Below are 57,671 nucleotides of genomic sequence, written 5' to 3'. Positions count from 1 at the left end.
CTCAAGCTGGTCTTTGGAAAATTTTTCTCTTAGTTTTTGGAGAATAATATGTTCAGATTTCCAATCGACTCCGATTTTTAATTTAATACAGTGAAATCCTTTCTCCAGCTTATCCTGAATTTGTTCTTCCATGTATCCTACCTCTCCCATCCATATCAGACCGTTGATGGTAATAGCTGACTTCTCTTCGGTAAACTCACTCGGAAAATAAATACTGTCACCATATTTCAGATTCAGGACAGCCTGTTCATATCCAAACCAGATGGATGGAAATTCTTTCAGCTCTTCTTTCAAAAAAGTGATATCCTCGTTAATATGTTCACAGAGCCACTGTAGTTTTTCTTCATAACCAGGTCGATCATCAAAGCTCAACCCTCTGAAAATTGCACATTCACCTACTCCTTTTCTTCCGTCTTCTGAAATAGTGAGGATAAAGGTTTCCTTATCAAGCAAAACGCCGCGAGATGTTCCACTCGGGCGTTTAAATTGTAATAAATATTTTAAATAAGTTGCTTTCATTTATTTTACGCTGTCAATACGCATAAATTCTTCTGCTTTTTCTACCATTTGTATGCTTCCACAGAAGAACGGAATTCTCTGGTGAAGTTCTGTAGGTTCTATTTCAAGAATTCTTCTGAATCCGTCTGTTGCTTTTCCTCCTGCCTGTTCTGCAAGGAATGCCATTGGATTACACTCGTATAAAAGTCTTAATTTACCATTTGGAGCCTGTGAGTAAGAAGGATAGATATAAATTCCTCCTTTCAGCATATTTCTGTGGAAATCTGCTACCAAAGAACCGATATATCTTGATGTATAAGGACGGTCTCCTTCTTCCATCTGGCAGTATTTAAGGTAATTTTTTACTCCCTGAGGAAATTTGATATAGTTTCCTTCGTTGATAGAATAAATTTTACCTGTTTTCGGGAAAGTCATATTGGGGTGGGAAAGATAATAAGTTCCCAAAGAAGGATCTAAAGTAAATCCGTTTACTCCGTTTCCGGTAGTATAAACGATCATTGTAGAAGAACCGTAAATAACGTATCCTGCTGCAATCTGATTGATCCCTTTCTGTAAAAAGTCTTCCAGCTGTACGGGAGTTCCAGGTTCAGTAACTCTTCTGTAGATAGAGAAAATAGTTCCTACAGAAACATTTACATCAATATTGGAAGATCCGTCTAGAGGGTCAATCAATACTACATATTTACTTAAGTGGCCGTTTTCACCACATTTAATATCAATAAAATCATCATTTTCCTCAGACGCAATACCACAAACAACCTCTCTTTGAGACAAAGCCGTAATAAAAATTTCATTAGCGATTACATCCAATTTCTGCTGTTCCTCACCCTGAATATTCTGGTTGCCGGCAGCTCCTGTTATATCTACAATTCCGGCTTTATTTACTTCTCTGTTTACCACTTTCGAAGCCAATCTTATTGCGCTCAGAAGACGAGAAAATTCACCTGTAGAATATTGAAAATCGTCCTGCTTATCTATAAGAAATTCTCCTAAAGTCTGTAATGGTTGATTTGACATATTTTTCTTTTTACGTTTTCCCCAAATTTCGGAAAATTTATCGCATTAAGAAAATTTAATTACAAAAGAGCTTAACTATTGTTTTTCAACACAATACAAACAAAACATAAGGTAACACTAAGCAGTTATTAAAAATTACACCTCCGAATTTGTTATATCAGGTACACGAAAAATTTAAATTATTTCAATAATTGTTGATTTTAAGGAAATCTTAATTCTATCATTCCATTCGCCTATTTCATATCTCGTTGTAAATTTATAATTTTGACGTCCGTAAAAAACTCATGTAATTTTTTATCTAACAATTTTATTTTTAACAATTTAATGAAAATTTTCAAGTTTGGTGGAGCATCAGTAAAAGATGCTGAAAGTGTAAAAAACGTGTCCATGGTTCTACAAAGCCAGGGATTTGCCAAATGTTTGCTGGTAATTTCAGCAATGGGCAAGACGACAAACGAGTTGGAAAAAGTTGTAGAACTTTATTTCAAAAAGGATAACTATCAAACTGAGATTGAGAAGATAAAACGAAAACACATTGAAATTGCGGAAGGACTTTTTCCTGAAAATCATGCGGTTTTTGCAGAAATCAATCTCTTTTTTGATGATATTGATTCTTTTTTAAGAAGAAATAAGTCTCCAAATTATAACTTTGTTTATGATCAGGTAGTAAGCTGTGGAGAAATGATTTCTACTAAAATCCTGAGTGAATATCTGAATGAGATCCAGTTTACCAATCAATGGTTAGATGCCAGAGATTATATCAAAACGGATAATTCATACAGAGAAGGTGCAGTAGACTGGACGAGAACTGAAGAGTTTATTTCTAATCTGAATCCTGAGATCTGCTACGTAACCCAAGGGTTCATTGGTTCTGACGAAAACAATTTTACAGTAACACTAGGAAGAGAAGGTTCGGACTATTCTGCTGCTATTTTTGCTTATTGTCTGGATGCTGAAGCGATGACGATCTGGAAGGATGTACCGGGAGTAATGACCGGAGATCCTAGAAAGTTCAGTGATGTTTCTCTACTTTCCAATATCTCTTATGAAGAAGCGATTGAAATGGCTTATTATGGAGCAAGTGTTATTCACCCGAAAACATTACAGCCGCTACAGCAAAAAAGCATTCCTTTTTATGTAAAATCTTTCGTAGATCCTACCAAAGAAGGAACGAAAGTAGGTGCTTCTGACAAAAACCAACAGGAAGAATCTTATATTTTAAAAGAAAACCAGGATCTTCTGAAGATATCTACAAGAGATTTTTCTTTTATTGCAGAAGACCATATGAGCTTAATTTTTGGATATTTATCTAAATATAAGATCAAGGTTTCCTTAATGCAGAATTCTGCTATCTCCCTGGCATTGTGCCTTGAAGACAAATTTAATCATATAGATGAGCTCAACCAAGAGCTTCAAAAAATTTTTAAAACCGAAGCAATTAAAAATGTATCTTTATTCACAGTAAGAAATGCGAAGATGGATCACATTGATAAATTTTACCATGAAAAAAATGTATTATTGGAACAAATTTCCAAGAATACTCTTCAAATGGTAACACAATAATATTAATTGCGACTAAACACACATGAGTTTAATTTCGAAAAACGATCTGATCAAAGCTTCCGGCTTAAGTAAACTTGGGTTCCTCAAGAACCCGGTAGCATCTGCTGTGATGAGCATTGCTAAAATAAACGAAGTAAATAAATTATACGATAAACTAAAAGACAAGGAAGGCAAAGACTTTTTCGACTCATTTGTAAGAGAAAGAAACCTAAGCTATGTAGCTTTTGAAGAAGATCTGGCAAAGATTCCGAAAACGGGACCGTTTATTCTGGTTTCCAATCATCCGTTGGGTGCTATTGACGGAATTCTGATGTGCAAGGTCTTATCAGAGGTTCGTCCGGATTTCAAGGTAATGGGGAATTTCCTTTTGGAAAAGATCAAACCTATGGAACCGTTTGTAATCGCTGTAAATCCTTTTGAAAACAGAAAAGAAGCTTACAGCAGCTCTTCAGGAATGCGTGATACGCTCAAGCATTTGCAAAATGGAGGCTGTGTAGGTATTTTTCCGGCAGGAGAAGTTTCCAACAAAAACAATCCTTACGGAGAGATTTTAGATAAAGAATGGGAAAAAACGGCACTTAAGCTTATCAGAATGGCTAAAGTGCCTGTAGTTCCTATGTATTTCCATGCTAAGAACAGCCATCTTTTTTATCAGGTGGCTAAGCTTCACCCGAATTTGCAGACCCTGATGCTTCCTGCAGAAATGATGAATGACAGAGAAAAACCTATCAGAATCAGAATCGGACGTCCAATTACGGTAAAGGCAATGGATGACATGGAAACGATTGAAGAATTGGGAGAGTTTCTGAAACGTAAGGTTTATATGATGAAATCTTACTATGAAAAGAGAAAATCTCTTGCTCAAAGCATCAATCTTCAGAATTTGTCTGTAAAGTTTCCTTTGTTGAAGGAAGAAAATATTGTTCAGAATATCATTGATGAAACGCCCCTTGAAGACATCGTTAAAGATGTTGATAAATTGAGAGGAACGGATAAAATGCTGTTCAGTAACGGAAATTACGAAATCTACTTTACCACTTACGAGGAAATCCCTTCTATTATGAGGGAAATCGGACGTCAGAGAGAGCTTACTTTCCGTGCGGTAGGTGAAGGAAGTAATCTTCCGTTTGACCTTGATGAGTATGATAAGCATTACCATCACCTTTTCCTTTGGGACAATGGTGAGAAAAAACTGGCTGGAGCTTACAGAATGGCACTGGGTAGAGAGGTCATGAAGAAATATGGCATCAAAGGCTTCTATACAAGCTCTTTATTTGAGTTTGAACAGGACATTCACCCTTTCTTTAAAAAGGTGATCGAAATGGGCCGTGCCTACATCTGCCAGGAATATCAGCAGAAACCACTGCCTCTTTTTCTATTATGGAGAGGAATTGTACATGTATGCCTGAGAAATCCTGACCATAAATTCCTTATGGGTGGTGTGAGTATTTCAAATAAGTTCTCGGAATTTTCAAAATCTCTGATGATTGAGTTTATGCGTTCCAATTATTTTGATTCTGCAGTAGCTCAATATATCACTCCAAGGAATGAGTATAAGGTAAAGCTTCGTGACAGGGATAAAAATATTTTCTTTGAGGAAATGGAATCTGACCTTAATAAGCTGGACAAAATCATTGACGATCTTGAACCTGAATTGAGACTTCCTGTTCTGATCAAAAAATATATCAAGCAAAATGCTAAAGTAATCGCTTTCAACGTGGATCCTAACTTCAATGATGCGATAGACGGATTGATGTATATCCGAATCAGTGATCTTCCGGAAAACACGATTAAACCTGTATTGGAAGAGATGAGTGAACAGATCAGAAAGGAGCAGGAAAATAATCCGGCTGATAATCAGTAAGTTTTTAATTTTATTCAAAAAAAGTACGATGAATACTTGCTTTGTATACTAAAACTTACTACTTTTGCATCACTTTAAAACAACGAAGTAAATAAACAAAAACATAAATGGTTTCTTAGCTCAGTTGGTAGAGCAATGGATTGAAAATCCATGTGTCCCTGGTTCGATTCCTGGAGAAACCACTTGAAAACCTCTAATTCAGTTTAGAGGTTTTTTTGTTGTTATACGTCAGCCTATTCTCCCACTCAGTTTCCGCCGGAAATATTAAAAAACGAATACTAAAGTTTAATACACCTTTACATAACGGATTTGTTTAAACAATAAATAAAAATTAATCAAAAACATGGGAATTAATTTTTTATTTGATCGGTAAAACTTAATTTAGTACTGTAAACCAAATCACAAATATTATTATGAGAGTAAAATTATTTGCAGGCACTTTTCTAGGTGTCGCTCTGCTTATTTTTCAATCCTGTGCAGAAACCCCTATGGCAAAAGAAGACACCATTGCTGCACAAAAAAATGCCTCAGCTTTAAACAAAGTATCATCCTTCAATGTACCCGTTGCAGGAAATTCTTTTTTAACGGTAAAACCTTCGGGCGCCAGCGAAGTTATTACTTCCTCCAATTTAGGTAACTGGACCAACTCTTCAACTGTTATCAGTACTTATTTCAGCGTGAGCAATACGGGAACGTTAAACATCGGACTAAAAGCTTCTGTTCCTTCGGGTACAAGTGTTGTAAAAGTAACGGTAGGCAATACATCTAAAAATGTTACTTTAACAGGATCGACTTATACCAATTATACCGTTGGAGATTTTACAGTTTCTACTCCGGGATATGTAAAAGTTGATCTTCAGGGTGTTTCTAAAACCGGCGGGTACTTTGCAGATGTCACAGACGTTAGTTTTGGTGGAACAGCTGCTACAGGAACCAATATTTACAGCAATGATCCTTCTTACTATTATTGGGCACGCAGAGGGCCTTCCTGTCATCTGAACTACGTCATTCCAACTACTGATAATGTCAGCTATTATTACAACGAAGTAACAGTTCCCGCAGGAGAAGATAAGATAGGCTCTTATTTTATGGCTAATGGCTTTAGTGCTGGGTATTTTGGAATGCAAGTGAATTCTGCTGCGGAAAGAAGAATTCTATTTTCTGTATGGAGTCCATTTGATACTGATGATCCGAATAATATCCCTCCTGATCATAAAATTGTTCTGAATAGAGCAGGTACCGGAGTAACAATCGGAGAATTCGGGAATGAGGGTTCCGGTGGACAAAGTTATTATAAGTATAACTGGAGTGCAGGACAAACTTATAAATTCTTATTAAAAGGCGAACCGGACGGAACCGGAAAGACAGATTTCACCGCCTGGTTTTTATCACCGGATACCACAACATGGAAACTGATAGCCAGTTGGAAGAGACCTCAAACGAGCACTTATCTTAAAAGCTTTTATAGTTTCGTTGAAAATTTCAATCCTGAAAATGGATATCAGGGCAGAAAAGCAGAATTCAGAAATCAATGGGTAAGAACTTCAAACGGCAGCTGGAACGCTGTTTCCGGAGCAAAATTTAGTGTAGATAATACCTATAATGCAAAACAAAGAATAGATGCCATAGGAGGAACAAGCAACAATGCTTTCTTTTTGCAAAATGGAGGATTTTTTAATACAACTGTTGCGCCCGGCACACAGTTTTCTGTTACTGCACCTACACAGACCCCAAACATCAATTTTTCAACGCTTCCTTAAAATCATCATTTAAAATAATCAGCCAGTTCCTAAATACTTTAAGAACTGGCCTTTTTATTTTGTCCATTGTCAAGACACCATTTATTTTTGTAAATTAATCCGGAGCACCTACGCTATCAAATCCTTCGGCATAGGTCATGGCTTCTTTTAAATTAGATAAATTATAGTAATTATTCTTTTGCATTTCTTCTTTTAGCTGAGACCATTTAATTTTACTTCCTGAATCATCTTCAAAATATGCTCCTAAAATATTCCATCTCGGATCCCAGCCATCCTGATGCCTATGATTCTTTTTAAATTGATAATCATAAGTATTTGCGAGATAAGCTACCATTTTAATTTTTTCTTTTTCAGAATAATTATTGTATTCATCTGTCTCTAATAGTTTTGAACAGAACTCCATTAATCCAAATAAATCTTTAGGATTGGAACTCCTTTGATAGGTATCAGCCAAACTCTGCAATATTCCATTCCGTATTTCTAATTCTTTATTGCAGTTTTTAGCGAAGATAAGCTCTCCTATTTTATATTTATCTTTAGATTGAATATATTCATTAATAAGCATTTCATTAAACTTAGGTTCCTTATCATAACCAAAATTTTTAACCAATAACTTTATAAAGTTTTTATCATGAGTTACTAACCAAATGATATATGTTTTGTTATCATTGAACAAGTACAGATTTCTGGCAATAATTCTTTGGATATTTACTTTTCTTTGTTCTTTTAAATCTATAACATCTTTCCAATGTGGTATTTCAACATCTATTTGTGAACTTGATTTTCTAATAATTTTACTGAATTCAATGTCATTTAATTTTGGGTATTCTTTTTGATAATCAAGAATTTCGGGCAGGTAATAAAAGTCAGTGAAAAGTTTTCTTTGTTTATCAATATACCCACCTTCATAATCAACGCTATTATTACTATAGGTAACAAAGTTTCTATCACATTTATCAAAATAATTTACATATAAAAACGAATTACCTGAATTAGAGTCTACTATTCTTCCAAAAATATTTTTAATTTTATTACCAAATTCACTATCAGACAATTCCTTAAAACCATTAGATTGCAATATTTTTTTTGCAGTTTCAGCTGATACTTCAAGCTCTTCTACTTCAAATGGTATTTTAGTTAGCTCAGCACCTGCTTCATCAATTGATTTACCTGCACCTTCCTGCAATTGTTTTTTTAGAACCTTTAGTGTTATAGTATCATCATTCATACTTATTGTTTTTTGACTATTGTCAGAACTTCGCTTTTTTTCCTGGCAGCTTAAACTGCTCATTATTAATAGGGAATATATTGTTAATCTAATTTTACTTTTTATGTTCATATAAATTATATTTTATTATCTGGAACTTTCTTTAGTGTTTTCAGCATTAACATCATACTTTGGAAGTTCTTTATCTTTTGCAGATACTGTATATTTTTTAGGTTTAGTAATAGCAACAATCGACTTACTTTCTTTATCAACAGAGCCTAATATTATTTTTTGATATCCTGCTGTTTTTTCTCCATTCCCTTGATTCCCTCCCAAATATACATATCTTGTACCATCTAAATTCTCACCAACAATTAATGCCACATGTGAATAATCAAAAACTATTAAAGCTCCGACAAAAGCATCACAATCTTCTCCATTTTCCCATGTACTTCCCTTCCAGCCAAAGGCAGCTGCACTTTTAGGAGTATTAATCCTTTTATAATCTTGAGTCTGATCAAAACACCAAGCTAAAAATGCACCACACCACGGGTTTGTATAATCGTAACCTAATCCAGCAGCAGAAGATACATCAAAATACTCGGTAATTTTTTCCTTTAAAGGACTATCCATTTCTCTTAATCCTTTATATTTTTCATATTCTTTCCAGGCAGCCTGAAACCATGGAGCATCTCCCACCAAATTCAATCCTGCGCCTTTGCCACATTCTCCTATCCTAAATACAGATTTCATAGAATCATTTGCTTTAACCTCCCATTTATCCAGCTTACCTCCACGATACCAGATTTTACGATGTTGCCTTGAAGGTGTAAGTTTATTTAAAATATCAACAATAGAGTCAACAACAACGTCATCTGTTAATTTCCCTGTATCATCAGCTTTCAAATACATAGAATCCTTATACCAATCTGCCATACCAGTTATTGCAGCTTCCTTAGGGGTATAGTCTCTATCTACCCCGTCAGAAATCATAACTCCAGAGTCACTGGCTTTTTCGTCTATTTTTTTCTGAATTTCTTTGTAATTACCTTTTCCTGTTATTTGTAACAATCCCCTACCTCTAAAATTCCAGGTATCATCAACAGATTCATTTCCAAGCCTTCCTCCATATGCTATTTCTGCAATTTTCTTTTCATTAGATTTATATCCATTTTTTGAACTTCTACCATATTCATACGCCAGATCATTAGGTGGACTTTGCTTACCTAGTTCAGGATTTGCTCTAAAATTTTTAAAATGTTTTGGTAGATCTTCAGCTGCATAATCCAAACTTTCACCATGGAGACCTCCTTTTAAACTCGTTCCTGCTTCTTGTAATGACTGTGCGAAAAAATGAGCTTTTCTTGCACAAGTATTTAATTCGAAAATATTTCTGTATTTGTTTAACGTTAATGCCAACTCTTGTAAATCTTCATTCTCTGCATTTTTATATACTTTTTTGAGAATATCAACTGTAATTTCAGCTTTACATCGTGGGCAACCATTTTCACCTTCTCTCTTCACCTCCGCCATTTCCACTACCACAGGCATCACATCATTATCAATAGCCTCTGGTGTTTCTTTTTGAGAAACTTTCAGACAGCCACTTTCATAAAAAATATACTGCTTCCTCAACTCAAGCATTTCTTCTTTTGTAAAAGGAGTTCCGTCTTTTTTATAAGCTTTGATTCCCAGTTTTTCCATATCCTCCGTTCTGACCAGATCCGCAGGAAGTGTATTGTTGACAGTAAACTGGCTTTTTTCTATTTTCCAGACCTTTTTTTTAGGGTCGGCAGGATCTTGAACCTGACGGGAAACCTGTGCTATGTAGTAATCAAAGTTCTTTGGAGGATTTTTCCATTCTTCTTTTGCTGTGAAAGAAACTTCGAGCAGGCCGTCTTTTCCTGTTTTTTCTTCGTTGTAGCTCTGTTTACTTTCGTGGGTATAGGTTATGTGGTCTTTTTCGTTTAATCCTTCTTTAGGAATTTCTTTCAAAACGTCAATTTTCAGAACTTCTTCAGTCATATTGACGGTATGCACCCAAAGTTTATGGGTTTTACCATAGAAAGTCTGCTCCCGCTGAATATCTTTACCGTTTTCCGTAGAGAACATGATGGAGACAATTTTCTGTTCGGAAGTCATCACCAATTCTTCATTAGAATCCAGCACTTCCAAATAGGTAGTAGTACTGTCTATAACTACAGGACGTGTTCCCTGAATCGTAATATTTCCAGGAAGAACAATATCGGCTGATGAACTTGCCTGAAGCTCTATGGTAAATACCAGGCGGTAAGACGGATTAGGATTTTCCGTTGTTTTAGGAATAGCTGCCGCCAGTTTTTTCTTATAATCATCATTGGTGGTAATAAGAAAGGAAGCCTTACCCTCATTGTTAAGGGTAACGGTTTTTTCCTCCAGCATATATTTGTCTTTCTCTTTGTAGAAATCATCTCCTTCACCTTTTACCCATACTTTTACTTTTAAAGCCTGATTCTGAAGACCATCAATTTCAAGAAAGCCATACGTTTCTTCCCCAAAACCGGTTTCCGTACGTTTCACTCCTGTTCCATAGGCCCAAAGCGCTCTTTTTATGGTAGGTTCTGATACTTTTACTTTCACTTCAATTTTCTTCCCATCAGTATAATCTCCGGTTAAATACGCAGAAATAGTATATTCTCCGAGATCATTAAATGTGATGGTTCCGTCCCCGTTATTGGTCACTTTATCGGGAACTTCTATTTTTATGGCTTCATTGCCCGCCAGTGTTGCAATTCTTGCCGTTGCTGTATATTTTATTTTGGTTCCTTTTGGAATATTGGTGGCGGGAAGCGTGAATTTATCGATTACATTTTGAATCACCTCAAAATTAAAACAGTCTGATCCTGAAAATCCGGGCTGCTTTCCTGCTCCAACCGGATTGGCATAAGCTTCCAGTATATATTTCCCGAAATATTGATCACTGCCCAGTTTTGCATCATTATAAAGTAATTCTACTACTTTTTTACTGATAGTACCTGTTTTGAAAGAAGGTGAGTTTTCAAATAAAGCCACTCTTCCAATTCCTTCTTTTTTAAGATACCAATAGACAGAAGTCCCGGAAGGCATATAATTGACATTGAATCTGGAAGCCTGCACTTTGATTATATCACTGAATCTTACTAAGCCCGGCTCTCCTTTCACTCCCATTACCCCCAGGCTGTTTTCTATTTTAACTTCAATAGACTGCGGTTTGGGATCTGTGGGATCTGTAAATGCTTCTACGGTATATTTTCCTTCATTTTTAAAAGTTAGAAATATACGATCACCAATCCCCGTTACATCCACAAGATGCGAAGAAGAGACTTCTGAATAACTGCTATAGAGTACTGTTGTTCCTTGTTTCACAGTCCATTGAACACTATTCACAGGCATAAAGAAACCTTTGTTCAGTATTTTCGCCTGGTCGGCTCCACTGCTGAGTTTACGTTCAATAGATACAGGTAGAGGGATTTTAATTAAGGTCGAAGTTCCCGGGCTGACAATTTTTTTAACAAAATCCTGAACTACTTCTACATTGATCGAGCATTTAGCATCTCCTGCTTTTTTACCATATGCTTCGAGTCTGTACTTCCCTTCTGCAAGACTGTCAAATATTTTACTCATAGATTGGCTGAAATTGCTTCCCAATCCGATAAATGTTTTTATTTTATCTTTGATTCCTTCTCCTTTGAAAAGGGCCCAGATGATTTTTTTTTCATCTCCTTTGAACTGGGCTTTCAACTCCAGATTATCACCACCAAAAGGGTTTGCAATGGGAAACAACGGGCCATTCATTCCTTTGATATAGTAATAATTTCCGGTAGGTTTATCTGCCAGAATTGGTCTTGTCATTGAGATTGATGACACGGCTATACTTGCTTCAGAAGCAGACGATGATGGCCATTGTGGTGAAGTATTGGCTACGGAAAATTCATCCGCTTCTTTGACTTCAATCTGGGAAACATTATTCGCCTGCCCGGTAGTTGCAAAGGCAATGGTTCCGGGAACGCCATATCCAGGACAGTTTCCGGTAGATGTATCCAACAGTATTTTCATACTCTTGTTGAATTCTACGTTTTCATAATAGTCTTTATATTTAATGCTGCATTTGCCTTTACAAGGGTAAGGTTTCCCGTCTGAGCCTTTGCAGTTTCCAAATCCGTTGCCACCACCGAAGCTGTCGGCTTTATCATCAAGGTACGTTGCTACAGGTTTATTCTGTGCAAAATACTTGTTTTTGCCTAGTTTTTTTTTCTGGCTTTTTACTTCCATCGGAACGGCGGTTCCTTTGGAGTTGTTGGCTACAGAGCTGCTGCAGTACGCAGAGGCTCCTTCTATAATGATGTATCCTTTATCCGCCATGTCATTTGTTCATAAAGATTAAGTCATTGTGATCGTTTCCCAGTATACTGTTTTATCTCCATCTGACAATATAAAGTCAGCTTTCTTTTTGGAATACTGTTTTTTACGGGAGTTGTATTCCATTTCTATAGTTAATTTCACCTGATATCGTCCCGCCTGATACAGGTATTTCTTATCTAATTCTTCTTGTATGGTGTTTGGAACTTTGATTTCGGAAGTGAAAAATGCATTAAAACCATAGTCTCTCTGTTCTGCATTAATGACTCCGGAACATTCTACATCGCCAACTCCTTTGATATTCCATAGGATGGATTCTCGGTTTTCACCTCCATTATCTACATAGTAAGGAGCGAATAATAATAGATTCCAGAAGGGTTCTTTCAGTTTGTTTTTATAAAAAACGGTTTCATCTTCAAGTGCAACCAGATATTGGCTTCTGAACACCTCAGCATTCTGGTATTTTTCCTGAAGCACTGCCGTTTTGAATTTCCAGTTTTCTATATTTTTCTGATGGTCTGCGGCTCCCAGAAAGCTTCCTTTTTCATCCACTTTTATTTCCAGCGGATAAGAGCTCTGCTCCAGGATATACAGGATTTCCATAAATTTATTTTCAGATGGAAAAGAGGAATCATCTACCTTTTCTATCAGCCAGTTTTTTGTATGGTCTTCATTTTCTTTCTCCTGCAGTGTAATTCTAAAAGATGAATAAAACCCTTTTGCTTCTCCAAATTGTATTTCAAGAGCATTCTCCACGTGATAATCATGGGTTCCTAAAGCGTATTTCTGAAAAGGTTTTACTCTTGTTTCTACCATATGGGGTTTAAGTGTTATTTAATGGAACAAAGCAGCATTATTGAATACAGTTTTTATCATTAACAATCTCTTCCGGCTGGTTGTAGAGGTATATTTTTTCTACTGTACCACGTCCACATCTACTTACCAGATAATTGGCTATATAATCTTGTTGGTAATGTGATATTTCTTCACCCAGCAGTTCACCTGCATTTTCCTTGTTCGTTATAAAATATGAGGTATTATCCGTTTTTCTATAAAAAACAAAGTTGAGTGAAGATATTTCGGATTGTGTAAGAGATTTATTGCTTTTTAAGCTGTTTTCCACGTACCTTATAATATCTTTTTTCAGCATACTTTCGTTAGGTTCCGGATTATCTATGAGAATATAATATGAAATTTTGACCGCATTCTTATAATAAGCATTGGTAAAAGTCATATGCTCAAGTGGAATAAAATCATTCTTTTTCTGATCACAGCTCATAGCTGTCAAAAGAAAATATATAGTGGCAATAATTCTTATAGATTGTAAATACTTCATTTTTATGTGTGTAATAATACCTGCTAAGTTGTAATGGTTATTCATTTTTAATATTCTCCCGGCCTTCTCCTTCCCATATTGCGAAGATGGTCTTCTCTTTCTTTTTCAGCTCTCCTTTTACTTTGGCGTTCTGTTTTACCAATCGTAATACTTTCTTTAAAAGTTTTCTCAAATTCAACTTTAGTGACAAAAGGCTTGTATCCTCTGATATGCTGCAAAATAAACCAATATCTGAAACCAAGCAGATAGTAATATTTCTTTTCTATATCCGGCATATCCAGTCCAAAGTGATCATACAAAGCAACTTTATACGTTGCATCGTAGGTACCATTACCAGATTTATTGAATTTCGTCAGCTGTACCTCATAGGCCCATGTATCATTCATACAAATAGTAAGACCTCCCATGAAGGTGTCCTTCATTGTTGAAAACTGTGGATGTCCCCAACCTCTTTTTCCAAACTTTCCAATCTCATCATCTGTAAAATGGATTTCATCATCTTCAATGGATGCTACACTTCCATGGTTTTTCTTAATCCTGTCAGCAATTTCATCTTCTATGCTTAAACAGAATCTTTGGTTTGAAGGATGTTGTAATACATGTTTTGTTAATATAGGATTCGTGTATTCCCCTCCTTCGCTTCGCTTAAATTTTTCAATCATATCAAAGGCAACAGTTTCCAGTTCTCCAACTGAAAAAAGAGTTCCTACCATGCGTTTGAAACCAGTCCATAATTCTTCATCTGTCTTATCTCTTATCTCCGACTTGATCCAAATCCCTTTACTTTCTACATCCTGCAGAGTATATCTTGAAGGATATTGATTGGAAACACCGAGACCATAACACATATCATCCGCCATATTCACTCCTTTCCTGTCTTTTCCTTTAATTTTAAATCTGTCAATATAAAGGGGTAATGGATTTGTTATTTTGACTTCTACACTTACCTTGTCAATTGGAGTTTTAAAATAGGCATATACACGCATATCATAACAGGGAAGTTTCACCTGTATCGTCTCCGTATTTCCGGTGATTGAAGAATAATCAAAAAAGAAAGGAATAGAAATTCCATTTATTTTTTCCTGCCATTGAAGCTTTTTATACTCACTTTTCGTTGCAGATCTGTTAAAGGTTGCTTTGAACCAATATTTTACTCCTTCTTTAGGTTTGGCAATTTTCCCTCCATTATCATCTAAAGGACCTTCTACCTTTACTACTAGTAATGTATTGTCTTTTTTTGCCTGATATTCGTCAAATTTCTTCCCTCCTTTTTTCCCATAAAAGGTATTTTCCTGAGGAGATTTAAAATCAAGGGTTCCTTTGGAAGCATCTTTCATGATTTGTTCTGCTTCCTTATAGGACTTTCCAAAGACATTTCTTACGATATTTCCGCCTTCGCCAGCCATATTATTGCATTTTTACCTGTTTACCACTATTGATAAGCACTTCTTTGGCACTTTCTACATTGATGGCTTCTTTTGTACTGATATAAGAGCCCGCTTCCATATTTTCCGTAATATTTTTTGCTCTGGAGCTTCTTCCAACTTCTGCGGTTTCAATAATATTACTTGCTGTCAGGTTATAATCATCATTGGCGGTTTCCGTGATATCTTCTCCGGCCATAATATTGACATTTCTCTGCGCAGAAGCAATGATATTTTTACCAGCATTGATCTGTACATTTTCTCCTGCTGTGAAGGTTATATTTTTAGGAGCATTAACTACAATATTCCCTTTTCCGTCCATTAAATACGTGTTTCCACTTGGATCTTCTATGAAAATACTTCCTTCCTGATCGTTAAAAATTATTTTATTACCACTTCTGGTCTGAATAGATTTAAGATGATTGTTGATACTTCCTCCCAATGCAACCTGCCCATGGAACATTCCTCCCATCGCAAACGGAAAATCCGGATGGTGGTATTCAAAGCCTACCATTACCTGATCTCCCACTTCTGGCACTGCTACAAAACCTCTGTTTTGGGTAATAACATCTGTACCTCCTGCATCTGGGCTCATCATTCTGATAAAATGGGTAGTATCAGGATTTTTCTGCCAGTCAAATCTCACCTGTATTCTTCCCTGATTAAGAGGATCTGTGTTGGAAATAACGGTGGCAACCTGCGGTTCAGCCTTAGGTTCTATAAATTCAGGTTTTGGCATAAAGCCTGTTCCTTCAGCGATTGCTTCAAAGCTTCCTGTATAATACCCCCGGGCATTCACTTCATGTGAAACTTCTGTAATCGTAAGTTTTGTAAAATAAGAAGTCTGGCTGGTATCCGGCTTCCTCATTTCTATATCTGCAAGACAACCAGGATATAAAAATGGAACGGTTGTATTTCCTGAAACAGTAAATACTTCTACAGCAGCACTTCCGGCAGCACTTTTCTGTGAGTCGCTCACATCCATGAACATATTCGCATTGATGGGAGCGGGTGAAAGTGATTGGGTTTTGAAGATACTATTATTCAGTTCGTAAGCTTTGGAAGGGATTTCTCCCAAATGTCTGATATTGTTTTCAGAACCTTCCATTTTTGTATGGCTGCTGCTGTTATATCCAAAAAACTGAGGATTGGTATGCACAGCATTCAGCTCTACCTGTACATCGCTAGCATTGCTTCCGTATACGAGGCGGATCGGTTTTTCTGAGGGTGGAAGTTTTCCGAAATGAAGAACTTCACCATCATAATAAAACTGTTCTCCATAGGCTTCTGCTGTTCTTGCAAGGTAGTTGTAATGGGTTTCGTTATATTGTGCGCTATAATTGATATAGCTTTTATTCTGGGTATCTACTCTGAAATCAAATTTCTCTGATCCCAGTGCTTCTTTACATATTTTATTGGCAATGATTCCGGTATTAACGGCCTGATCTCCTCCAAAACTCTGGGTATGGGGAGCTGCGTCCATAAGAATGGTAGGGCTGTAACCTCTCAGTACAATGTTTCCCAGGCTCATTTTTTCCTGGCTGAATGCGGCTTTGGTGATGACTCCTACAAAAGTTCTTTCAGGGCTTTCACTTTCGTAATCTTTGTATTTGAAAACGATAGTAATTCTCTTTCCCAAAAACTGGCGTGCTTGTTCCAGGGTGTGGTTTTGGGCTTCTCCAAGAGAATCGTGGGCTAAAATAAGTTCAAAATCATGATGTCTTCTGGCACTTTGCTGTAAACGGAAATGCTTGAAGTGTTTGATAATTTTGCCTTCAATCACAATATCCAGCTTTACCACACGGTTGATTCCGGGAATATGATTCTCAGAAATCTTATCAGAATTCGAGGCATTTTTATTCATAGTGATTAGGTGTTTTTTTCAGAACTTTTATTTTTTTATAAACAGCTGCTCTATAAGGTTAAAAAAGGCAGAACAGCATCCCTTAAACCGGTGTGCCATTCTGCCTGATCGTTTAAATTCCGAATACTATTAAGAAGGCCATGCTCCGAAATAAGAAGAAGTCCCCAGATCTATCTGTTCTGCACTAATTACAAAACTGATGTACATACTGTTCTCATCTACAGCATCGAAATCTACTTCATGCTGGATAACATAACCGTTTGTCCATTTCAAGGTTGTTAAAGTTCCTTCCTCATGAGATTTATTGAAAGTAACCTCTCCTACTGTAGGCTTATACTTTCCGTTCAATAAACTTTCAAGGATGTCTGATTTTTCAGTAGCTTCTACTGTAAGTTTGATAAGAGCATTGGAAGGATCTGATGCTACACGTCCTGATACGTCTGTAGATCTTGATACGCTGTAGTTAAGTTTTAATAACTTTTGTCCTTCACCGTTGTTGAATTTTAAAATTCCTCTTGAATTTCTTTCTGCCATGATTTGTAAATTTTAATGGTTAATATTTTATGATTTGTTTTTCTATATCACCAAATATAGATGTAATTACAAAACGTAAATAAGTTTTATTATTAAATTTTAAAAAGTGTCGTAATAATACGACTAACACTTGTTAGGTAAATTACCTCCTACAAATCAGGTGTTTGACATTTACAGCTCTTTAAAATCGTAATATTTTTTTGATTGTTTAAGGTATTTAAAAGAGAGATCAAAATTTCAAAATTCATTCACAAAAGAGTATCTTCAGATAAATAGTAAAGAAGAACAGCAGTTTTAGAGCAGAAAATCAATTTCAGAATTGAAAATATAGGGACAGAAGGACATAAAAAAATAAAAATTATAAAAAAATGAAAAAAAATCAGGTGAACAAAACCACTGATGAACAAAGCATTGGAATTTAAAACGAGCCATACTAAAAGATTTCCTCAAAAAAATAAATCAAAAAACTTGCGCGGTATTATAAAATGTTATACTTTTGCATCACTTTAAAACAACGAAGTAATAAACAAAAACATAAATGGTTTCTTAGCTCAGTTGGTAGAGCAATGGATTGAAAATCCATGTGTCCCTGGTTCGATTCCTGGAGAAACCACTTCAAAACCTCTAATTTATTTTAGAGGTTTTTTTGTTGTTATACTTTACCGGTTAAAAGTAAAATTAACGCAAAGGACTTATTATTTTAAAGCTAAATTTTAAAGGGAGCAAAGATGGGAATCAATTTCATTGATTATCCTAAGTATATGTTTCCATACAGTTTTACCTGTTCAGCCAGCTGAGACATTCTGCAATCTGTGTCTTACTGATAAAAACCTCAGCATTTACTTCCGGTTCCGGAGACAGTCTAAGTTCTACTTTCTGACTGGAATGTTTAATGATTTCAGAAACAGCTTCTTTATTAATAATAAACTTTCGGTTTATTTTAAAGAAAATATCCGGGTTAAGTTTTTGAATAATATCTTTAATGGTATCATCATAGATATAGGTCTGATGATCTTTTGTAGTAAGGAAAAGGTATTTCCCGGAAGCAAAAAAATACGCGGTGTTATGCTCATCAATTGATTTAAGCTTATTCCCTTCTCTTACCATAAAACGTTTCATGACCTCATCTTCTGCCTGGCGCAGTGAGGAAATTGATTTAAGCACCGGTTCCGGGTCAAAATTGTTACGTATGGAGATAAACTTCTGTAGAGCTTTATGCAAATCTTCTTCTTCAAAAGGTTTCAGAAGATAATCAATAGTAAAATGCCTGAATACTCTCATGGCATATTCATCAAATGCAGTAATGAAAATAATCGGGGTGAAAAGCTCTACATGTTCAAAAATTTCCAGGCTCATCCCGTCACCAAGATGGATATCCATAAAAATAAGATCTGCAGAATCTTTCTCAAAAAAATCAATTGCCTGTTTTTTAGAACGAAGAACAACAGTCTCTGTAACAGGGACTATACTCTGTGTATCTAAAAGATTTTTCAGATAATTCACAGCCAGCAGTTCATCTTCTATAATGGCAATTTTCATAACGATGCAAAAGTACAAAAAAACCGCTGAAACAATTAAGTTCAAGCGGCTTCCTCTGTATTGAATTTGATATGAAGTTCTATAGATTAGGATTATTCTTCTTCGCGCTCATTGGATATTCAATGGTATATCGCGGATCATTCTGCTGAAGAATATATTCCTTGCCACTAATGGTGTGGCTTATTTTTTTCTGATTTGCTCTTCTTAAGTCGAACCATCTCTGTCCTTCCAAAGCAAATTCTCTGAATCTTTCATCCAGAATAAAGTTCATAAATGCTGTAGAATCCATTGAGTTTACTGCATTTTGAACTGAAGTATATCCGTCCGGAGTGTATCTGTTTTTTAAAACTTTCAGAAGTGTTTCTTTAGCTTCAGTCAGCTTATTCAGCTTTAATAACGCTTCAGATTTTATAAAGTACTGTTCTGCTGTTCTGAAAGATACTTTGAATTCTAAGCTTCCTCCTTTAATAACTTTATACTTACTACCACTTTTTTCAAAATACATGCCAAACCTTTTATCTGAAGGAGTATTGTATGAAGAAATCAGCTCGGGAGATGCAAAAGATAAGACCTTTATAGAGTTATCCCAGGTATTGTCCAGCGCCATGATAGATTCCGGGGAAGCATAATGATTAGGCGGGGTATTTACTGTATTCAAATTGCTCAAATCTCCTTTTATAGCCAGCACCTGATCTGCATAATTTAAAGCTTTGTTCCAGTCTCCTTCATACAAAGCCGTTCTTGCTTCAAAAGCCAGCAATGCTATTTTTGAGAATCTGTAGTTGACTCCTAATGCCTGCTTCTGCTCTACCATCAGATCTTCTGCTTTTTTAAGGTCTGCATGAACCTGACTGTATACTTCCTGCACGGAAGATGGCTTCAATACCTGCTCAAGATCAATTTCAAGATTGATAGGAACTCCTCTATCTGTAGAAGCTGTAGCACTGTTGTATGGTTTCCCATATAAATTCACCAAATCAAAATACAAATAAGCACGAAGAGCATATGCTTCTGCCAAAATCTGATTCTTCTCAGGAGAATCCTTCATCGTTTTGCTTCCTTCATTAATGATCTGGTTCAGGTAGAAGTTTACGGTATAAAAGCTTAACCAAGGAAGCTCCGCAGATGTAGAATCATAGTTCGAGTCCTTCCACATCGCAATTTCACGATAAGAAATAAAATCTACTCCATTGTCATCAAGATTTGTCTCATCAGTACGAAGGGCTACCAGCGATTTGTGAACGGGATATTTTGAATAGGCTGATGTAAGTACTTTTCTGTAATCTTCAGCGGTAACAGGAATAATTTTCCCTTCCGGCTGAATATCTAAAAACCTGTCGCATCCGATATTGATAAAGCTGATTGCTGTAAGCGCTATGATTGTTGTAATTTTTCTCATTTTTCTCAAGTTTTAAAAAGAAACATTAAATCCTACGGTCACCGACTTGGTGATAGGCTGTGCATAAATATTACCATACGTTTCCGGATCAAAATATCCTTTATATCCGTTACTGAATACAAACAGGTTACGCCCTTCAACGCTTAGTCTCAGACTGGAAATCCCCATAGGATTGGTAAATTCTTTAGGCAGTGTATACCCTAAACGAATACTGCTGATTCTTATATAGCTGATCTCTTTTGCCCATATATCAAGTAAATTGTATGCACTTGAACGGTTTCCGGCAAACCACTTATTGGCCATCCATCCGTCCGGATTAGCGTCCATATCAGGGCTTGTAATTCCCGGAAGCGAACCTCCCGCTTCGTAGATCTCTCTTGTGTAATTTCTTCCTCTATCCAGATCCATACCTCGGTAAGAAGGCGTTCTCATTACCGTCTGCTTCAGGTTGAATGTTGCAGAGATGGTAAGATCAAAGTTACTTACCTTAAATGTGTTGATAATCCCTCCGGTAAACTTCGGATCTCTGTCTCCTACATAGGTAAACAAGCTTCTCAGCTCAGCGTTGGAGAGTTTTGTATCTACAAGCTGCCCCGGAAGGAAATCTGCATACACATCATATAATTTAAAGAACTCTACTGCTGAAATTTTTTGGTCTCCTTTCCAGAATAATGGGTTTCCGTGCTCGTCCATTCCTGCAGTTTTCAAAGCAAAAACAGCGTTTACCGGAAGACCTTCTCTTGAAGGAAGGAAAGCATTGTCACGGGGCTGTTCGCTCAATACTCTACTTTTGTTGTGTGCAAAGTTGATCGTAGTAGTCCATTTGAAATTATCATGATTTATGTTTCTGGTAGATATTGCCAATTCAAAACCTTTGTTGCTCAAACTTCCCCAGTTCATCATTGTATATTCGAATCCTGTTTCAAGAGGAGTTTCTTTCATACTGATCATATCCGTTCCTTTTCTGCTGTAGATATCAGCGGTAAGGCTCACACGGTTATTGAACAATCCTAAATCAAGACCAACGTTTGTGTTGGTTGTTTTCTCCCATCTCAGTTTATCGTTCGGAGGGCTGATAACATTGATAACTCCTTCTTTTACACCTGGAAGAATCGTTGTATCATTGTATTCACCAATAAAGAATGGCGATGTGTTTCTGTCAATATTTCCCTGAAGACCGTAAGATGCTCTCAATCTAAGGTTAGATACCGCAGCAATATTTTTCATGAAGTCTTCCTTCGTCACCAGCCATGATCCTGAAACAGCCCATATCGGAAGGTATTTATATTTTTTATTGACTCCAAAAAGATTGGTTCCATCATATCTCACACTTCCGAAGAATGTATATTTCTGATCGTAGGTGTAAGATGCCGTAGCAAACATAGAAGCGTAAGCATTCTCTACAGGAGCTGCCTCACGGTATGTTTCATATCTTTTATCTGCTGCAAAACCTGAATTCGGGAAAACAATTGCCGTAGCTCTTCTTGTTGTTGGATCATATCCGAAAGCTCTGGTAATAGTAGTATTATCTTCTGTTTTACGGATTTCTGTTCCTGCCATCAAATCAATTTCGTGCTTTGAATTGATTTTCGTGCTGTATGCCGCCTGTAACTTCCAGTTGTACTGGAAGAAATCGTTATCCCAGTTTTGTTTTACAGCACCAGCCGGTAGAAAGTAATTGTATTTACCGTCTTTGTAATAACGGGTATTTTCTTTCATTTTTCTGGTGAAGTACGTATTCTCTGCTGCAAATTTCTCTGTTTTGTTGGTATCATACTGAAGACCTAACTGAGAGGTAAATCTTAAACTTTTTGACGCTTTATATTCTAAATCTAAAATAGCTTTCAAAGAGTTATTTTTCAGAGAATAGTTTGTATTTTCTCTTTCTTCAAGGAAATTGAAAGGAATATAACGATCCTCAAAACCATCCATATCTTTATCATAATTGTAGCTTCCGTCTGCATTGAAAGGCTTCATATATGGATTGGCATTTCTTGAATAATTAACAGGGTTTATTGAAGCATCAGCGTCCGTTACAAAAGATGTACGTTCACTTTGCGTTCCGAAAATAGAGATTCCTGCATTTAACTTATCGCTTAATTTATAATTGTTTTTTAAAGTCAGGTTGTAACGCTTAAAACCTGTACCGATAGTTGTTCCTTCTTCATCATAGTATCCCAGGGAGAAATAGTAATCGGCACGGTCACTTCCTCCTGAAACACTTAATCCATATTGTTTGTTGATGGCATTTCTGTACAACAGTTTACCCCAGTCTGTATTGCTGTTTCTTAAACCGTCAATTTGCTGGCGTGTGAATGAGTTCAATGCATCAAAACCTCCGTTTCTGAAAGCATCAAGCTGGCTGTTCTGAGTCAGGATTCTCATCACTTCCCCTTTATCTGCACGGTAAGTAAGGTCTGCACGCTTGGCAAGCATCAGTTCCAGGTCTACTTTTTCAGAAGCATTCAAAAGATTCAGTTTCCCAAAATCAGGACGAGAGGTAACGAAAGTATCAGCTGAGAAGTTCAGTTTCATGCTTCCTTTCTTTCCTTTTTTCGTAGTAATGGAAATTACTCCATTTGCTGCTCTTGCCCCATAAATTGCTGTTGCTGCGGCATCTTTAAGGATCGTAATATCTTCAATATCGTTAGGATTCAGTCCTGCGATGGAGAAGTTCTGAAGCTGGTCAATATTGTCTTTATCTGTAAAGTTCGGGACATCGTTTCCTTCTAATGGAAGACCGTCAATTACCCATAGCGGATCCTGAGGACCGGAAAGAGAAGCTGTACCTCTGATTCTGATCTTCGCTGGACTTCCTGGAGCTCCGGTTTCAGGAGTTACCGCCACACCGGCAATCTGTCCTGCCAGCATTTGGTCTACACTGGCAACACCAGCCTGGCTGATGTTGTCCATTTTCACTGTAGAAACCGCTGAGGTCTGCTTGCGTTTTTCAATTTTCTGATATCCAGTAATGATTACTTCCTGGATTTTATTTTTGTCTGTAACTTCAGAAGTAAGTCTTATGGTATAGTTAGTCTGCCCTTCATTCAGTTGAATTACTCTGGACTCATATCCAGGATAGCTTACTGATACGGATTTGGTATCTTCAGGAATTTCTAATATAAATTTTCCGTCCTTATCAGTCACTGTACCTACTGATACACTTTCAATAATTCCTTCCAATTCTGTTTTTGTAGAGACAGACTGAGTTTCTATTTTTATAGATGCACCGGTAATCACATGAGAAGTATTTCCGTCTTCTATTTTCCCGGTGATGGTTTTCTTTTGCTGGGCCATTGCTATATTAGCAGCCAAAAGAGGTAAAAGTATTAGAGTTTTTTTCATTGCCGTTTATTTGTTTAAAGCCTCTTGTATACGAATGATTAAATCTGTGTAATGCGCTCTGGAAGCATCATCACCTCTGTATCTTGTTCCGTTCAGTAAGTCCAGAACCTTCTGAAGTTCCGCTCTCTTGTAAGTAGTGACTTCAGATACTCTTTTCATGGATGAATAATTGATATTCCTAAGACCGTGATCATCTTCATGGAAACTACAGATCGTTGGGATATTCAGAGTATCGTCTGATTTCAATCCTTTCACTGCTGTTTTTTCAAATAATTTATTCACCGAAACAATCAAAGCATCCACATAGTTTTTCTGAGTCATTTTCTCAAGCATCGTCAGACTTCCTTTTTTACTGAAAATAGCAGTTCTTACCTGATCAAATAATTTCTCAACGGTGTAGATCTCTTCTTTTGAACCTGATACCTGATGTTTCAGCTCATTTTCAAGCAATCTCAACAATCTGTCATCCATCAACAGGGAATAGATATTCGCATACTGCATTCCTCTTGCCATGGTATATGGCGTCTGCTCGAATGGTCCCATTGGTGAATCTTTAACCGGGTACGTTTTTTCTGTAATCGGATTAAAGAATAACCATTCCGGAAGGTTGATTGCATTTTTAACAAGATAATCAACAGCTCTTGTCTGTATTTCAACAGGAACTGCTTCGTAAGCTTTCTTTTTGTTGCCAAAAACCGTATTATTCAGATAAATTCCTCCAACATTCGCCATCACATGACCTGTATACAGATCCCATTGTCCGATAGCTCCCAGATACAGTTTCCCTGCATCTGTATACTCTTTACCATCTTCATACGTCCATTTTAAAAGATTATTGACAACCACTTTCAGGTTTTTCATTCCGTACTCGCTGGCTTTCATGGCATCATCTCCTAAATCTTCAGACTGCGAACGAGGATCGATAGTTTCCAGGTAGCTCTGCTGCTCACCATAGAAATATAACGGGTCATCTTCATGTTTTTCAATTAAGTTTCTCAGTGCTTTCTTCTCAACAAATTCATCAGGATACCAACGGTAACCCCAGTCTATAGCATATTTGTCGTAAAGACCAATTTTTGGAGTGATAGCTGTAACGCCATCTTCCGGCTGAGCTACATAATTGTAACGCGCATAATCCATAATGGAGGGTGCCGTACCACCCATTTTGTCTGTAAATTCTTTAGAACGAAGCGACTCTACCGGGAAGGCAAATGAAGCTCCCATATTGTGCTTCAATCCAAAAGTGTGTCCTACTTCATGAGATGAAACAAAACGGATCGCCTCACCCATATGTTCATCACTGAATTTATTCCCTCTGGCTTTCGAATCGATAGGTCCGGTTTGGATTCTCATCCAGTCATGAAGAGAAGTCATTACATTATGCCACCAGATGATATCTGCTTCGATAATTTCACCACTTCTCGGGTCTACTACCGATGGTCCCATTGCATTTGACTTTGGCGAAGCGGCGTAAGTAATTACAGAATATCTTACATCATCAATATCAAAATCTTCATCTTTTTCATCCGGCATTTTCGCAATCACTGCATTTTTGAATCCTGCCTGCTCAAACGCCGCCTGCCAGTCATGTACCCCGGCAATGATTTTTTCACGCCATTGTTTTGGTGTTGCCGGATCGATATAATAAACGATCGGTTTCTTAGGTTCTACCAGCTCACCTCTTAAATATTTTTCTTTATCCTCGTCCTTTGGTTCAAGGTTCCATTTGGTAATAAAGAATTTTTCATCCATTTTCTGCTGATTGTCATTAAACGACCAGTGCTTTTCGGAGAAAAACCCTACTCTTGAATCTGCAACTCTTGGTTTCATCGGTATTTTAGAAAGCAGTACAAGATTCGTGGTAACACCCAGGGTTACCGGCAAATCTACTCCGCCTTCGTTTACAGACGTGGATAATTGAGACTTCACTACAAGATTCTTAGGAAATGTCTTCACCCCTTCTATATAAGAAAGGCTTGATTTCACAGATCCTCCTAATCCTACATTAGCCAAAACGTCATTGAAGCTCTTTTGATTACCATCAAAAACTTTATTGACTTTGATTGCTACTGCTGTAGAATCACTGTTTTGCGCTTCAATATCAAAGACTTCGATTACAGATTCTGAAAAATTGTCTTTAACAGATTTCGTAATGGCATCATTTTTTGGGGATGATACTTTAGGCACCACCGTTTTTACCCATATTTTTTTAGCTACGGGATCACGGTGAAAAGAGATGACCTTATTTTCATAATTCATTCCTTTGTTCAAACCTGCCTCATTCACCTGCATTGGTACCTGAGAAAGTTTGTTTACCACCAAAAACTGACGTCCCATCAAACTGTCAGGAATTTCAAAATAAATATCCGTTTTCACCTGTATCGTATTAAAAAGTCCTTTTTTATAAGTTCCTTTTTTGATCAGGTCTTCAATTTTCTTTGTTTTCTTTGATGTGGAAGCTTCTGTCTTATCAGTTTTGTCTTTGTTGACCTTCACTGTATCTTTTTTCTGTGCTATTGCCATTGGTGAAACCATAGCAAGACCTAAATACAGTGCCAGCCTGTAATTCTTCATTAAAATAGTCCGATTCATTCCAAATAGTAAATATCTTAGTTTCAGCTAGCAAAGCTATAGGTATAGTGAATTATATAAATAATATTAGGGAGTGAAAGGCGCTTTTTCGGGAGTGAATGGATTTTTATTTTCACTTCATTAAGGGTAAAAAACATATGAAATATTCACCATCTACAGAAATATGAAGAAGATTATTCTTAAAATACTCATAAACTTGATTCAAATAATCAATTCCGAATTTTTCTCCCTGCACCGGTTCCGTTTTTGGCTGCCAGGTGTTCTTCACCGTGATCCCATCTTCGTCAACAATAATGATAATTTCCAAAGGCTGATCTATGGTCGCAATATTGTGCTTGATAGCGTTCTCAGTAACGATTTGCAGTGATAAATATGGAATTCGTTTTTCCAGACTTTCAGGATCATTAATGATTAGTTCAAAGCACATCTCTTCATCAAACCTACTTTTCTGGAGCTCCATATACTGCTGTATAAATTTGATTTCCTTCGAAACAGGAACGATATTTTCCTTTGGAGGCACTATAAGATACCTGTAAATCTTGGAGAGATTCATGGTAAATTTCTGTGCATTATCTTTATTAATGCCAATCAGCATGTAAAGAGAATTCAGGGAATTAAAAAGAAAGTGCGGATTAATGTTATTTTTAAGCTGCTGAAGCTGGTTAATCACCTCTGCTTTATGCATCTTTTCATTCTCTATCAAAAGGAAATTTTTCTCAGACTGTATTTTTTCTTTTTCCTGATAGGCCAGGTTTGCGGATCGCTGGAATAAAATAAAAACAGTTACAATAAGGAATAACGCTGCGAGAAAAATATAGACCGTGTAAGTTTTTATCTTGCTTATATTTTCATCAATAATGAAATTTACATGGTTCACCACCGTATATCCGTCAAAATTATCTGTTTTTAAAGGTTTTATAAAACGTGTCACCTCAACTCCAAGGTATTCTGAAACTGCTGTTCCTTTGGTATATCCCGCTTCAGTTATGCCAGACAATGTATCTTTAGCCTTAATATCTGTAAAATCAAAAATATTCTTTCCGATGTATTTTTTCTCCGGATGGGTAATGCAAATTCCTTCTTTGGTAAAGACATACGCGTACGTATTAGAACTTTTGTCTACATTGATAAAGTACTGATGGAGATCATCCAGGCTTACGGTAGAACCATAATAGAGCTTATTTTTATCAGGCAGCATCAGGGAATCATAACTCACCCAGTACATACTGTCTTTTTTAGTTATCAGAAGGTCTCTGAAATGCCCGGACCCGTTGTTTTTTAAAACAATGACTTTCTCTTTATAATCTGTCTTTTTGAAAATATCGGATAAAGGATTATTACTCTCAGATTTTCCGGAAGCTGTATTTTCGTAATAATACCAGCTGTAAGGCAGCAGATTTCTTTTTTTGTTTAAATCATTTAAAACCAGAGAATACTCTTTATAATTCTTAAGGCCGTCTTTCTGAATCAATGCACGAAGCAGATATTGATAGTCTTCAATATTTCTGAATTCATGTTCTATGGATTCATATTTACGGAAGAAGGTTTTCTTTGCAAAATCATCGGTGTTTCTACGACTGTCTTCAGTGATCAGAAGACTCAAAACAGCAAATGCTGCCACTGCAATCAGGCAGGCAGACAGAACGGCGATGTAAATGGATTTTTGGGATAAAGCGTGTTTAAAATTAATAGCCAAGTTAATATAAATTGTTGTTCTCCTACATATAAATTATTCGTTTGCAAAGGTATAACAAAGATTCCAGTACAGTAAAGTGAATTATTTATATCTTTAAAACTGGCAATGGGTCAGCTTATTTTGAAACAAAAACATGTATTTTCAACTATTTATTTTTTTTGAAAGCAGACAAATGGCTATCTTAGGATTGCACTCTGATTAATTTTTCTACAGCTTCTTTAATAATTCTTCAGTATTCATAATCGTGGCAAATTCTTCACTCAAATTAGCTAATGCCATGAGATGAACCAATTCTGCGTCATATTTTTCTCCGTGTATTCCTACTCTGTCAAAAGCCGCTGTAGCATCAGAAATCACATACGTTTCATACCCAAAGTTACCTGCCATTCTTGCCGTTGTGGAAACACAGTGATTGGTTGTAATTCCCAGAATCACCAGAGTATTTAATTTCTGAAGATCTAGTTTTTCTTTCAAATCAGTTCCAATAAAAGCACTGTTGACATTTTTTGTAATAATAGGTTCATTATTTTGAGGCAAGACATGGTCATTGAATTCAAATCCAGGATCAGATTCATGCAGTTTAGATTGAAGATTTGTTGAGCTGTGTCGAATATGAAATATGGGCAAATTCAAGATTCTCCATGCTTCCAGTATTTTTCCGCTTAATTTTTCTGCTTCTTTATTGTTTCTGTTTCCTCCCCAATAGCTCTCATCAAGAAATCCTTTTTGAATATCAATAAGAATCAGTGCCGGTTTTTTGTCTCGTAGCTTCATCTATTTTATATTATTATTATTTGAAAAGTCTGTTCATAAGAAACTTATTATATTCATCCTTCATAGGAGAATCAAAGAGGTCAAATACATGCAGCGCGCCAGGAATCACCCATAATTCCGTTTTCACTCCTGCTTTATATAAGAGCTGAGCATACTCTATATCTTCATCTCTTAAAGGGTCCAACTCACACGCAACAATCGTTGTTTCTGGTAACCTGGAAAAATCATTGTAAAAAGTAAGATCTGAATATTGAATACTTTTACCCTTATTTTCTTCGCCCAGAAAATGCAGCCACGCCGTCTCTGCATAGCTTTTATTCCATAGTGGAATATCGGTAAACTCTTCCATTGAAGGAGTATCCAGCCTGTTGTGAATCACAGGATATAGTAAGAACTGATGTTTTATATTTTTAATATGATGATCTGCGGCCATTTGAGATACAGCTGCTGCCAGATGCCCACCTGCACTTGCCCCGAAAATGGTAATATGATCAGAATTGATCTCCAGCTCTGATTCACCATGTGTTATAATCCATTGTAAAGCATCAAAACCATCTAAAACAGGGATAGGAAACCGATATTGAGGAGCCAGCCTGTAATCAACAGAAATAATGGTTGCCTTCAGTCTATCTGCAATTTCAAACATCTGGTCATCCACCTGCTCCGGCAATCCGAAAACATATCCTCCTCCATGAAAGCAAAGGAGAACCCTTTCCCGGTTGAAACCTTCAGGCTGATAAACATGAAATCTTATCTTGTATCCATCTTCTGAACTTGGTATAAAAATATCCTGTACAGCAATATGATCCGGTTTTTTGAAAGGATGAGCTTTCGTAAATTCGTTTCTTTCCTGTTGAATAATTTCCGGAGCATTCAAAAATAAAATTTCATCAATTTCCAACGAATAAGGAACATTTTCAATACTATTTTTTAAATCACTGTTAATTCTATTAAAATTCATATTATCCTAAATATTTTATTCTACATGAGTGATAAAACCACTTCCCGACAGGCTATTTCCTGTTTTTATTTGTAAATTTAACCTATCAACATCCTCCTTTCCAAGTGTACAAATGATTGTCTGGAACGAACAAAAATGTAAGTATGAGTATTAAAGAATCATCCACCAATAATGAAAATAAGAAAACACTGGAGTACAGCTGTTCTGAAATATATGCTGTGAATCTGATCAGCGGCCGCTGGATTCTTTCCATCTGTTATCACCTTAAACATGGGAAACTGAGATTTTTTGAACTGAAGGATAAAATCCACAATATTTCTGAAAGAATGCTTACCCTTCAGCTGAAAAAAATGGAACAGGAAGAGCTTATTGTCAAAAAGGTATACGCGGAAGTGCCCGTAAAAGTAGAATATGAACTTACAGAAATTGGTAAAAAACTGATTCCGGTTTTAGATCAACTGGAAGTATGGGGTAACGAGCATAAAAAGATTAAGAAAAAATAATCTGAATTCTCATTCCTTTTTTAAAGAAAAAGTCCAAAAAGTAACTCTTATTTTGTACGCAAACTGAAAGATCAGAAAATAGGTATAAGTCTTAAAATTAGTTAATATCAACGCTTGATCAGCAGATTCAGCGTTTTATATTTTTAAAATTAATTATCTTCGCCTACAAATCTTATTTGAAAATGAAGAAGATCATCTCCGGGATATCTATTTTTTGTGCCATCGCTATTTCTGCTCAGGAAGCTATCCAGTTTCAGGAACTGCCATTCAAAGACATTATTGCCAAAGCCAAGAAAGAAAAGAAATTGGTTTTTATTGATGCATATGCTTCCTGGTGTGGTCCATGTAAAATGATGGAAAGAAATGTTTTCACCCAGAAATCCGTGAGTGATTATTACAATACCAACTTCATCAATGCAAGATTTGATATGGAAAAAGGAGAAGGTAGAGACATCGCTTCTCAATTTGGCGTACGTTCCTATCCTACTTATCTTTTCCTGAACGGTGAAGGAGAACTGGTTTCCAGAAATACCGGTTATATGGAAGAGAGCATGTTTGTGGCTATGGCTCAGGATATCAATTCACCGGGAAACAAAAAAGGGTCCCTGAAAGATCGTTTTGCTGGTGGTGATAAGGATCCGGAATTCCTGATCAATATTATGAAGCTGAATGCCAACACAGATTATGACTTCGCCAAAAAGGCTTCCGAAAGATATTTTCAGAATAAAAAGAAAACCGAAGAACTTACAAAAGATGAAATCGGCTTTCTTCTCTATTTCGTAAAGTCGTCCGAAGACACCAATTATACAATTTTCGTATCCAGAAAAGCGGAGATCATTAAATTTCTCCCTGAAGAAACCTACACAGAATTTGATGCTCAGCTTAAATTAGGAAAAATAGTAGAACAGTCTATTGATGATAAAAATAAAAAGATCAACGATGACTATTTTTTAAAAACAGCTGAACCGTTGGTAGGAAAAGAAGCTGCACTTAAAAAACTGAATCAGACTAAACTCAGTTATTATGAGCAGAACAGTAATTTTGCTGAATACGAAAAAGCAGCTTTAGACTATTATAAAAATTCTGATTCATTTGACCCTAATGAACTTCTGAGAGCTGCATGGATATTTGCAGATCATGTGAAAAACCCATCTTCATTAAAGAAAGCTACTGAATGGGCAGAAAAATCTGTCATGAGAAGTGAAACGTCGGAAAACACTTATATTCTTGCCAAACTCTACAATCTTACAGGAAATAAAGAGATGGCAAAAAACTACGCTGAAATGTCTAAAAACATAGCAGTTCAGGGCAATAAGGATTCTCAGTTAGCAGATGAATTATTAAAGCAAATAAAATAAACATTACATACCGGATGAAATATAAATTATTAGCAGCAGGCATTTTAGCTTTCCTGTCAGCAACTACGTTGAGTGCTCAGGAGCAGGAACAAGGAGGACAGGAGAAAAGTTTATACATAAAAGGAAATGTTTTATTTGCTCCGATAGGTATTTTAAACCTTGGAATAGAAAAACAGATCAGTCCAAAATATACCCTTCAGGGTGATGTTTTCATTTCACCTTGGAAGTCTTTCTCAGGACATGAATTACAGTTTTATTCTGTATCTGCAGAAGGAAGATACTATTTTAATGAAGCGTTTAAGCACTGGTATGTAGGAGCGAACGTTTCTGTTGCTGCTTACAATGCTTCAAAATGGAATTACTGGAATGATGATACTTTTGAAAACTGGAATGGAGAAACCCTCCGCAACTCTAATCTGTATCAAAGAGGATTCTCTATAATGCTGGGAATTACGGCAGGATATCAATTTCAGCTATCTGAGCGATGGAACCTTGACATATATGGAACAGTCGGTACATCACAAGGATTTTATAAAGGATATGATCGTACCACAGGAAGACGTTATGATTCTGCTGAGAAATTTAATAAAAGTGGTGAAATCATCCCATACAGAGGAGGGGTAATGATTTCTTATAAATTAAAATAATACAATGAAGCTATTCGGAAAAAATCATATTATCATTTTAGTGATCACTTTTGTGATTCTTTTTTTAATGAATTATATCGGAAATGATCTGCCTGATAAATTGCAAAGAGCTTTATTAACGGCTTTTGCAGGAGTTGTTGGATTAACGATCGGGCTCTTTATATTAAATAAGGGCAAAAATGATAAAAATCCGCCTCAAAATTTTGATTAATTAATCTTCATATACCACATACCGGGTTCTGATCTTTTCGAAACTTTCCAGATCTTTTTTCCAGGAATTTTTAATTTCCTGAATTGATTTTCCATCAATGATCTGTTTTCTGAAATCATCAGTTCCAGACAGGGTATCAAACCAAAGATTTTTCAGGAAGAAATCCTGCTGGGGGTTTTTATAATTCTGATAAGCTTTGATTACCCATTCAAGGTTGAGTTCTCTTAAGTCTTTAGGATATTCTGAGAGGTTTTCTCCATAACACAGTTTCCCATTCAAGAATGGATCTTTAGCACCATAGCTTGGCTTTGGCGTAAACTGGTAAGGAAGATTTTCCGTCCATGGAGAACCATAAATCTGGAAAGGAAGATCTGTTCCTCTTCCTACAGAAACCTGAGTTCCTTCAAAAAAGCACAGACTTGGATATAAATTGATTGCTTTATCATTAGGTAAATTCGGAGAAGGTTTATCAAGCATCGGATAGCGTTGCTTTTTATGATAATTCTTCATCTGAACAAGTGTGTATTTAGCCTGAATACCATTTTTTAGCCATTTTTCTCCATTCACCATCTTTCCATACTCTCCTATCGTAAGCCCGTAAACTACAGGAACTTCATGCATTCCAACAAAACTGGCCCATTTTTTTCTCAATACAGGTCCGTCAGTATACCCATCATGCGGATTGGGACGATCCAATACCATGATCTCAACATTATTTTCAGCACCTGCTTCCATCAGATAAGACAGCGTGGAAATATAGGTGTAGAATCTCACCCCAACATCCTGGATATCAAAAATAACAATATCAATTCCGGCCAATTGTTCAGGTTTTGGTTTTTTATTATTTCCATACAGGGAAACAATCGGGATTCCTGTCTTTATATCTACTCCATTTTTCACTTTTGCACCTGCGTCAGCATCTCCTCTGAAACCATGTTCAGGAGCAAAAATCGACTTGATCTTGATTCCGTTTTTTACCAGAAAATCTACCAAATGAGTTTTATCACTCATCAAGCCCGTCTGATTGGTTACTACCCCTATTGTTTTATCTTTTAAGAGTGGCAAATACATTTCAGGTTGGTCTGCCCCGGTTTTAAAATCCGATTGAACTTGAGTCTGAGAATAATATTGATTGAATACTCCTAAAAAAATTAGGCAAATCAGAAGTAAATTTTTAATTTTGAAATCTAAATTCATAAGCTTGAAGTTTCCTTTATATTTCTCTAGAAAAATAGCATTTTCCAAAGATAACAAAAATAACCTTTCAAGGGTTATCATCTTCATTGGCAGGCTTTCCGTAGCATTGGGGATTATTGTTTCCTTAATTACTGTAGCCACCGGTTTTGGTTCCAAAAAAGCTATCAAAGAGAGGCTGGCAGATTTCAGCGGACATATTACTGTAAGATCCACGCGTTCAAATTCCTCTTATAATACTTCGGTACTTGATAATCAGGGACTCAATATTGCAAAAATAAAAGAACTTCCCGATGTGGAAAGCATTCAAAAATATGTGACAGTTACAGGAATCATGCGTAATGAACACAATTTTGCGGGAATCATATTTAAAGGTATAGGAAAAGATTTTGACAGTTTAAGATTTAAAAAATTCCTTATCGCCGGTACTACTCCTAAAGTTACTGAGAAAGGTTTCAACAATGACGTTGCCATTTCACAAAAAGTAGCCAATGATCTGCACCTTAAGATAAATGACAGCATTGTTACGGTATTTTTAAAGGCTGATCAAAAGCCTCTTTATCGTAAATTCAAGATCATAGGAATCTATAGAACTGATATTAAACTAATTGACGAACAGTTTGTTATCGGAGGAATCAACCATGCAAGAAAAATTCAGGATATGAAACCTGATGAAATTGGCGGAATAGATATCTTTCTGAAAAATGTAAACGATATCGACAAGGATTTTCCTGAAATTGAAAAATTGATCGGTTATAAAAACTATGCTGAAAAAGCAACTGAAAAATTTCCACAAATCACGGACTGGATCAGTATTTTTGATACCAATATCGCATTGATCATTATCATCATGCTGATTGTAGTGGTGATTAATATCATTATGGTTCTTCTGATTCTTATTATTGAAAGAACCAATTCTATCGGGCTTCTTAAAACATTAGGTGCAAGCAATTCACAGATAAGAGCAACCTTCATCAATTACACCCTGATTATTATGATTCCAGGACTTTTGTATGGAAATGCTATCGGATTGGGACTTATTCTGATACAGAAATTCTTTGGAATAATAAAGCTTAACCCGGAAAACTATTATGTAAGTACGGTTCCGGTAGATCTTAATCCTATCGCAATTATTTCGATCTCATTGGGAATTCTTCTTATTTCAGGATTAGCTTTAATTATTCCGAGCTACCTGATCAGTAAGATTTCTCCTGTGAAAGTTATTAAGTACAACTAAATTGATAATTGATAGTTATTCACTGTCTTTCAGATGATTTTAGTTTTATCCACAACTTATCCACACGTTATCCACAGCGCAGATAATTTTAAAAGCCTTATCTTTGCGCCGCATATAAAACATTTATGAAATACGCAAAAAATATCCTTGAAACTATAGGTAACACACCGCTGGTAAAGCTTAACAAAGTATTAGGTGAAGATTTCCCGGCATTAGTATTAGCAAAAGTAGAGACCTTCAATCCTGGAAACTCAGTAAAGGACAGAATGGCTCTTAAAATGATAGAAGATGCCGAAAAAGACGGCAGACTAAAACCAGGAGGAACCATTATTGAAGGTACTTCCGGAAATACAGGAATGGGATTGGCATTGGCAGCCATCATCAAAGGTTACAAGTGTATTTTTGTAACGAATTCTAAGCAGTCAAAAGAAAAGTGTGATATTCTTCGTGCTGTAGGTGCTGAAGTAATCGTTTGTCCTACAGACGTAAAGCCTACTGACCCGCGTTCTTATTATTCAGTATCCAAAAGATTGGCAAAAGAAACGAAAAACGGATGGTATGTGAACCAATATGACAACTTATCTAACAGAACTGCTCACTATGAATCTACTGCTCCTGAGATCTGGGAACAGACTGAAGGAAAACTGACTCACTTTGTGGCAGGAGCCGGAACGGGAGGTACAGTCACAGGATGCGGAACTTTCTTTAAAGAAAAAAATCCAGACATTAAAGTAATTGGTGTGGATACATATGGTTCTATTTTGAAAGAATTCCACGAAACCGGAGAATTGCACTATGACCATGCTTATACTTACATTACGGAAGGTATCGGAGAAGATATTATTCCTGAGAATTATGACATGTCTGTGATTGATCATTTTGAAAAAGTTACGGATAAAGATGGTGCCATCTACGCAAGAAAACTGGCTAAAGAAGAAGGTATTTTCTGTGGATATTCTGCAGGAAGTGCGATTGCTTCTTTAATTCAGATGAAAGATCAGTTCACCAAAGATGATGTGATCGTCGTTTTACTTCATGACCATGGTTCAAGATATGTAGGAAAAATCTACAATGACGAATGGATGAAAGAAATGGGTTGGCTGGAAGAAAACAAAGAAGGTTAATAAAGTTACTTTACAATAAAAAAACGGAGCAATATTTTGTTCCGTTTTTTATTTTTATGACTTGATATTTTCTTTTAATTTACCTTTAAGGATACTGTATTCTTTCTCACTCATTGCTTTCCTGGGAAACATATAGCTGTATTTTCCTTCAAGGGAAATAAATTCATTATTGCTGTCAAAATATTCAAAATCTTTCCACTCGCTGGTTTCTTTTTCGCCATCAATATTCACAGTGAAAAAACTCTGGTCAAATCTTATTTCGTATACTTTACACTTTTCCAATACATTTAAATAATGATTCACCTGTTTCTTCCATCTTGAAACTTTGTTGACACTTACTGAAAGAAAAACAGCACAAAGCAAAAATATAAAACTTAAAAAATATAAAATTCCCTTACTTTCTTTGCTCAGATTATCTTTCAAAAGAAAAACAATGAAAACAATCACTGCTGCTGCAATGGTGGCAATGGTTTTACTTTTTGTTGTAGGCGAAAAAAGCAGACTTCCCTGATTACCGCTAAAATAAATCTCTTCAAAAATCTTTCTGTCCGGTTTTAGTGTAATCACCTTTTCTTCATTCATAATTATAGAGTTTGCTTTAAAAAGCTACAAAACTAAACTAAATATCTTCATATTGATCACTTATTGCAGAAAGTTTGTTCATTAATTCTCTGTTTCTGCGGTTCAACGCGTCCAGTTTTTTCAGCATATTATGAATCACTTCCAGACCAGGGAGATTGACTTCAAGATCATAATACCAGTTGGCAAATTTTTCAAGATCGGGCAGATCTTCATACATCAGATAATGAATATTGTCTTCAATCTGTATATTCAAAAGCCCATAATCTACAAGCTCATCAAAAAAAGTGATTTCTATATTGTAGACTCTTACGAGTTCTTCCCGTGATATTCTTTCATTCATAGCTTAGGAATTTTTTAGTTGTTCAAAAAGTTCTTTCTGCTTCTCGGTAAGGTTGGTTGGCAGTTTCACTTCATAGGTTACAAAAAGATCTCCATGTTCTCCTTCTTTTTTATAGACAGGAAAACCTTTTCCCTTCAGTCTTACGGTGGTTCCTGTCTGGGTTTCCGCTTTTACCTTAAGGTTTACCATTCCTTCCAGGGTATTTACATTCACTTCTCCACCTAAAACAGCGGTATACAGATCAATTGTCACCTTAGTTTTCAGATCATCCCCAATTCTTTCAAAGTTCGGATCAGCCTTGATATTGAAAGTGATATACAAATCTCCGTGAGGACCGCCATTGACGCCCGGGTTTCCGTGTCCTTTCAGTTTGATCTGCTGACCATCATATACTCCTGCCGGAATTGTGATTCTCACTTTCTTTCCATTAATATCAAAAGTTTGCGGATGGGTTTTTGCTGCATCTCTCAGATTCAAATTCAATTCTGCTTTGATATCATTTCCTTTGAATTTTCCGGAAGCTCTTCCTCGTGAGCTTTTACCAAATCCACCGCCTGAACCACCAAACATATCTTGGAAGAAATCTGAAAAGTCTTCTCCTTCACCAAAATCAGCACCGGAGAATCCGCCGCCATAATTTTGTTTCTGATATTGTCTTTGCTGCTGTTGTTGGGCTTTTTCGTATTCTTCACCGTGTTTCCAGTGTTCTCCGTACTTGTCGTATTTAGATCTGTTTTCTGGATTGCTGAGCACTTCATTGGCTTCATTCAATTCTTTGAACTGCCTTTCTGCTTCCTTATCATTAGGATTAAGATCAGGATGAAGTTTGCGGGCCTGTTTCCGGTAGGCCTTTTTGATATCATCTTGTGTTGCGCTTTTATCTACGCCTAAAATTTTATAGTAATCTATATAAGCCATAGAAATGAGGTTTACCCAAATTTATGAAATTTAGGTCTGAAAATTGTATAACAAAATGTTAAAAATAAACCTATCTTTGATAAAAAGCACCACATGAAAGAGGTACTGAAAAACTACTCCGGAATCATATTTTTACTTTTGGGAATCACTATTGGAAGCATCATTGGAATTGTTGCTCCCGGTTTTGTGGAATACATAAAACCTTTGGGAGATATTTTTCTTAATCTTCTTTTTGTGAGTGTAGTTCCTTTGGTATTTTTTGCTGTATCCAATTCTATAGCTTCTCTGGAACAGCAGTCTAAATTTGGAAAGATCATCCTTGTGATGTCTCTTACCTTTTTATTCTTTATTCTTACGGCAGCTGTTTTTACCATCTGTGCTGTATATCTTTTCCCGGTTTCAGGAGTCTCAGGGAGTTCTGATATCATTTCTGAAGCGGCGAATGATGATACATGGGGCAATAGAATTGTAAGTTTCTTTACCGTGGGTGAATTCACAGAGCTTTTCTCAAGAAGAAATATGCTGGCTCTTCTGGTATTTGCATTTCTGACAGGATTTGCGGCCAGAAAGACAGGCGAAAAAGGGCAGCCATTCAGGGTTTTTATTGCTTCAGGATATGAAGTGATGAAAGAACTTCTTTTATTGGTCATGAAACTGGCTCCCATAGGTTTGGGTGCTTACTTTGCTTATCAGGTATCAACTTTAGGACCACAGCTTTTTGGGTTTTATGCTAAACCTTTAGGGCTGTATTATGTTGCAGGAATCATTTACTTTCTGGTTTTCTTTTCTATTTATGCTTTTATGGCGAATGGACAGAAAGGAGTCAAAAGTTTCTGGACCAATGCGATCTACCCTACTCTTACAGCCATAAGTACCTGCAGCAGTTTTGCAACAATGCCTGCCAATTTACAGGCAGCATCAAAGATCGGAATTCCGAACTCTATTGCCAATCTGGTGATTCCTATCGGGACTACCCTGCATAAAAACGGATCTTCTATGTCTTCTATCATCAAGATCTATGTGGCATTTCTGATTATTGGAAAAGATTTCTTTGATCCGGCCAACCTGCTTCTGGCTTTGGGAATTACGGTATTTGTAAGCATTGTAGCTGGAGGTATTCCTAATGGCGGATATATTGGTGAGATGCTGATGATCTCCGTGTATAAACTGCCTCAGGAAGCGATTCCTGCTGTGATGATTATAGGGACTCTGGTAGATCCTTTAGCCACGGTATTGAATGCTGTGGGAGATATAGTGGCAGCCATGTTTGTCAATCGGTTTGTAAAGGTCTGACACTAATTTTTAGCTATTTTTTTCTATAAAATGAACTTATTTTTCAAAAATATAGGATTATATGACAGCTCCAGAGTAGAGGTCAATATCAGTAAACCTGAATTGATTCAAAGGTTGTTGAAAATCACTTATAAAACCAATACCTCCTTTATATCATTGGAAAAAGATTCCACAATTCCTACAAGATTTGAATACAGAGGAATGATTGAGGAAAACAGTTTTACGATCAAAAGAAGGAGACGTTTATTTGATATCAATAACAACAGTCCAGTATTTCATGGAACTATTTCGGATGAAAATGGAAAATCATCAGTCTCTTTAGAATTTTCCCCTTCAGGTTTTCAGATTGTTAATCTGATTCTTGTTTTTTGTTTTTGCTTACTCGCGATTTTTGTCAATATAGGAGGAGATCGACAAAGTTTTATGTTTTTGGCTGTGGCTTCAATCATAGCTGTTTCTCAATATTTCATTCTAAAAAGAGCTATTTCAAGAGGTAAATATGAATTTGAAAGAGAGCTTATTTACATTGCTCAAAAGCCTTAATTTCTTTTAAGCCCAAGATTCTATTCACTGCGTTTTACAGGTTCCAGGTTTTCATATTCATCAGGAGTGAAAAGTCTGTAGTGAACTTTAAAGGTTTTTCCCAAAGGAGTTTCCAGAGAGAAACCACCAGGCCCGAAGCCGTCTGTAACATCTAATGTAAAATGTGAATATTTCCAGTATTCAAAAAGATCCCGGTCTATCCAGAACTCATATCCATTAATGGTTCCTATCATTGCATCGTTCATCCGGGGGAAAAATCCTCCTTTTTCAAAACACTGTGGCTGCGTACCTTCACAGCATCCTCCTGCCTGATAAAACATGAGCGGACCATATTGGTCTTCAAGTTTCCGGATTACTTCAAGTGCATGTTCTGTTGCAGAAAGTCTAGATATTTTTGCTTCCATTATTTTTATTTTAGCTTATTAGAAGCCTTATTGTTATAAAAAGATCCCGGCAAAATAAATCCAGCCGGGATCAGCAACACATCATCAATTAATTTGAGCCGGCAATATCCAAAACGATTCTGCCGTCAATCTGTCCTTTTTTCATTTTATCGAATACATTATTGATGTCTTCCAGTTTTGCGGCAGTAACAGTAGCTTTTACCAAACCTTCATTGGCAAAATCAAGTGCTTCCTGCATGTCTTTTCTTGTTCCTACAATAGAACCTCTCACGGTGATTCTTTTTAAAACCGTTTCAAAAATCGGAAGTTCAAAAGAGCCGGGAGGAAGCCCGTTCAGAGCAATCGTTCCTTTTCTTCTCAAAACATCTATTCCCTGCTTGAACGCGATAGGTGAAACAGCTGTAATCAATGCACCGTGCATCCCGCCGACTTCTTTATGTAAATATTCTCCAGGATCTGTATTTTTTGCATTGACTACCAGGTCAGCTCCGAGTTTTTTTGCCAGTTCTAATTTATCATCTGCAACATCTATGGCAGCAACATGCATTCCCATTGCTTTGGCATACTGAACTGCTACGTGTCCCAGCCCACCGATTCCTGAAATGGCTACCCATTCTCCTGGTTTTGTTTCTGTTTCCTTCAATCCTTTATAAACCGTTACTCCGGCGCATAAAATAGGAGCAATCTCCAAAAAGTTAGCATCAGACTTCAAATGTCCTACATATCTAGAGTCTGCAATAACATATTCTGCAAAACCACCATCCACACTATAACCTCCATTTTTTTGAGCTTCACAAAGGGTTTCCCATCCTGTGATACAATAATCACAACATCCACACGCACTGTACAACCACGGAACTCCCACAGCATCTCCTTCTTTTACAAAAGCCTCAGGTCCGCAGGCTACAACAATACCTACCCCTTCATGTCCTGGAATAAGCGGCATCTTTGGTTTTGCGGGCCAATCACCATCTACAGCATGTAAATCTGTGTGACAAACCCCGCAGGCTATTACTTTGACAAGGACTTCATATCTTCCAGGTGCTCTTACGGGTACTTCTTCAATTTTCAGGGGCTGACCGTAGCCCTGAACTACTGCCGCTTTCATTGTTTTTGGGATCATATCTTATTTTTTGGATTGAGTTATTTTGGATTATTAGTTGTTATCACCTGAGGTAAACTGACAGCTGTAAATCTTGATGCTGTCTTTATAAAGTCAATCATTAATAGAGTATTATATCAAATGACTGATATTTCCCTGCGTGAGGGATAGTAAGGGCGGCGAGGAACGAGCCGGTGCGAAATGAAATGGAGCACCGAAACGAAGTGCAGCCCTGCATAGCCCGACCGTTTTGCCCTGGATAAAGCCAAGGCAATCGGGCACGTCCTAAATAATATTAAAAGAAACCTAACTTATTCTTGTTGTAAGAAATCAGCATGTTTTTGGTTTGTCGGTAATGGTCAAGCATCATTTTATGATTTTCTCTTCCTATTCCTGATTGTTTGTACCCTCCGAAAGGCGCTCCTGCAGGGTAAGAGTGATATTGGTTCACCCATACTCTTCCGGCTTCTATCTGACGAGGAATATTGTAAAGCTGGTGCGCATCTCTTGTCCAAACTCCTGCACCAAGCCCGTAGATAGTATCATTGGCAATTTTTACTGCATCTTCTTCATCTTTAAAAGTCGTAAATGCCAGCACCGGACCGAAAATTTCTTCCTGGAAGATTCTCATTCTGTTATTTCCTTTGAAAATCGTCGGCTGAATATAGTATCCGTCTTCCAGATCTTCTCCAAGATGGTTGACTTCTCCTCCTACCAGAACCTCAGCTCCTTCTTCTACTCCCAATTGAATATAGGAAAGGATTTTATCTTTCTGAATCTTTGAAGCCTGCGCTCCCATCATCACAGTTTTGTCCAGTGGATTTCCTACTTTGATGGCTTTTACCCTTTCGATCACCTTTTCAATAAAGGCATCTGCAATATCTTCCTGAACGAGTAATCTTGAAGGACATGTACAAATTTCTCCCTGATTAAGGGCAAAAAGAACGGCTCCTTCTATCGCTTTATCTAAAAATGCATCATCGGCATCCATCACAGAGTTGAAGAAAACGTTTGGTGATTTTCCTCCCAATTCCAAGGTTACCGGAATGATGTTTTCTGTTGCGTACTGCATCACCATACGTCCTGTAGCGGTAGATCCTGTAAATGCTGCTTTTGCCACTTTCGGATTGGTCACTAAGGCTCTTCCAAGCTCTGCACCAAATCCGTTAACGATATTAATAACACCCGCTGGTAAAAGGTCACCGATAAGTTCCATTAACACCATAATAGAAACTGGAGTACTTTCTGCTGGTTTCAAAACCACACAGTTTCCTGCTGCCAATGCTGGAGCCAGTTTCCAGACAGCCATAAGTATCGGGAAATTCCATGGGATGATCTGAGCGATTACTCCCAGAGGTTCGTGAACGATCAGAGATACGGTATCTTTATCCAGTTCGTTATGAGATCCTTCATCAGCACGGATAACGGAGGCAAAATACCTGAAATGATCAATTGCCAAAGGTAAATCTGCAGCCAGTGTTTCTCTCACAGCTTTTCCGTTATCTATCGTTTCTACGATAGCAAGATATTCCAGATTCATTTCTATTCTGTCTGCAATTTTGTTCAGAATAATACTTCTTTCTGTAGAGGATGTATTTTTCCAGGTACGGAATGCTTTTTCTGCAGCATCTACAGCCAGTTCCAAATCTTCTTTGGAAGAATGGGCAACCTGGGTAAAGTTTTTCCCATCCACGGGAGAGACTACATCAAAATACTGCCCTTTAACGGGTGGAGTGAATTTTCCATCAATATAATTATCATATCTGCTTTTGAACTCCGGGCGCTGTAAAAGTGTCGTTGATCTTGGTTCTGTAATAGTGCTCATATTAGTATTGTTTTTATTTTTTCGATAAAGCCAAATTACAGTAAGATGCCCAAAAGAGTATAGCACAATCCTATAAAAAAAGTGTAAAATAATGCAAGGGCTTCAATTTTAGTATTTTATTAACAGCAACGTACTCTCAAATTTTCTATATTTGAGTTACCTCCTTTTCAAAAAAATTTAGAAATGAATAACAATAGTAAGATTTTATTAAATACTCCTGAATTACGTAAGGAAAGCCAACTATTGAGTCTTGTTGAACACCAGACGAAATTCAATCTAAACAATTGTGAATTCAGTATTTATGAGACCCATAAGACTGCTTTTGATGTAAAACTTCATTTTGAAAACATTGCATTCACCGCCATGCTGAGAGGTAAGAAACATATGAAGCTGGATAATAAGACCAATTATTTTGATTATTATCCGGGGGAAAGTATTCTGGTCGCTCCGGGAGAAACCATGGTTATTGATTTTCCTGAGGCTGATGAAACCCCTACCCAATGTATTTCTTTGAGCCTTAATCCTGATTTTATAGAGGATTCTCTTAATTATCTTAACTATCACCTTCCCAAAGTGGATGAAACTTCGCAATGGAATATTCAGCTGGATGAGTATTTTCTGTTTAACAATAAGGCACTAGCTTCGGCTACCAATAATATTATGAGAATTGCCATGGATGATAATTCACAAAAGGATATCATGGCTGATTTTGCACTGAAGGAACTTCTGATCAGACTGATGCAGACCCAGGCAAGAGGTATGGTAGAAAAAAATATTGTTAAGAATAAATCCAGGATAGGCTTTGTAGTAGATTATATTAAAAGAAACCTTCACCAGAAACTATCTATTGACAGTATTGCAAAGCTGGCTTATGTAAGTAAATCTAATTTCTTTAAAATGTTTAAAGATGAACTGGGAACTTCCCCAAATGATTTTATTCTTCAAGAGAGAATCAACAGGGCAAAAGAATTATTAGCCAGCCAGACCAGCATCAAAGAGACGGCCTATCAAACAGGATTTTCAGATACAAACTATTTCTCCAGAGTATTTAAGCAATTGGAGGGAGTAACTCCGAAAAATTATCAAGACAGAATGATTCTGAGATAATCTATTGATAAGTGCCTACAAAAAAAGAGCCCCATAAATGGGACCCTTCTTAAAAAATATATTAAAATTAAATCTTAATACTTGTCATTCTGCTTAATATTCGGGTTGGCCTGAATAGCAGTAATAGGAATTGGCCATTGCCATTTGAAGCTTCCAGCTGCAAGAGTCTGTGCAACTGAAGGCGTACCTGTACCGTCGAAAAGATCTCCTTTACCTGATCTCTGAACAGGAAGGTTTAATCTCTTCAAAGTATACCATCTGTCATTTTCAAATGCAAGCTCCAGTCTTCTTTCTTTTAAAAGAGCATCTAAAAGAGCCTGCCCTGTTTCTGTACCAGGAGTAAATGAAGAATATCTTTCTGTTCTTAATTTATTTAATAAAACAAGAGCTTGTGCACCATTACCTGATCTGTAATATGCTTCTGCAACGTTTAGCAATACTTCAGCTCCTCTTAAATATCTTACCGGAACTATATTAGATGGCAAACCAGTAATACCTGCATATTTTGTAACGTGGTTATATTTTTGTCCGCTATATGTACCCGTAGTGAAGTAAGCCCCTTTTCTAACGTCATCTGATGTATAGGCTGTATATAAATCGTAATCTACAACAAATTCTGATCTTAACGCTGGAACAGATTGATTGTAAGCCACTCCTACAGTATTTTGCTCAGCCGCAGAATTCGATACCTGGAATAAAACTCCATCATTAATATCTCCTTCTTTTTCTTTCCAGATTTTGTAGAAATTAGATTTTTGAGTAATACTTGGCGAAATTCCCAATGCCAATTCACCATATTTGATAGTATTAGCATAGTCACCTTTATAAAGGTTTACTCTTGATAATAATCCATATATAGCAGCTTTGCTTAATCTTCCTTTATCAACATCGTTCTGAGTGATATTATCAACAGCAAATGATAGATCTGCTATAATTTTATCATATACCTGATCAACTGTCAGGTTTCGGGATGATGTATTATTTAAAGGAGCATATGTTTCTGAATAATAAATCCCGATAGAGTTTTTAGCTTCTGCAGATTGAGTTGGGATTTGTGAATATGCTCTTACAATATCAAAATGAGCGATTGCTCTAAGCGCTCTTGCCTCAGCTTCCATATTCGCTTTCTCTGTTCCAGATAATACACCGTTATTGATATATTTCAAAACAAAGTTAGTTCTGCTGATTACAAGATAAGCAGCACTGTAAAGTCCTGTTGTCTGTGAATTATCTGAAGAAAATTCGAAGTTTGATGCTGCAAAATTGGTATTTCTTCCTGTAGTTGTACGAACTAAGTTATCAGTCGTAAGATCTCCCATGATAAGTTGGTTTCCTGTATCACTTGTATAGTAACCTCCTCCTTTAAGAGCTGTATAGGCACCATCCATAGCCTGTCTGAAGGTCTCAGGTCTCGTCATCGCCTGCTCCTGATCTTCATTGATTGATGAGATTTGATCTAAATTTCTGTCGCAAGACGTTAACGATACAAAGGCAGTTAACGCAGCTAAACTTATTTTTATTATATTCTTTTTCATAAAGCTATTCAATATTAAAATTCTAATTGCAATCCTACCAGGATTGTTCTTACAGCAGGGTAAGTATAAAGATTGTATGATCCAGGAACAAATAGTGATGTTGAATCAGCAGATCCTACAGAAACTTCAGGTTCTCCGTGGAATTTAGTTACTGTAAATAAATTCTGCCCCTGTACGTATGCTCTAAGCTTATTGATTGGTGAACCTTCTCCAAGGAATGCTTTATCAAATGTATATCCTAATGTAAGTGATCTTAATCTTAAATAATCTGATTTTTCAATCCACTGATCGGAATCACGCATCCCATTGGAGTCCACTTTTTGGAATACTCCTGTGTCTCCTGGATTTTGCCAAACCTGCGCAGCAGACTGAGCCATATTTCTACCTGCAACAGCCAATGTTGGATCAACAGCAGCAGCATACATATTATTATAAGTATATCCACCTAACTTGAATGCGAAATCAGCACTGAAATCAAGCCCTTTGTATTGAACTGTAGTTCCGAATCCACCAAAGCTCTTCGGGAAAGGAGATTTATCTGTTAAAGGAACAGCATTTGAAGCACTGTAAACATCAGTAACATTTCCAGCTTTATCATAATATAATGCTTTTCCGTTACCTGGATCTACTCCAGCAAATCTAACATTATAGAATACATAAGGAGATTCTCCTACTTTTAAATAAGTATCGCCTAAGTTTCTTTCAGTCTGACCATCTGCTAACTTATCAAGAACTGACTTCTGGAAAGAGATATTAGCATGTAAATTCCACTGGAAATCTTTCTGTTTGATTACATCTACACTAAGTTCAACCTCAAGACCTTTCTGAGACATATCTCCTGCATTGATATACTGATAGTATCCTCCTTCTTGTTTATCCAAAGGCACAAGCTGTACGAAATCTTTTCTCTTATTCTTATATACTTCTACGGATCCACGAACTCTTCTGTTCCACATTGTGAAATCTACCCCTAAGTTGGTAATTGCGTTAGATTCCCATTTCAGATTACTGTTACCAATAATATAATTACCTAGTGAAGATGTTCCAGGGTACGAAGTACCATTAGGACCATATAATCCATAGCTGATATTATTAACATTATAATAATCTGGTAAAGTACCATCATTACCTGTTGTACCGTAAGATCCTCTAAGCTTTAAATCATTAATAAAGCCACCTTTCATAAAGTCTTCCTTCGCGATATTCCAAGCTGCACTTGCAGACCAGAAAACACCACTTTGGTTATTCACACCAAATCTTGACGAAGCATCTCTTCTCAATGATCCTGTAACCAAATATCTACCTTCATAGTCATAGTTTAGTAAACCTGCTAAACTGAACAAAGTATTTCTTACTTTAACCCCAGTAAACGTATTTCTGTCAGATGGTGTCGTAATAGATGGAACATTTATTACCGGAGACTTCAATCCGTAAGCTCCACCGTTCATTGTTTCGTTGTAGTTATCGTTATATTCGATAAATCCTAAGAAATCGAAGTTGTGGCTTCCGAATGACTTTTTATAATTAATGGAGTTATTCCAAGTATAGTTAAATGTATAAAATGAATTTTTATTCAATGAACCTGTTGGAACTTTGTTAACTGTAATATCAAGGTTTGAACCTTTTTTCAACCACTGAGTTCCCATGTACCAATCATAAAGACCATTGAAATTAGTTTTAAATTTCAGTCCATCAATAATTTTATATTCAGCGAATAAAGTTACCGGAATTCTCAGTCTCTGATCATCTAATCTATAAGTATTGATCTGCTCAACAACGTTAGAACCAGCTCTCATTGTTTGGTTATAACTTCCGTCAGCATTATAAATCGGCTCATATGGAGCATATTTATACATGGCTCCAAATGGGTTCTGTGTATTGTTTCGATCTCTAAAATTCTGTGTAACCTGATACTGGAATCCAAGATTAATTCCTACGTTCAGTTTTTCACTCAATTTATTGGTAAACCCGAAGTTACCTGTATATCTCTTAAGTCCGTCTATATCTCTGATAATCCCATTGTCAGAATCATATCCTAATGAATAATAGAAAGTACTTTCTCTGGATCCACCCTGAGCGCTGAATAAGTAAGACTGGATGCTTGAAGGCTTCAACAGATCTTTTTGCCAGTTGTGATCAAAGGCAGCAAGTCTGTCCATTTCCTGCTGAGATCTTGGCTTAAATCCAAGGTATCCCAACTGATTCTGGAAGTTCATTAACTCCCTAGAATTCATCATGGTATAGTTATTGTCCTTCAATCTCTCACTAAAACCGAATTTAGTTTCAAATGAGTAATGAGTTTTTCCGGCTTTTCCGGCTTTAGTAGTTACTACCACTACCCCGTTTGCTCCTCTCGCACCATATTGTGCTGTAGCAGCCGCATCTTTAAGAATTGAAATTGATTCTACATCTGCAGGGTTGATTGCACTAAACTGTCTTGCAGTCATATACATACCGTTTACTACATAAGTAGGCTCTGAAGAACCACCAACACCAGCAATCCCTCTTACCTGAATTGTAGCAGCAGCACCTGGCTGCCCGGTAGTACTTTGTACAAATACCCCTGAAGCTCTACCCTGTAAAGAGTTACCAATAGATGTGGTAGGAGAGTTTCTTCTGATTTCATCACCACCAACAACAGCCTGAGCCTGGGTAATTTCATCTGCTTTTTTCTTCTGGTATCCAGTAACGATTACCTCATCGATCTTATTCTCCTTCAGAACAGAATCATTCTTAGATTTTTGCGCAAAAGCAGCTTGTCCTAAAAAAAACAAAGCTCCTGCACTTAATACATGTAACTTCACATTCATATTAACAGATTTTAATATATTCAAGGGACAAATATGTCAATAAATATCTGTAACATCAATTCATTAAACCCTCAAAACTGGCTTCCAGAGCGGAGAAATTCACATCCATACTAAAAAAATGATAGAGAATCATTTTAATTGTATTTAAAAAATTAACAAAAAATAAGTCAATTCAAACATTAACGGAATTTTAATAAATTTTAAAATTAAAATCAATTTACACTCATTTAAAACAAATGATTAAAAAAATAAACCTTAAATGATTTTATTAATGAAAAAAATAAAATAAACCAATTCTTGATTTTAAGGAAAATGGAGAAAAAAACGCCTTATTTTCTTAAATTTTATAAAAAAAATACACCTTTACAATCAGATAACCCCTGTTTTAAGATAGTCTCATTGAGATTAAGATTAAAAAACTGTTAATATACTATATTCAGACTTCGGTTGAAGCCTGTAAAATTTTCATGGATATTCACTGTCTTTTCCTAACTGTTTTAGTATTACATTTAAAAATAACTCAACTATAAAAATGAGGAAAACTCAACGTATTTTTAAAGCGATAAAAAACTAAAGCACCCCAAAATATGAGATGCTTTTATATATTAAATTTATAATAATCCTACTTCTGATAGCTATAATATCTAGCTCCAACTAACACTGGGTTTTCAGTCTCAATAGAAACAAGCCCGAACCCTTTGTACTCTCTGTTTACAGATTCTTTCAGTTGCTTTCTGTGAAGTTTTTCATAAGTTTCAAAATCCACAGCCATTCTCTGGTGCAGGTTTTCGAATACATTCCATTTTTCTACTACTGTTCTCCAGTTTTTGGAAACCTTCCCGGTAAATACTTTTGATTTTGAACCGCTTCCATAGCCTACAAAGCCAATTTCTTCTCCTGAAAGTTCTTCATTTTCGTTAAAAGAGGTTTGTAACGCAGAAAGAAATGCCATAAAGACAGAAGCGGTGTACATATTTCCTATTTCGGAAGAAGCCCTCTGTGTCTTTTCTATTTTATCACTGATTAATTTTAAATAGTCTTCAGACTTTGCAACAGCTTTCTGCTCTTCAGCTGTTTCATAGGCCAGACCATTCTCAAGACTGTAAATTTCAGTAAAAACTCTTTTCCCATGAAAAGCATATGGAAGGTGGAAAATAATGTATTTCCAGTTTTCATAAGGTTTTTCCTGTCCTGTTATTTCTTTATAGTGATGGTAAGCTTCTTTTATTCTATCCTGATAGCATTGGTTAGAATACTGTCCGTCAAAAACAGGTTCATCCGTAAAAATTTCAATTTTTTCAGGATATGTTTCCGGAGCACTATTCAAGTCTTTTTTATTATAGATTCTTCTTGGTTTAAAAAAGTCAAAGACACTTTCTGAAGCAACTCCCCAGTTATTTTCAATTTCAAGGAGATCTGGTTTTGAAGAAATCAAAAGAGCAACTGCACCTCCTCCCTGTGTATATTCACCTGAAGAAGCCAATTCATATTTAGCATAATCACTGGCAATCACTACTGCTTTTTTATCCGGATTCACTCTTACAAAATCCAGTGCATTATGCAGTGCATCTATACCTCCTACACAAGCAAAGGTCATATCAAGAACATCACAGTTTTTGAAACATCTGGTTCCAAATTCTTCTTCCAGTACTTTTTCTACCATCTGTACAGCATAAGAAGCAGTAGGTTTTGCAGCATCCACTGCACTTTCCGTCCCCAGATACACTCTTGCTATTTCTTTAGGATTGATGCTGTAATCTTTAATTAATTTTAATAATGCTTCTGCCGCAAAGGTTGCTGCATCTTCATGGACATCAGAAAGTCCCATTTTATGTAGTCCTAATCCCTTCTCCAATTTCGCCGGTTCTATTCCCCTTTTTTCTGCTAAATCCTTAATCTCCAAATATAAACCAGGCACATAATAGCCCGCTGCTTCAATTCCAAAACTCATAATTGTCTAAATTTTAAACGAATTTATGAAAGATAATGCAAAAAACAGCGGTAAAAAATGCTGATTTTTGTAATATTATTAAAAATCAATCTGCCTGACCTTATGTTTGACAATTGACATTCACTTCTGATAAAAAGAAAGCCAGCAAATGCTGCCGGCTTATCTATTATTTATAGTTTTCAATTGCTTTGTTGATGACATCAATCTGTTTATTGATGCTCGCTGCATTTTGTGGATTCTGTTTCAGCAGTTCCATTTTTTTGCTTAAGCCATCTTTCAGCATCTGAACCATCATCATTTTGGCCTGTGGATTGTTTGCCATCTGATTCTTGGCATATCCTGCTATTTTCGTTATGCTTTCCGTTGCTTTCAGATTATCGGAAGTCATTATCCAGTTGAAGCCATCCTCCGCAGCTTTTCCCACTTCCGGATTTTGGAATTTAATAAATGGATAAAATGTGGCAAGAGGGGCAATATTCTCAATTTGAGAAGTAATCCTATTCTTTACAATTATCGGAAGCAATTGCGCCTGCAATTCATCAGATGCTCCTTTCATATCAATTTTATCCGCCAGCCCGTTTGCTCTTGACGGATCAATAGAAAGAAGTGCACTCATTGAATTTCCTTTCACAGCATTTGAAACCGCATTGATCCCTTTTTCAAATAAAGGAAGGTATTTTTTGTCTTTTGTTTTTCCTAAGGCAGCAATAGCCGCAGCCTGAGTTAATGTTTTAGGATCATTCGATGCCAGTTTTTCAACTTCAGCACCAAGTGCTTTCATCTGTTCAGGATTGGTAAGGTCCATTAAACCTAAAGCTTTTATTCTTACTCTAAAGAAAGGATCTTTCAATGCTGCAGCTAATAATTTTATTACCGCAGGGCTTTTTCCAACCTGATCTTTGATTCCCGTTAAAGCTTTATATCTGCTTTTGAATTCCTTAGAGTTTGTAAACTGCATCAGGTTCTGTTCCGGAGTTTTGGTCTCTGTAATATCTGCCAGCAACACTCCATCAGCATTAATATTGATCAGATCCGGAGTCTTGGAGACATCAAAAGTGAATATATTTTTTGCCTCCGCATTTACCCATACATTATATCTTTTAGGTTTTCCGTTGTCGTATACATCTATAGCCAAAGGAAATTCAAATGGTTTTTCCTGAGTTTGATCAATAGTTACCGCTACCTGTTTTTTCACGGGTTCAAATGTAAATGAGTAGTTAAGTTTCGGGTTTCCGCTTCCAAAATACCATTGATTGAAGAACCAGTTCAAGTCTTTCCCTGATACTTTTTCAAATGATAGTCTCAACTGGTGTGCTTCTGCATTCTGATATTCGTTCGTTTTCAGATAATCATTCATTCCAGCAAAGAAAGCATCATCTCCAAGATAGTTTCTCAGCATATTCAAAATTCCCCCTCCTTTCTGATAGGTTACCAGGTCAAAAACATCTTCACGGGATTCATAATTGAATCTAACGAGATTTTTATTAAAGTCGGATGGATTATGAAGATAGTTATTCACATCAGTCATCAGGTGATAATCTGCCTGATCTTTTCCGTATTTATATTCATTCCAAAGGTATTCGGAATAGTTGGCAAAAGATTCGTTGACTGTAAGGTTGCTCCAGCTTTCTGCTGTAACGAGATCTCCAAACCAGTGATGGAACAATTCATGGGCAATGGTATCCTCCCATGTATTTTCATCAATAAGTTTACCCGGTTTCTGAAGAATGTCACTTCCGTGAAGTGTTGCTGTGGTATTTTCCATCGCTCCACTTACATAATCTCTGCCGGAAATCTGAGCATATTTCGCCCATGGATAATCATAGTTCAGTTTTTTGGAGAAAAATTCAATCATTTCCGGAGTATTTCCGTAGATCTGCTTAGCATAAGGTTCGTATTCTTTTTCGATATAATAATCAACCGGAATATTTTTCCATTTGTCTTTTACAATGGCATATTCACCTACTCCCATAAAGAAAAGATAAGTAGAATGTCTTTTATCCATCACCCAGTGATCTGTTCTAAGTCCGTTGGATTCTTTTTTAGATTCCTTCAGAAGACCATTGGAAAGGGTTACATATTTATCAGGAACCGTCATATAGATTTCCTGTGTTGTCTTTTGATTGGGTTTATCAATAGTTGGAAACCATGCGGAGGAGGATTCCGTCTCTCCCTGTGTCCAGATTTGTGTAGGCATATCCGGATCTGTTCCCTGAGGATTGATAAAATAAAGTCCTTTTGCATCATTGATAGCCATACTTCCCTCCTGTTTTACCTCATTCGGACGGGATGTATATTTGATGTAGACTGTATAATCCTGATTTTTCTGGTATGTTTTGTCAAGACTTATTTTCAGGACATCATCTTTGTATTCATATTTCAAAGGAGATTTCTTACCGTTATTATCAAGAGCAACTTCATGAATCAGCATTCCTTTTGCATCAAGTATAAGTTCGTTTGCAGCATAAAAATAAGGTGAGGCAGTAAGCCATTCTTCCCCATTCATCTGTTCTTTCTGATAATCGAAATTTACTTTCAGCTTTGTATGTTTAAGTTCCGTTACTTTGGTGGGAGTCGCTCTGTATACTTTTTCCCTTCCTGAAGTCTCGGTTTGTGCTGATACATTTGCGGAAAATAAAATCCCGAGTATAGCAATTGATAAAATGGCCTTTCTCATCTGTCTACTTTATTATTTTTTAGAATTATTTTTTAATGATTATATCAAAAATATCATTGACTAAGGTTTCATAGTCTCCTTTTTGAAGTTGTTCTTTGGTTTTTGCAAAAGCTTTTTTGAGCTCACTTTCGGGATTTTCGTCATCCACTGTTTCTGCTGAAGCGACTCCTTTCAATTGAAGTATAGCATTTTTCAGCGCTTCAATGTCTGCGTTTTCTTCAATATTAATTTTTAAATACTTCATGATTTACTTTTAAGCATTTGAAATTTATAATCTTCAACTCATTAAACTACCCTCTTTTCAAAGGATTGAATGAGCCTGAGTTGTTCTTTCAAATGTAAGAAACAATTGCTAAAAGAAAGTGTGCTTACGTGTTTATCTCAAGATAATTTGTGGTATCGACTACTTGGAGGATTATTTTTCTGTTTTTAGAATAGAATACGGCCTCACCATTTACTTTCTATCTGAAATGTAAACATGGGTTTTTGATAATACAATCACGTTCCGGACAACGAATAAGGTACAAACCGGACCAGTCTCAAATACTGGGGGAATAATTCAATATAAATGTTTTTGACATTTTGTTATGAAAGATAGCACAGCTATTAAGTGTATGCTTGATCCTACAGGTCAAACTGTCCTTATGTTTCAGAACTTATGAAAAAAGGAATGCCTTCTATTAAATTGAAAATAATAGAATGATGTTAATAAAAAAGATTCAGATAGTTATAGCAGGATATTAAATTGCTACAGGAGCTTTAATCCCCGGATGCGGATCATAATTCTCCAGAATGAAGTCTTCAAAATTGAAATCAAAGATATTTTTAACTTCCGGATTAAGCTTCATTATTGGAAGTGCTTTTGGCTCTCTTCCAAGCTGTCTGTTTACCTGCTCGAAATGATTATTGTAGATATGAACATCTCCGAAACTGTGAACATAATCTCCCACTTCCAGATCACAAACCTGTGCTACCATCATCAACAGTAATGCATAGCTTGCAATATTGAACGGTACTCCAAGGAAAACGTCAGCACTTCTCTGGTACAGCTGCAGGGAAAGTTTACCATCTGCTACATAAAACTGGAACAGGGCATGACAGGGAGCCAAAGCCATATTTGGTATTTCTGCGACATTCCAGGCGGAGACAATCAATCTTCGGGAATCCGGGTTCTTTTTAATCTGGTCAATTACTTCTGTAATCTGATCCACAACTTTTCCATCTGCACCGCTCCAGCTTCTCCACTGTGCTCCGTAAACAGGTCCCAAATCACCATTTTCATCTGCCCATTCATCCCAGATGCTTACTCCGTTATCTTTAAGGTACTTGATGTTGGTATCTCCTTTCAGGAACCAAAGCAGCTCATAAATAATAGACTTCAAATGCACTTTTTTTGTTGTAACCATGGGAAATCCTTTAGACAAATCATATCTCAACTGATATCCGAAAACACTTCTTGTTCCGGTTCCGGTTCTGTCGGTTTTATCAGTTCCGTTGTCTAAAATATGCTGTAAAAGGTCCAGGTAGTTTTGCATTTTGAATGAGATTTTAAGTTCCAAATTTAGTAAAAACCATTAAAAAAAGCACTCCTTTTTATGAATGCTTTTTATAGGCCTGATGTCTATTTTCTATTAAACAGTTGTATATCTGTCATCTAACCGATATTAATTTTACCATATATTTTCAATGGTCTGATGAATGGTATTGACAGTGAATGACTCTCCTTTTTTTTTACCATACATCACTTTTACTAAGGGAGATTCTGCAGAAACGGTCATTATTTTCTGATTTTCAAAGACAATTTCGCCCATTGAAGCAGAGATATAGAACAATCCTTTATTGGTTTTCACCAATGCACCGTTCTGAACTTTTTCTGAAGGCTCAGAAGTTATCTTCTGCAACACGGCCTGCTGACTCAAAACTTCGTTAAGCTGTCTCTGCAGATTATTAATTTCCTGCTGAATCATCTCTCTTCCGGTTTCATATTTATCACCCATCGAGCTTTTCGTATCGTTATTAGAAGCCCGTGTTTCAGCGATAAGATTTTCAAAATACTGGATTTTATCGGCCGCTTTTGCTTTAACTATATTGATTATTTCCTGTTTGTTCATTGTAATGATGGATTTTTATTCTAGGGCAGATAAAACCACCCAGTCAAAATCTATGATTTTGACACCCCTCCAGCGGAGGGGAATTGGGTACTGCTTAGTGACTATTCATGAAGGCATTAAAATATAAGCCGAAGATTTAAATATTATTTTTCAAATACGGCATAATCAGAAACCTTGAAACTGAAGTCTTTTCCATTGTTGAAATCTCTTTTTGTCTTGTCAAAAACATTTTTAAACGTTCCTGATAAATGATCGTCTTCAATTGAAAAGGTAACAGCTTCTTTTGACATATTCAAAACCACCAGTACTTCATCATTTCCATTTTTTCTTACATAAGCAAGAATTTTATCATTGGCTGTAGTATTAAGAAGATAAGTTGTTACGTTTGGATCTCCTCCTCTCAGGGACGGATTGGAAGCTTTTAAATCCAATAATGTTTTATAGAAATCAGCGGCCTGGTAGGTATTACTCCATTTGATAACATCTTTCTCGAAAAACTCAAGTCTTTTCATATTCGGAAGTTCCTGCCCTGAATATAATAACGGAACACCATTCCATGTTGCAGAAAATACTGCCATAGGTTTTGTGATGACTCCATATTTTTCATATTCGGTTCCGTTCCATGAGTTTTCGTCATGGTTTGCGGTAAACCAAGCTCTCATAGAAGTATCTCCGATATTGGAATACTGTCTCAGAAGATCTTTTAATTCCTGAAGAGGCTCATTCTTTTTGTAATAATCAGCAGATTTGTGCATCCATTTCCAGGAATAGCTGGCATCAAAAACCTTCCCATATTCAGGACTTTCCAGTTCATCGAATTCTCCCAGCCAGAAAAGAGGTTTTACTTTTTCCACTTCAGGACGGGCCTGTTCCCAGAAATCTACTTCTACCCATGAAGCAAGATCACATCTGAAACCATCGATATCGGTTTCCTGTACCCAGAATTTCATGGCATCTATCATGGCATGACGCATTTCCTGGTTTTTATAATCCAGCTCAATAATATCATCCATTCCGGAAGCAATATGGAATTTTCCGTCGGGATCTTTCTGATAAAACTCGGGATGTGTTTTTGTCCATACATGATCCCATCCTGTATGATTGGCTACCCAGTCTATGATTACTTTGAAGCCTAATCTGTGTGCTTCATTCACTATATCTTTAAAATCCTGCAGCGTTCCGAATTCGGGATTGATGGAAGTATAATCTGCCGCAGCATAAGGGCTTCCCATACTTCCTTTTTTATTCTGCTGTGCAATGGGGGTGATGGGCATAAACCAAAGGGTTTTTATTCCCATAGATTTCAGACGGGGCATTTCTTTTGCAAATGCTTTGAAAGTTCCTTCCTGAGTATATTGTCTTATGTTTACTTCGTAGATATTCGTATTATGTTTCCAATCTTTTGGCAGTTCTGTCATCTTCCTGGTATTTTTTTGAGTGGTACAGGAAACAATTCCCAGACCAATTACAGCTAACAAAATTAATTTTTTCATTAAACTATTTTTAACAAAAGTAAGGATTGTTTTTGGGGAAAGTACAAATTTCACGCATGAATAGATAGACTTTCCGGCAGTTAGCAGACATATCTATTTTTTTATGGTCAATTAAAAACAGATGAACATCTTTTTATATAAATACCTTAGCACTTTTGCAAAAAAAGCCCCGGATCAGAATCCAGGGCTAATATATTGTGTTGACTATCTTTCGTCGTCATTGTCTTCTTCATCATCAAAGACATCATCATTGTAGTCTTCTTCTTCCTCATCATCAAAGCTGTCATCTTCATCTGAAAAGTTTCCTCCTGATCCAAAGTCTTCATCGAAACCAAACTCATCATCCGCCAAAGGCATTGCTGATTTCTTTTTAGATCCTCCAGCACTTCCGTTTTTGCTAGGTGCCTTCAACGGAACGTTTCCGAATCTGTAGACTGTGATAGGGTAATTAACTCCTTTTGTTTCTTCAATGACTTCTACAAGTTCACAGAAGAATTCCCAAAGGTCAAGAAGCCCATATTGGAACTGTGCCTTATCGCCTACCCCTTCAAAAGCTTCATCAATGTAAACATCTGACATAATCTCACCATCACCATCATCACTCATATCTTCCAATGGGACACTTTTTACGATTGTTCCGTCATCTTCTAACAGATTAAAAGTAGAAAGCTCATCTCCCTGCAGACTGAATGCACTTTTAATTCCTAAGTGTAAGTTCCATAACGTTTGTTTTCCCTTAACTTCGACATCACGGAAAATATCTTCTTTCGCATCTAATATTACGCGGATTTTGTAAACCATATCAGTTTCTTAAATTACTTTTTTGCCTTTATAATTATGATAAATCTCTGGTGCAAATATATAATAAATGAGATGTGACAAAAAAATATTTCAGGATTTTTTAAATTATTTTTTTTCCTTACATTTTGCAGGAA

The 57,671-nt window shown here is 36.5% G+C and carries 44 protein-coding genes and 2 tRNA genes (1 of these 46 only partly in view); 14 read left to right on the top strand and 32 right to left on the bottom strand.

The features are described 5' to 3' along the window. Both GFU89_RS09975 and fbp read right to left on the bottom strand, forming a co-directional pair. Positions 1-519, bottom strand: partial view of an o-succinylbenzoate synthase gene (locus GFU89_RS09975; RefSeq protein WP_318846985.1) — the 5' portion only. 501 nt of this gene lie to the left of the window's left edge; the window shows 519 of its 1,020 coding nt (coding positions 1-519); it begins with the start codon at positions 517-519; its stop codon lies beyond the left edge, outside the window. Then, positions 520-1,536 (bottom strand): class 1 fructose-bisphosphatase, encoded by a 1,017-nt coding sequence (gene fbp, locus GFU89_RS09970; protein ID WP_047421077.1) that lies wholly within the window; start codon positions 1,534-1,536, stop codon positions 520-522. A gap of 324 nt (positions 1,537-1,860) precedes the next feature. Between fbp and GFU89_RS09965 the strand changes: the two genes are divergently transcribed. The 4 genes from GFU89_RS09965 to GFU89_RS09950 all read left to right on the top strand — a co-directional run bounded on the left by GFU89_RS09965 (position 1,861) and on the right by GFU89_RS09950 (position 6,723). Then, positions 1,861-3,099, top strand: a complete 1,239-nt coding sequence (locus GFU89_RS09965; RefSeq protein WP_318846984.1) for an aspartate kinase — start codon at positions 1,861-1,863, stop codon at positions 3,097-3,099. Between the two features lie 22 nt (positions 3,100-3,121). Then, positions 3,122-4,963, top strand: coding sequence for a lysophospholipid acyltransferase family protein (locus GFU89_RS09960; protein WP_318846983.1), 1,842 nt, complete (start codon positions 3,122-3,124; stop codon positions 4,961-4,963). A gap of 109 nt (positions 4,964-5,072) precedes the next feature. Next, a tRNA-Phe gene (locus GFU89_RS09955) sits at positions 5,073-5,145 on the top strand. A gap of 231 nt (positions 5,146-5,376) precedes the next feature. Next, complete coding sequence (locus GFU89_RS09950) at positions 5,377-6,723, top strand: DUF3472 domain-containing protein (protein ID WP_318846982.1); 1,347 nt, start codon at positions 5,377-5,379, stop codon at positions 6,721-6,723. Positions 6,724-6,817: 94 nt separating this feature from the next. On the opposite strand, the gene GFU89_RS09945 is transcribed toward GFU89_RS09950, so the two are convergent. From GFU89_RS09945 to tssD, 7 genes are all read right to left on the bottom strand, one after another. After that, on the bottom strand, positions 6,818-8,062 hold the full coding sequence (locus GFU89_RS09945) for a hypothetical protein (RefSeq protein ID WP_318846981.1): 1,245 nt from the start codon (positions 8,060-8,062) through the stop codon (positions 6,818-6,820). 15 nt (positions 8,063-8,077) lie between these two features. Next, positions 8,078-12,310, bottom strand: a complete 4,233-nt coding sequence (locus GFU89_RS09940) for a hypothetical protein (RefSeq protein ID WP_318846980.1) — start codon at positions 12,308-12,310, stop codon at positions 8,078-8,080. A gap of 18 nt (positions 12,311-12,328) precedes the next feature. Further along, positions 12,329-13,123: a hypothetical protein gene (locus GFU89_RS09935; protein WP_318846979.1), complete on the bottom strand. Its 795-nt coding sequence runs from the start codon at positions 13,121-13,123 to the stop codon at positions 12,329-12,331. 37 nt (positions 13,124-13,160) lie between these two features. Then, positions 13,161-13,643, bottom strand: a complete 483-nt coding sequence (locus GFU89_RS09930) for a hypothetical protein (RefSeq protein WP_318846978.1) — start codon at positions 13,641-13,643, stop codon at positions 13,161-13,163. Between the two features lie 47 nt (positions 13,644-13,690). Beyond that, positions 13,691-15,049, bottom strand: a complete 1,359-nt coding sequence (locus GFU89_RS09925) for a DUF3289 family protein (RefSeq protein WP_318846977.1) — start codon at positions 15,047-15,049, stop codon at positions 13,691-13,693. 1 nt (position 15,050) lies between these two features. Beyond that, positions 15,051-16,931, bottom strand: a complete 1,881-nt coding sequence (locus GFU89_RS09920; RefSeq protein ID WP_318846976.1) for a type VI secretion system Vgr family protein — start codon at positions 16,929-16,931, stop codon at positions 15,051-15,053. Positions 16,932-17,060: 129 nt separating this feature from the next. Further along, positions 17,061-17,465 carry a type VI secretion system tube protein TssD gene (tssD, locus tag GFU89_RS09915; RefSeq protein WP_318846975.1) on the bottom strand — a complete coding sequence of 135 codons (405 nt, stop codon included), beginning with the start codon at positions 17,463-17,465 and terminating at the stop codon, positions 17,061-17,063. Between the two features lie 540 nt (positions 17,466-18,005). On the opposite strand from tssD, the gene GFU89_RS09910 reads away from it, so the two are divergent. After that, positions 18,006-18,078, top strand: a tRNA-Phe gene (locus GFU89_RS09910). A gap of 164 nt (positions 18,079-18,242) precedes the next feature. Here the strand turns inward: GFU89_RS09910 and GFU89_RS09905 are convergent. The 7 genes from GFU89_RS09905 to GFU89_RS09875 all read right to left on the bottom strand — a co-directional run bounded on the left by GFU89_RS09905 (position 18,243) and on the right by GFU89_RS09875 (position 29,771). Beyond that, on the bottom strand, positions 18,243-19,004 hold the full coding sequence (locus tag GFU89_RS09905) for a LytTR family DNA-binding domain-containing protein (RefSeq protein WP_318846974.1): 762 nt from the start codon (positions 19,002-19,004) through the stop codon (positions 18,243-18,245). Positions 19,005-19,083: 79 nt separating this feature from the next. Next, positions 19,084-20,403, bottom strand: coding sequence for a RagB/SusD family nutrient uptake outer membrane protein (locus tag GFU89_RS09900; protein WP_318846973.1), 1,320 nt, complete (start codon positions 20,401-20,403; stop codon positions 19,084-19,086). Positions 20,404-20,415: 12 nt separating this feature from the next. Continuing rightward, a complete protein-coding gene (locus GFU89_RS09895) occupies positions 20,416-23,748 on the bottom strand; it encodes a SusC/RagA family TonB-linked outer membrane protein (RefSeq protein ID WP_318846972.1) in 3,333 nt (1,110 codons plus the stop codon). 6 nt (positions 23,749-23,754) lie between these two features. After that, positions 23,755-26,340: a zinc-dependent metalloprotease gene (locus GFU89_RS09890; RefSeq protein ID WP_413228584.1), complete on the bottom strand. Its 2,586-nt coding sequence runs from the start codon at positions 26,338-26,340 to the stop codon at positions 23,755-23,757. Positions 26,341-26,452: 112 nt separating this feature from the next. Further along, complete coding sequence (locus tag GFU89_RS09885) at positions 26,453-28,036, bottom strand: histidine kinase (RefSeq protein ID WP_318846971.1); 1,584 nt, start codon at positions 28,034-28,036, stop codon at positions 26,453-26,455. A 207-nt stretch (positions 28,037-28,243) separates the two neighbouring features. Then, the gene (locus tag GFU89_RS09880) at positions 28,244-28,810 is read right to left on the bottom strand and encodes a cysteine hydrolase family protein (RefSeq protein WP_318846970.1); all 567 of its coding nucleotides are present in this window, start codon (positions 28,808-28,810) and stop codon (positions 28,244-28,246) included. A 16-nt stretch (positions 28,811-28,826) separates the two neighbouring features. Continuing rightward, positions 28,827-29,771 carry an alpha/beta hydrolase gene (locus tag GFU89_RS09875; RefSeq protein ID WP_318846969.1) on the bottom strand — a complete coding sequence of 315 codons (945 nt, stop codon included), beginning with the start codon at positions 29,769-29,771 and terminating at the stop codon, positions 28,827-28,829. Between the two features lie 143 nt (positions 29,772-29,914). Between GFU89_RS09875 and GFU89_RS09870 the strand changes: the two genes are divergently transcribed. The 4 genes from GFU89_RS09870 (at position 29,915) to GFU89_RS09855 (ending at position 32,490) form a co-directional block, all read left to right on the top strand. Further along, complete coding sequence (locus GFU89_RS09870; RefSeq protein ID WP_318846968.1) at positions 29,915-30,274, top strand: helix-turn-helix domain-containing protein; 360 nt, start codon at positions 29,915-29,917, stop codon at positions 30,272-30,274. A gap of 182 nt (positions 30,275-30,456) precedes the next feature. Next, positions 30,457-31,632: a thioredoxin family protein gene (locus GFU89_RS09865; protein ID WP_318846967.1), complete on the top strand. Its 1,176-nt coding sequence runs from the start codon at positions 30,457-30,459 to the stop codon at positions 31,630-31,632. A gap of 14 nt (positions 31,633-31,646) precedes the next feature. After that, positions 31,647-32,279: a DUF3575 domain-containing protein gene (locus GFU89_RS09860; protein ID WP_318846966.1), complete on the top strand. Its 633-nt coding sequence runs from the start codon at positions 31,647-31,649 to the stop codon at positions 32,277-32,279. 4 nt (positions 32,280-32,283) lie between these two features. Beyond that, on the top strand, positions 32,284-32,490 hold the full coding sequence (locus tag GFU89_RS09855) for a hypothetical protein (RefSeq protein WP_318846965.1): 207 nt from the start codon (positions 32,284-32,286) through the stop codon (positions 32,488-32,490). On the opposite strand, the gene GFU89_RS09850 is transcribed toward GFU89_RS09855, so the two are convergent. Beyond that, positions 32,491-33,687 (bottom strand): DUF1343 domain-containing protein, encoded by a 1,197-nt coding sequence (locus GFU89_RS09850; protein WP_318846964.1) that lies wholly within the window; start codon positions 33,685-33,687, stop codon positions 32,491-32,493. It lies immediately after the preceding gene. Between the two features lie 4 nt (positions 33,688-33,691). On the opposite strand from GFU89_RS09850, the gene GFU89_RS09845 reads away from it, so the two are divergent. After that, a complete protein-coding gene (locus GFU89_RS09845; RefSeq protein WP_318846963.1) occupies positions 33,692-34,921 on the top strand; it encodes an ABC transporter permease in 1,230 nt (409 codons plus the stop codon). Between the two features lie 125 nt (positions 34,922-35,046). Next, positions 35,047-36,045, top strand: coding sequence for a PLP-dependent cysteine synthase family protein (locus GFU89_RS09840; RefSeq protein WP_318846962.1), 999 nt, complete (start codon positions 35,047-35,049; stop codon positions 36,043-36,045). Between the two features lie 54 nt (positions 36,046-36,099). On the opposite strand, the gene GFU89_RS09835 is transcribed toward GFU89_RS09840, so the two are convergent. Genes GFU89_RS09835 through GFU89_RS09825 form a run of 3 tightly spaced genes read right to left on the bottom strand, consistent with a single transcriptional unit; the run spans position 36,100 to position 37,885 of the window. Then, positions 36,100-36,627, bottom strand: a complete 528-nt coding sequence (locus tag GFU89_RS09835) for a hypothetical protein (RefSeq protein ID WP_318846961.1) — start codon at positions 36,625-36,627, stop codon at positions 36,100-36,102. Positions 36,628-36,664: 37 nt separating this feature from the next. Further along, positions 36,665-36,967 carry a chaperone modulator CbpM gene (locus GFU89_RS09830; protein WP_318846960.1) on the bottom strand — a complete coding sequence of 101 codons (303 nt, stop codon included), beginning with the start codon at positions 36,965-36,967 and terminating at the stop codon, positions 36,665-36,667. 3 nt (positions 36,968-36,970) lie between these two features. Next, on the bottom strand, positions 36,971-37,885 hold the full coding sequence (locus GFU89_RS09825; protein WP_318846959.1) for a J domain-containing protein: 915 nt from the start codon (positions 37,883-37,885) through the stop codon (positions 36,971-36,973). Between the two features lie 93 nt (positions 37,886-37,978). Here GFU89_RS09825 and GFU89_RS09820 point away from each other — a divergent pair, with 93 nt between their 5' ends. Together GFU89_RS09820 and GFU89_RS09815 are read left to right on the top strand one after the other, a co-directional pair. Further along, entirely contained in the window at positions 37,979-39,178 is a 1,200-nt protein-coding gene (locus tag GFU89_RS09820; RefSeq protein WP_318846958.1) for a dicarboxylate/amino acid:cation symporter, read from the top strand. Between the two features lie 30 nt (positions 39,179-39,208). Beyond that, the gene (locus GFU89_RS09815; RefSeq protein ID WP_318846957.1) at positions 39,209-39,721 is read left to right on the top strand and encodes a hypothetical protein; all 513 of its coding nucleotides are present in this window, start codon (positions 39,209-39,211) and stop codon (positions 39,719-39,721) included. 20 nt (positions 39,722-39,741) lie between these two features. On the opposite strand, the gene GFU89_RS09810 is transcribed toward GFU89_RS09815, so the two are convergent. From GFU89_RS09810 to GFU89_RS09800, 3 genes are all read right to left on the bottom strand, one after another. Next, entirely contained in the window at positions 39,742-40,125 is a 384-nt protein-coding gene (locus tag GFU89_RS09810) for a DUF779 domain-containing protein (RefSeq protein WP_318846956.1), read from the bottom strand. Between the two features lie 88 nt (positions 40,126-40,213). Further along, the gene (gene adhP, locus GFU89_RS09805; protein WP_318846955.1) at positions 40,214-41,248 is read right to left on the bottom strand and encodes an alcohol dehydrogenase AdhP; all 1,035 of its coding nucleotides are present in this window, start codon (positions 41,246-41,248) and stop codon (positions 40,214-40,216) included. Positions 41,249-41,522: 274 nt separating this feature from the next. Further along, positions 41,523-43,052 carry an aldehyde dehydrogenase family protein gene (locus tag GFU89_RS09800; protein ID WP_318846954.1) on the bottom strand — a complete coding sequence of 510 codons (1,530 nt, stop codon included), beginning with the start codon at positions 43,050-43,052 and terminating at the stop codon, positions 41,523-41,525. A 183-nt stretch (positions 43,053-43,235) separates the two neighbouring features. Here GFU89_RS09800 and GFU89_RS09795 point away from each other — a divergent pair, with 183 nt between their 5' ends. Beyond that, complete coding sequence (locus GFU89_RS09795) at positions 43,236-44,159, top strand: AraC family transcriptional regulator (protein WP_318846953.1); 924 nt, start codon at positions 43,236-43,238, stop codon at positions 44,157-44,159. Positions 44,160-44,233: 74 nt separating this feature from the next. On the opposite strand, the gene GFU89_RS09790 is transcribed toward GFU89_RS09795, so the two are convergent. The 9 genes from GFU89_RS09790 to GFU89_RS09750 form a co-directional block, all read right to left on the bottom strand. Then, positions 44,234-45,694 carry a RagB/SusD family nutrient uptake outer membrane protein gene (locus GFU89_RS09790; RefSeq protein ID WP_318846952.1) on the bottom strand — a complete coding sequence of 487 codons (1,461 nt, stop codon included), beginning with the start codon at positions 45,692-45,694 and terminating at the stop codon, positions 44,234-44,236. Positions 45,695-45,708: 14 nt separating this feature from the next. Continuing rightward, positions 45,709-48,504 carry a SusC/RagA family TonB-linked outer membrane protein gene (locus GFU89_RS09785; protein ID WP_318846951.1) on the bottom strand — a complete coding sequence of 932 codons (2,796 nt, stop codon included), beginning with the start codon at positions 48,502-48,504 and terminating at the stop codon, positions 45,709-45,711. Positions 48,505-49,126: 622 nt separating this feature from the next. Next, complete coding sequence (locus tag GFU89_RS09780; protein WP_318846950.1) at positions 49,127-50,455, bottom strand: hydroxymethylglutaryl-CoA synthase family protein; 1,329 nt, start codon at positions 50,453-50,455, stop codon at positions 49,127-49,129. A gap of 166 nt (positions 50,456-50,621) precedes the next feature. Beyond that, the gene (locus GFU89_RS09775) at positions 50,622-53,132 is read right to left on the bottom strand and encodes a M1 family metallopeptidase (protein ID WP_318846949.1); all 2,511 of its coding nucleotides are present in this window, start codon (positions 53,130-53,132) and stop codon (positions 50,622-50,624) included. A 25-nt stretch (positions 53,133-53,157) separates the two neighbouring features. Then, a complete protein-coding gene (locus GFU89_RS09770) occupies positions 53,158-53,376 on the bottom strand; it encodes a hypothetical protein (protein ID WP_318846948.1) in 219 nt (72 codons plus the stop codon). Between the two features lie 496 nt (positions 53,377-53,872). Continuing rightward, positions 53,873-54,667: a thymidylate synthase gene (locus tag GFU89_RS09765; RefSeq protein ID WP_318846947.1), complete on the bottom strand. Its 795-nt coding sequence runs from the start codon at positions 54,665-54,667 to the stop codon at positions 53,873-53,875. Positions 54,668-54,802: 135 nt separating this feature from the next. Then, the gene (locus GFU89_RS09760; RefSeq protein ID WP_318846946.1) at positions 54,803-55,243 is read right to left on the bottom strand and encodes a hypothetical protein; all 441 of its coding nucleotides are present in this window, start codon (positions 55,241-55,243) and stop codon (positions 54,803-54,805) included. Positions 55,244-55,386: 143 nt separating this feature from the next. Beyond that, entirely contained in the window at positions 55,387-56,736 is a 1,350-nt protein-coding gene (locus GFU89_RS09755) for an alpha-amylase family glycosyl hydrolase (RefSeq protein ID WP_318846945.1), read from the bottom strand. Between the two features lie 204 nt (positions 56,737-56,940). Further along, entirely contained in the window at positions 56,941-57,537 is a 597-nt protein-coding gene (locus GFU89_RS09750; RefSeq protein ID WP_318846944.1) for an IS1096 element passenger TnpR family protein, read from the bottom strand. Positions 57,538-57,671 lie beyond the last annotated feature (134 nt).

The sequence above is a fragment of the Chryseobacterium sp. JV558 genome (genome assembly GCF_033712365.1).
Classification (GTDB): Bacteria; Bacteroidota; Bacteroidia; order Flavobacteriales; family Weeksellaceae; genus Chryseobacterium.
This window is presented reverse-complemented; position numbering and strand designations above follow the sequence as displayed.

Excerpts from the sequence above, each read along its gene's own strand:
- fbp (WP_047421077.1), bottom strand. The coding sequence starts at position 1,536 with ATGTCAAATCAACCATTACAGACTTTAGGAGAATTTCTTATAGATAAG.
- GFU89_RS09965 (WP_318846984.1), top strand. The coding sequence starts at position 1,861 with ATGAAAATTTTCAAGTTTGGTGGAGCATCAGTAAAAGATGCTGAAAGT.
- GFU89_RS09960 (WP_318846983.1), top strand. The coding sequence starts at position 3,122 with ATGAGTTTAATTTCGAAAAACGATCTGATCAAAGCTTCCGGCTTAAGT.
- GFU89_RS09950 (WP_318846982.1), top strand. The coding sequence starts at position 5,377 with ATGAGAGTAAAATTATTTGCAGGCACTTTTCTAGGTGTCGCTCTGCTT.
- GFU89_RS09945 (WP_318846981.1), bottom strand. The coding sequence starts at position 8,062 with ATGAACATAAAAAGTAAAATTAGATTAACAATATATTCCCTATTAATA.
- GFU89_RS09940 (WP_318846980.1), bottom strand. The coding sequence starts at position 12,310 with ATGGCGGATAAAGGATACATCATTATAGAAGGAGCCTCTGCGTACTGC.
- GFU89_RS09935 (WP_318846979.1), bottom strand. The coding sequence starts at position 13,123 with ATGGTAGAAACAAGAGTAAAACCTTTTCAGAAATACGCTTTAGGAACC.
- GFU89_RS09930 (WP_318846978.1), bottom strand. The coding sequence starts at position 13,643 with ATGAAGTATTTACAATCTATAAGAATTATTGCCACTATATATTTTCTT.
- GFU89_RS09925 (WP_318846977.1), bottom strand. The coding sequence starts at position 15,049 with ATGGCTGGCGAAGGCGGAAATATCGTAAGAAATGTCTTTGGAAAGTCC.
- GFU89_RS09920 (WP_318846976.1), bottom strand. The coding sequence starts at position 16,931 with ATGAATAAAAATGCCTCGAATTCTGATAAGATTTCTGAGAATCATATT.
- tssD (WP_318846975.1), bottom strand. The coding sequence starts at position 17,465 with ATGGCAGAAAGAAATTCAAGAGGAATTTTAAAATTCAACAACGGTGAA.
- GFU89_RS09905 (WP_318846974.1), bottom strand. The coding sequence starts at position 19,004 with ATGAAAATTGCCATTATAGAAGATGAACTGCTGGCTGTGAATTATCTG.
- GFU89_RS09900 (WP_318846973.1), bottom strand. The coding sequence starts at position 20,403 with ATGAGAAAAATTACAACAATCATAGCGCTTACAGCAATCAGCTTTATC.
- GFU89_RS09895 (WP_318846972.1), bottom strand. The coding sequence starts at position 23,748 with ATGAAAAAAACTCTAATACTTTTACCTCTTTTGGCTGCTAATATAGCA.
- GFU89_RS09890 (WP_413228584.1), bottom strand. The coding sequence starts at position 26,340 with ATGAATCGGACTATTTTAATGAAGAATTACAGGCTGGCACTGTATTTA.
- GFU89_RS09880 (WP_318846970.1), bottom strand. The coding sequence starts at position 28,810 with ATGAAGCTACGAGACAAAAAACCGGCACTGATTCTTATTGATATTCAA.
- GFU89_RS09875 (WP_318846969.1), bottom strand. The coding sequence starts at position 29,771 with ATGAATTTTAATAGAATTAACAGTGATTTAAAAAATAGTATTGAAAAT.
- GFU89_RS09870 (WP_318846968.1), top strand. The coding sequence starts at position 29,915 with ATGAGTATTAAAGAATCATCCACCAATAATGAAAATAAGAAAACACTG.
- GFU89_RS09865 (WP_318846967.1), top strand. The coding sequence starts at position 30,457 with ATGAAGAAGATCATCTCCGGGATATCTATTTTTTGTGCCATCGCTATT.
- GFU89_RS09860 (WP_318846966.1), top strand. The coding sequence starts at position 31,647 with ATGAAATATAAATTATTAGCAGCAGGCATTTTAGCTTTCCTGTCAGCA.
- GFU89_RS09855 (WP_318846965.1), top strand. The coding sequence starts at position 32,284 with ATGAAGCTATTCGGAAAAAATCATATTATCATTTTAGTGATCACTTTT.
- GFU89_RS09850 (WP_318846964.1), bottom strand. The coding sequence starts at position 33,687 with ATGAATTTAGATTTCAAAATTAAAAATTTACTTCTGATTTGCCTAATT.
- GFU89_RS09840 (WP_318846962.1), top strand. The coding sequence starts at position 35,047 with ATGAAATACGCAAAAAATATCCTTGAAACTATAGGTAACACACCGCTG.
- GFU89_RS09835 (WP_318846961.1), bottom strand. The coding sequence starts at position 36,627 with ATGAATGAAGAAAAGGTGATTACACTAAAACCGGACAGAAAGATTTTT.
- GFU89_RS09830 (WP_318846960.1), bottom strand. The coding sequence starts at position 36,967 with ATGAATGAAAGAATATCACGGGAAGAACTCGTAAGAGTCTACAATATA.
- GFU89_RS09825 (WP_318846959.1), bottom strand. The coding sequence starts at position 37,885 with ATGGCTTATATAGATTACTATAAAATTTTAGGCGTAGATAAAAGCGCA.
- GFU89_RS09820 (WP_318846958.1), top strand. The coding sequence starts at position 37,979 with ATGAAAGAGGTACTGAAAAACTACTCCGGAATCATATTTTTACTTTTG.
- GFU89_RS09815 (WP_318846957.1), top strand. The coding sequence starts at position 39,209 with ATGAACTTATTTTTCAAAAATATAGGATTATATGACAGCTCCAGAGTA.
- GFU89_RS09810 (WP_318846956.1), bottom strand. The coding sequence starts at position 40,125 with ATGGAAGCAAAAATATCTAGACTTTCTGCAACAGAACATGCACTTGAA.
- adhP (WP_318846955.1), bottom strand. The coding sequence starts at position 41,248 with ATGATCCCAAAAACAATGAAAGCGGCAGTAGTTCAGGGCTACGGTCAG.
- GFU89_RS09800 (WP_318846954.1), bottom strand. The coding sequence starts at position 43,052 with ATGAGCACTATTACAGAACCAAGATCAACGACACTTTTACAGCGCCCG.
- GFU89_RS09795 (WP_318846953.1), top strand. The coding sequence starts at position 43,236 with ATGAATAACAATAGTAAGATTTTATTAAATACTCCTGAATTACGTAAG.
- GFU89_RS09790 (WP_318846952.1), bottom strand. The coding sequence starts at position 45,694 with ATGAAAAAGAATATAATAAAAATAAGTTTAGCTGCGTTAACTGCCTTT.
- GFU89_RS09785 (WP_318846951.1), bottom strand. The coding sequence starts at position 48,504 with ATGAATGTGAAGTTACATGTATTAAGTGCAGGAGCTTTGTTTTTTTTA.
- GFU89_RS09780 (WP_318846950.1), bottom strand. The coding sequence starts at position 50,455 with ATGAGTTTTGGAATTGAAGCAGCGGGCTATTATGTGCCTGGTTTATAT.
- GFU89_RS09775 (WP_318846949.1), bottom strand. The coding sequence starts at position 53,132 with ATGAGAAAGGCCATTTTATCAATTGCTATACTCGGGATTTTATTTTCC.
- GFU89_RS09770 (WP_318846948.1), bottom strand. The coding sequence starts at position 53,376 with ATGAAGTATTTAAAAATTAATATTGAAGAAAACGCAGACATTGAAGCG.
- GFU89_RS09765 (WP_318846947.1), bottom strand. The coding sequence starts at position 54,667 with ATGCAAAACTACCTGGACCTTTTACAGCATATTTTAGACAACGGAACT.
- GFU89_RS09760 (WP_318846946.1), bottom strand. The coding sequence starts at position 55,243 with ATGAACAAACAGGAAATAATCAATATAGTTAAAGCAAAAGCGGCCGAT.
- GFU89_RS09755 (WP_318846945.1), bottom strand. The coding sequence starts at position 56,736 with ATGAAAAAATTAATTTTGTTAGCTGTAATTGGTCTGGGAATTGTTTCC.
- GFU89_RS09750 (WP_318846944.1), bottom strand. The coding sequence starts at position 57,537 with ATGGTTTACAAAATCCGCGTAATATTAGATGCGAAAGAAGATATTTTC.